Source organism: Staphylococcus sp. 11511212 (assembly GCF_011394755.1).
Lineage (GTDB): Bacteria > Bacillota > Bacilli > Staphylococcales > Staphylococcaceae > Staphylococcus > Staphylococcus chromogenes.
On record NZ_JAANBQ010000003.1, the window covers coordinates 922739 to 979989 of the forward strand.

Consider the following 57251-nt stretch of genomic DNA (forward strand, 5'->3'; position numbering starts at 1 on the left):
TCATTGGCTGCTCTTTTATTTGGAGCAATCATGACACTTTTTATGGACTTAACTGCAAATGCTTGTATGCAACCATACAAAATGGTTATTGGTGATATGGTTCCTGAAAAACAAAGAGATATGGCTTGGTCTTGGCAACAAATTTTTTCGAATATGGGAGGGATTATAGCAACTTTACTCCCATTCTTATTAACACTTTGGGGTGTATCGAATGTAGCGCCTAAAGGTGAAGTACCTATGACAGTCAAAATTGCATATTATATCGCAGCAGTTGTTCTATTGATTTCAACTATTTGGACAGTACGTTCTGTAAATGAATATAACCCTAAATTACATGCACATTATCATGGAATAGAGGAAAAAAGAAATCGTAAAAATTCATTGAATTTATGGCAATTGCTTTTAAAAGCACCTAAACAATTTTGGCAAGTGTCTTTAGTTCAATTCTTTACTTGGTTTGCCATTATGTATTTATGGACATATACACCGGGTGCTATTGCTAACAATGTTTGGGGTACTACAGATCCTTCATCAGCAGGATACCAAGAAGCAGGTAACTGGTATGGTGTATTAATCGGCGTACAATTTGTAGCATCTATTTTATTTGGCATAGTAGCTGCATATGCAAAACCTCATCAAAGAAAATTAGTATTAAGATTTGGTTTGCTTATGGGTGCTATTGGATTTATATCAATTTTCTTTATACATTCACAATGGTTATTAATTTTATCGTTCTGTTTAATTGGAATTAATAACCTTACTATGAATACACAAACATTTACATTATTAACTGAAAATACAGATGGAAAAAATGCTGGTGCTTATTTAGGATTATTTAACTGTTCAATTTGTCTCCCTCAGATTATCGCTTCTTTAGCTAGCTTTGCGTTATTCCCGTTGTTTGGTGAATCAATGCCAAACATGCTGTTATTTGCTGGAGTAATGTTATTGGTGGCTGCAGGATGTGTAAGTTTTATTGACTCCAAGTATGAAAAAACAATAGTGAAATCATAGAAATGCAGATTGTCGACAAATCTTATATAGACTTGTCGACTTTTTTATTAACTAATAGATATTACTCACTTAAATATAATGAGCACTAATACAAAACACTATTTATCACCTATTTTAGATGTGTTTTTAAAAGAAATTATCGCTTATTTTATTAGCAATAATCCAACTTTAGGTTTGGTGCTATCATCTTTAGACAAAGCTATTAGAAATATCCCGAAATTAAATTATCGAACTACAGTTCACTCTGATCAAGGTTGGCACTATCAGCTCAGGCCTTGGGTGGAAATACTTAAAAACCATATATTTTTCAAAGTATGTCAAGGAAAGGTAATTGTTATGATAATTATGGTTCTGTTGCAAAGTTGAATTTATAGTATAATTTTAACAAAAGGAGTCTTCTGTATGAACTATTTCAGATATAAACAATTTAACAAGGATATTATCACTGTAGCCGTTGGCTACTATCTAAGATATGCATTGAGTTATCGAGATATATCTGAAATACTAAGAGAACGTGGTGTAAACGTTCATCATTCAACGGTCTACCGTTGGGTTCAAGAATATGCTCCGATTTTGTATCAAATTTGGAAGAAAAAACATAAAAAAGCCTATTACAAATGGCGTATTGATGAGACGTATATCAAAATAAAAGGAAAATGGAGCTATTTATATCGTGCTATTGATGCAGAGGGTCATACATTAGATATTTGGTTGCGTAAGCAATGAGATAATCATGCAGCATATGTATTTATCAAACGTCTCATTAAACAATTTGGTAAACCTCAAAAGGTGATTACAGATCAGGCACCTTCAACGAAGGTCGCAATGGCTAAAGTCATTAAAACGTTTAAACTGAATCCTGACTGTCATTGCACATCCAAGTATCTGAATAACCTCATTGAGCAATATCACCGTCATATTAAAGTAAGAAAGACAAGATATCAAAGTATCAATACGGCAAAAAATACTTTAAAGGGTATTGAATGCATTTACGGTCTATATAAAAAGAACCGCAGGTCTCTTCAGATCTACAGTTTTTCGCCATGCCATGAAATCAGTCATATGTTAGCCAGTTAAACGAACGCTGACATGATAAAATGGTGATTAGCTATACTTTTTCTAACTTTGCAACAGAACCCCAATAAATATACTTTTCAATGGCTCGCAAATACCGAAAGATTCAGCCAATCGGTTGTTGAAAAGTCTAATACTCTTTACGAAACTTTAGTAGCTGAGGAAATAATTCCAGAAATAAAAAAAGAATCCTCAGAAGAGTTGTCTAAAGAAGAGATGAATCAAATTGAAACCTATCTAGAGAACAAAGAAAAAAATTTGACTTCTCAAATCGAAAACACGGCCAATACTCAAGAACGTAAAACATTGAGAAAACAGCGAAGCCAAATTAAAAAAAGCAAAAAAGCAATTAATGATTTTAGAGAACGCAAAATTAAATATGAGAATCACAAGGAAATTTATGGTGACAGAAAGAGCTATTCAACAACAGATTTTGATGCGACATTTATGAGAATGAAAGATGACCACATGAAAAATGAACAATTAAAACCAGAATATAACTTACAAATAGCAACGAATAATCAATTTGTACTCGCCTACGGCGTGTATAATAAACCGGGAGATACAAGAACACTGGAGCCGTTTTTGAATGAAATGAAAGAATTATATGGTGACATTCCGGAGTATATTGTAGCTGATACAGGTTATAGTAGTGAAAGTAATTATAAAATGATATTGGATGATTTTGAAAAGACGCCACTAATCACTTATGGAATGTACATTAAAGAAGGGAAAAAGAAATTTAAAAATAATCCGTTTATCTCTGCAAATTGGCGATACAATGAATTAGACGACTATTACTTGTGCCCGAATAATAAAGAGTTACATTTCTTCAAGTATAGGATTAGACATGATTATTACGGTTATCGTCGAGATTTCAAAGAATACAGATGTGAAGATTGTTTCGATTGCCCATTGCGAAGCAAATGTATGAAACAAACTAAAAATCCGAATACAAATAAAAAATTACTGAAAAACTTCACATGGGAATATCTAAAAAACTATACTAAACAATTGCTTTCAGATCCTAAAATGAATGGCATCTACAAAAAACGTAAAATAAATGTCGAATCAGCTTTTGGAAATCTGAAGGCTAATTTGGGTTTCAAAAGATTATCCGTACGCACCCAATCTAAAGTCGAATGTGAAATTGGAATTGCCCTTATGGCTCTAAACATAAGAAAATTAGCACGGTAAGTGCTAATTTTAAGTAGAATTCAAATGAAAAACACCACAAAAATCATTTCAAAAGATTTTTGTGGTGTTTTTCTTAGGAACTGAAACCCTATGTCCCAGCCCCTAATCAATACTATATTATATAAAATACATATAAAACAACTATTAATGATAAAATTCTATATCGTGCTAATGCCCTTTGACTTGATTGCGTGCTGTTTTGCTATGAAAGACATCTTCAATATTTAAGACACACGTTTGAATCATTTGATCTCGCGTTAAAATAGAAGCACTACCGATATGAGGTGTGACAATCACATTTGGATATTTTAATAATGGGTGGTCTGTACGTATAGGTTCATCGCGTACGACATCTAAACCAGCACCTGCAATCTCTTTATTTTCAATGGCTTCTATAAGGTCTTCTTCTACCACTAAGTCCCCACGTCCGATATTAATAAAAATTGCATCATTTCTCATATTTTTGAATACGTCACGATTAAAGGTGTTTTGTGTCTCAGGCGTTGAAGGGGCGGTGGAAATGATAAAATCACTCTCTTTAATCAATGTTTCAAATGAGGTATAAAATGCACCCAATTCGCTTTCTGCTTTAAGGTTTTTTGATCGATTATGATATAAAATATCCGCATTAAATCCTTTCAGTCTGCGTGCAAAGGCCCTACCTATTTCACCCATTCCAAATATTCCTACTTTTGAACGGTAGATATCTTTACCTGCTAATAAGTATGGTCCCCAACTCTCCCATTTGCCATCTTGCACATATTTTTCCGCTTCTACAATTCGGCGCGATGTCGCAAGCATTAAAGCAAAACCTAACTCTGCCGTTGTTTCTGTGAGGACGTGAGGTGTGTTTGTCACAACAACACCATGACGTTCCGCTGCTGCCAAATCGATATTATCGTAACCTACCGCCATGTTGGCTACAACTTTTAAATGAGGTGCTGCTTGGAAAAGTTTTTCATCAATCTGTTCACTTAATGTGACAAGTAACGCTGTTTTATCTTTGGCTGACTGTATAAATTGGTCTCTTGGCATAGGTGTGAGGTGATGGTCCCACATCTCAACTTCTGATTGTCGTTCTAAGCGCGTCTTAAATTTCTCTGGAATTTGTCGCGTCACAAGTATTTTATTCATGTGTATCACTCGCCTTTTCAAGTTTCTGTTTTAATACTGCTAAATCTCGAACACTATAAGTTGGAGGTGTCGGTTTCGATAAGGCCTCTGATTCAGACGTCACGCCTGTTTGAACATGTATCGTGTCAATGCCGATATTAATTCCGGACAATATATCCGTATCATATAAATCGCCAATCATCGCAACATCTTTCGGGGAGACTTGTAATAAATCAAGCGCTTTATGCATAATTGGCGTCTCGGGTTTTCCGATAAATTTAGGTTCTGTTTTTGAAGAAACCGTCACCACGCTTGTTAATGAACCATTTCCAGGCAAAAAACCTTGCTCTTTAGGAATAGAGGGATCTTTGTTCGTTGAAATAAACGTGGCACCATTTTGAACGGCCAACGTTGCGGTCGTAAGCTTATCATAAGTAATATTTTCATCTAACCCCATCACAACATAATCCACATCTATATCTGATTTAAGTACTAGACCTGCTTCTTTCAAAGCACTTTCTAATCCAGAACCTCCTACCATATATACTGAAGCTTGTGGGTGTTCAGAAGCGATGTAATCCGCTGTAGCCATCGCTGACGTCACGACCTCTTGCGGTTTTGCTTCTATATTCATTTGCGTGAGCTTTTGAACCACATCTTCAGGTGATTTAGTAGAGTTATTCGTCACGTATAAATGAGGAATTTCTTGAACATTCAAATAGTCTATAAATTCACGTGCCCCTGGAATCACATCATTGCCCTTATATAACGTTCCGTCTAAATCAATGAGAAAAGCTTTGTATGTTTTCATTCTGCGTTCTCTCCTTTACCAAAAGCAGTGACAGGTACATTTTCATTTTCTAAAAAATAAACCACTTCCTCTATAAATTGACGATAGTAAGGCAAGGCCTCGTCGAAAAGTGGCTGTACCTCAGCCATATTTAATTCATCATATAAATGTACAAATTGTTTACGTACTTCAATCGTTTTATGTAAATGGAGCTTTGTTTCTTTAGAGATGGCACCTTCTAATTCTAAAATGTCAATCACATCTTTATAGTTACCTGGATCTCTTAAAATAAATGCATCAATAATCATATTGCCTATATCCACAGAAGATTCAATCAACATTTGAGCCACGCGTTCAAATGCATAATGATTGTTTTTAACAGATTCATAGTCTTCTGTGAGTTGTTTTAAATAAGTCAGTTTACGAGATAATTTTTCCTTATTTACAAAATACATTTTCGTCACCTCTATTATCTTAATCATATCACAATTTTGCAGTTCCAATCATTTATCGTTATACTTGCCTTAACATTTTCATTGAAGGAGTTCGAAATATGATAGATATGTATTTATATGATGACGTTGAGCCTTCCCAAGTTCGATTCGTTGGGTTTGTAGGAGAACATAGTCGATACGATTTGGTTTTAATCCAAACAGATCGCCATTACGGAAAAACGCTTGTGCTCAACACACAAACTAATAAATTTGGAATTATAGGAACCGATGATTTAGAAGAAGAAGGCTATATTGCTTATATTTTAGGTGTTAGCGAACAAGAAGGCGATGAAATTACAGCTTACTTGCATGAAGTGATTCAATAGATAAAACAGCGCTAGGATATCAATAATATTATTGATGCACGATTTCATGCTCAAATAATTGTATTAAAAGAGCCATCAAAATTTACCCTTGAATAAATTTTGATGGCTTTCTAATTTTTTAGGGGGTCCCGTTTATTTACTTTCGTCTGTTTTTGTATTTAAATTGCGCTCTAAGTTGATTGCTTCACGTTGCGCGCGTTTTCCAAAAATAATATTTGTACACGCCATCTGAACAATTAAAAAACTAGCGTTTGTAATCCAATATAACGCAATCGCACTCGGGGTTTGCATTGCTGCGAGTATAATGAAAAGTGGCATTAAAATAGCCAGAATAATAGACACACGCTTATGTTGAAAGTTCCCCATATTGACTAAAGGCTGAATGAAATAGAGTAAGCCTGCCAAAAAGGTTAAAACAAGTTCTGGATGTCTTAAGTCATAACCTAAAAACATCATTTCTGTCATTAATATATGATGACTTGGATGTTTAATTGCATATAATAGCCCCAGTAAAATAGGAATTTGTAACAATACAGGTAGACAACCTAACATGGTTTGAGAGGGATGCATACCATACAGTTTATACTTCTTCATTAACTTTTGATGAGCGATTTCTTTTTCCTCAGGTGTTTCGGCTTCTTTGAGCTTTTTTTTGCGTTCATTTATTAAAGGCGCAACGACAGGTTTAATATGTCTAAGACGATGACTCATTTTAGATTGGCGTACCATGAAAGGTAATAAACATAAGCGCACGAGTAAAACGAGTACAATAATCCCAAAACCAAAATGACCGCCTCCCCAACTGCTAAACAGTGTTAACAATCGTTGCATTGGAACGATAAATATCATTTCGAAACTTTTCGAAATCCAATCACTACTTTTCATAGAACATCCTACTAAAAAAATTGCACAACTGAACACAACCATTCCCTTTTTAAGTTGTGTCAACATCATTTAACCCCTCACAATTAATAGTCCACTGTCAGTATAACATGACTCCAAAACTAAAGAGATACAAATGAAATCCTTTCATTTCTATCTCCTAAAATATATTGCGCACTCATAAAGAGGAATAATCAATTTCTCTAAAAAAGCCCCTGAAGTCAATCACTTCAGGGACAGTATGAACACTAATCTTGTATACTCGGCTGGATTTTAACATCCTTCAATTTATCTTCTGCAATAATACGCGCATCTTCTGCTAGGTGTTTTTCTGCTTCATGTTTGCTTAAACGACGCACAATGAAATAGGCACACCCAAAATTACAATACTCTAATAAATAGTCTTGTATCGTGGAAAAACGTTTATTATAGTCTGCTTTTTTGTGTGTATCTTTGTAGAACCCTTTTAAGCGTAACTGTTCATATCCGTAATCTCCAACGACAAAATCATATTTATCTAAAATTTCTGAGTACCTTGCGACAAAATCTTCTTCAACAAATCCATTTTGATAAGATTCTAGAAGTTCAAAATAATGGTTACCTACTTTTATCATGCTTATCACACCTTGGTTTATTGATTCAATTGCGCTTCACCAAGACGATGTTTTTCTTTAGCAGCTTCGTTTACTTGTTCATCAGCATGATATGAACTGCGAACTAAAGGTCCTGCTTGACAATGTTTAAATCCTTTTTCCATTGCCACTTTACGCAATTTACCAAATTCTAATGGTGTGTAGTATTTTTGAACTTTTAAGTGCTTGCGAGAAGGTTGTAAATATTGTCCAATCGTTAAAATATCTACATCATTTGCACGCAAGTCGTCCATCGTTTCGTAAATTTCCTCGATTGTTTCCCCTAAACCTACCATAAGACTTGATTTTGTAGGAACATCCGGTTGTAATTCTTTAGAACGACGTAAAAACTCTAACGTACGATCATAAGTGGCACGTGCACGAACTCTTGGTGTTAATCGACGTACCGTTTCAATATTATGGTTTAAAATATCTGGTTTAGAATCCATTAATGTTTTAAGTGCTTCGTAGTCGCCACCCATATCTGATGGTAAAATCTCAATTGTTGTGAATGGATTACGCTCACGAACTTTTCGAACAGTTTCAGCATATACGTTTGAACCTGCATCTTTTAAGTCATCACGTGCCACAGCAGTTATAACAACATGTTTTAAGTTCATTAATTCAACAGATTCTGCTACGCGTTCTGGTTCTTCAAGGTCAAGTTCATTCGGTAAACCTGTTTTTACCGCACAGAAACGACAAGCACGTGTACACACAGCACCTAAAATCATAAATGTCGCAGTACGACGCGCGCCCCAGCATTCGTGAATATTCGGACATTTAGCTTCCTCACATACAGTATGTAAGTTTTTTTCACGCATCATTTTCTTGAGCCCAGTATAGTTCTCATTCGTGTTCAACTTTATTTTCAACCAATCTGGTTTACGTAATATTTCTTCATTTTTTGTAGCCATAACAGCAGATACCCTCCTGTATTTTTAGGTCTCACTATATTATAGCGAACTTTACACTAAATTAAAATCTACTGGCTTAAAATTCATAAACGCAGTAGCTTTTCTTTGAAAATATCTCTTAAAAATTCTGGCATTAGGTAATCTACCTTCTCATCTTTTAAAAGCGGGAAATAGCGTCCAAATGTATACATATCAACTGTCCCTAAGGTATAAATTTCATCATCAATGATTTCTTTCCCTTGCACAAAATAACGTTGGGAAGAAGCAATATAACCTGCATCATATAAAATATATCCTCCAAAGATATCGCCTCGAAAACCTAAACCTTGTGCATTTTGATACATATATTCATTTTCACTCGCCAATAACAAGACTTCTTTTAATTTTAAACCACTTAATTTTATCCGCACAGTATTAATCGGATGCGGTAACATTTGATGAATATCATATTCTGTGAGACGCGTATTTTCATACCCTCTTACTATCAGTCCCGCATTAATAATTGTACAGTCTGCTTCAGTAAATTCATTTACGCTTTCTGCTAAAAGATAACTTGCTTCAGTAATAAAATTTGTCGCCTTCTGAAATGTCATCGGTCGTGGGACCACCGCTTCACTCAGTAAAGTACGTCCTTCTCTTTCAAAATCTGTGGTCACTTCAGGGAGCGTCTCTAATGGATGCAGTTGTGCCGTATGACGAATGACTTTCCCTTCCTCAATATCTAACGTTACCTCACCTAAATAATGCCCATATTTCCCAGCTGCTGCCATTAACACACCATTTTCAACTTTACCGTTTTCAAAATAATGATGGGTATGTGCGCCAAATATAACGTCAATTTCTGGTAATTTTTCACATAACATTTCATCAAAGAAAATTCCGACATGACTTAAAATTATAAGCACATCATATTGCTTTTCATGTTCAGCTATTTCATCTTTAATCGCTTCAAAAGGATCTGTCACCACCCAATCTAACGCACGATAAAAGGGTGTAAACGGTGCTGTCGCCGCCACGAAAAGAAAACGAACGCCTTCAATCACCTTAACAGTTGATGAAACAAAATGATGTGGTAATTGCCCATGCTCATCAAAAACGTTGGCACACGTGACTGTAAAATTGGCATCTGCATATAAAGTTTGGAGGGCTTCATGTGAAATGGTCATCCCTTCGTTGTTACCTATCGTTGCGATATCACAATGTGCTTCATTTAATAAGGCGACATTTCTTTTCCCCATCGTTCCTTCCGTTACAGGTAACGATAAATCCACGTGATCACCTATATCTACATAGAGTGAGGGATGACTTAATTGAGGTCGATGTTCAGCCATATATGTCGCTATGCGTTGATACTCATGCAAATGGCTATGTATATCGTTTGTATGATAAATCGTGATTCGCATACCTATCTCTCCTTATCCCATCATAGTTTGAAGAATTAAATACACACCTAACACCAACATCACGATGCGTAAAATTAAAACGATTAAATCGGATTGAATCGTTTTGTTCACTTTCACCCCGATTTGTGCACCGATATAGCTTGAAATGATTAATATAATGCTATACCCCCAAACGACATGATCAAGTAAAATGTGTCCAATAGATCCAGCTATACTTGAAAAGAAAATCATCATCATACTCGTACCGACGGCGACATGCGGTGGAAAGCGAAAGACAAGTAACATTAAAGGTGTCATTAAGGCGCCTCCACCAATCCCAAATAATCCTGACGTTAATCCAATGATAAACGATGCTATGACAGCAATATAAGGCACGACCCCATATTCATAACGCTTACCATGAGAGTCAATGAAGGTTTTCATATATTTCGGCTTTTGGAACGCTTTGATTGGCGGTATTTTGTGACGAATCATAAGCAACATCGCGACAAATATTAAGAAAATACCAAAATATAAATTAAAAGAGTCTATCGTTAAAAAACGACTTAGATATGCGCCAATGAAAGCACCCGGTAATATTCCTACTAAAAAAATCATGCCATTTTTAACGTCGACTTGTTTGACTTTCAAATACCCAATAGTAGAAGAAAGCCCTGTGGCAATTAAAATAATTGAAGAGGTTCCTATTGCAGTTTGAGGAGTAATCCCGTGCAATAGCCCTTGTGTCATACCAAAGTAAATCAAAGTAGGCACAATGATGATACCGCCGCCAATTCCCACTAAAGACCCGATAATAGCTGAAACGAGTCCAATGATAATCAATAACACAATGCTCATCACTTTCTCTCCTTATTAAAAAAGTTTAAGTTGTTGGGGTGCAAGACCTTCATAATCAATATCAAGGTATTTTTGAAACATTTTTGCATTTTGCGCGGCATGGCCACCAGAATTATTGTTAAAGACAACGTAAACATTCTTCGCTTTTTGATCTAAAATACGTACTTTTTCGGCTAAATCTTGTAATTCTGAGGCATTATAATCATATAAATAACGTACATCCCGCCATTCTTGGTCACTCATATCTTTTTTTGTCCATCCATGTACATTGCGTCCGTGAAAACGCACAAAGGCGAGTTCATGCGTTACGCGATTCACGAATGGAATACTGCCATCTCCAACTTGCGGCTCATCACATACAGAGTGAATCAATCCTTGTTGCGTTAAAAATTCAAGCGTGTGTTCTTTCATCGGTCCTTCAAACCACGATTGATGCCTAAATTCAATACAAGTCGGAACATCTTTGAGCTGTGATTTTACAAACCGTATGTAATTTATATTCTTAGTATTGCAATCAAACCAAGGTGGAAATTGCACGAGTACCATCGCAAGTTTGTTTGCTTTAATCAAAGGATTAATCATTTGTTTGAAATCTTCGAATAAAGATTTGATGGATGACGCAAAGTCTTTATAATCTGCGTGTAAAGTCAGTGCTTGATGGATTTTCACAACAAACTTAAAACGTTCTGGTGTCTCTTTAATCCATTTTAAAATATTTCGTTCAGGCTGGATGGCATAGTAGGAAGCATCTAACTCGACGATTGGAAAATGACTTGCATAAGTTTTTAATTTATCTGTTTGTCGAGCGACGTCTTCATACAATGAATCATGGTCTCCCCAACCTGTGAGTCCTATCTCTATCATGTTCATCACCGCTTTCATTTTATCATATTCGCTTCATATTCGACGACTTGAAGGTTGTATCTTCCGTTTTTCAAGTGCGGCTTAGGGTAAAGGGTTAAAAAAGACATTTAGGAGCGATGATTCATGGAACAATTTTTTTATGGAGACAATGTAGCACAGCATTATGATGTATATTTAAGCGATACAATGACTAACCCCACTTGGATTGTTTTAGTACATGGGGGGTATTGGCGTGAAAAATTTGATAAACATATGATGGACCCCATGATAGATGCCCTGTCTGAAGAAGGCTACGGTATAATCAATATAGAATATCGGAGAGGTCCAGAACATCCATGGCCGACACTTTCTGAAGATATCCATGCTGCGCTAAAACATTTTAAATCTTCAAAGTTTGCTCCTGATAAATGCATCGGATTAGGTCATTCTGTTGGGGGTCAACTTGTCTTATTAAATCACAAAGACTTTGATGCCGTTGTTGCTTTAGCGCCTGTGACAGATGTGTTATATACATTACACCATCAATTAGGTCAAAATGCGGCTACTGAATATTTTGATACACGTGACACAAATATTTTAAAAACGGCTTCTCCAATCACTCAGTTACCTATTGAGACAGAAACATTAATCATACATGGATATAACGATACTTCTGTCCACATTGATACGTCACTTTCCTTAGTACATGAAAACTATCATAAAGGTGAATATATCACATTTTATGCGTTACCTTTTTTAGACCATTTGGAATGTATCAATCCAAGAGGAACACATTTTCCGCTATTATGTGCTTGGCTTAAGCAATTTTCATTATCATAATCATTTTATTGTATCTTGATGATTTATAATTACTTCGACGATTCTTTAATACATTCAAACCTAGAGGGACGTCACAGCGATTTATCGTTCCTTAAGCATTGAAACGTGATAATGTGAGTGACGTTTCCTCTTCCAAATGGGAAAGCAACGCTTTAGTTGTACAGATTCTTGATAATCTAAGACCTTGGCCACTCCACAGATGCGTCCAATCTGGAATGCCTTGTTGCGCAGCCATTTTTCGGACTCTTTTCGTCATATCATTTTGATAAGGATAAGGAAGAGGGTCTACCTGTTGTTTGCGCATGTCTATAATCCATTGATTTTTTATGCCTCGTGCCCATTTTCCACTAAACAGACGTGTGAGTGTCGTGTCTGTTTCATTATGTTGCATAAGGGCCTCTTGATGCGTGGCATTGGCACCGGACTCTTTTGTCGTCAAAAATGCTGTCCCCAATTGGACACCTGCAGCCCCAAGCATGAGGGCAGCACTGATACCTCTCCCATCCATTATGCCGCCTGCCCCGATGACAGGAACAGAAACGTAATCTACGACTTGAGGAATTAATGCCATCAATCCTATACCGGGAGCTTCGTCTGCCTCCTGTTTTAAAAATGTTCCTCGATGACCTCCTGCTTCCCAACCTTGTGCTACGATAGCATCTACACCTGCACGTTCATTTTTTATTGCTTCTTCAACTGATGTCGCACATCCAATCACAATAATTCCTTGGTTTTTGAGCTGTTGAATCACATTTTCAGATGGAATCCCAAACGTAAAACTACATACAGGGACTTTGAGGTCTATCACGGTTTGGATTAATTCTTGAAATTGTTTATCACTATGGAGTTCAGGAGCGTCATGTTGAAGTTGAAATTTATCTAAATAGGGTTCTAAATAATGGTGCATCGTTTCTACTTCATGTTGAGTATAGTCACTATGCTCAGGCACAAACAGATTGACTGCAAATGGTTGATCGGTCAGCGCTCGGACTGCTTCAATTTCGAATTTGAGTTTCTCTGGTGTATCATATCCTCCACCAATCGTGCCCAGTCCACCATATTCACTTACTGCTGCCACAAGTTCAGCAGAGGTCGACCCAGCCATACCGGCTTGAATAATCGGCAACCGTATTTGACATAATTGACTAATCGTCGTTTTTTTCCACATCCCTTTTTCCTCCATTCTTTTGTCATTACCATTTATATTAACCTTTCTTTTATTTTTTACTCTTCAATAAAAAAAACACAGTATCGACATCCCCCATTTTAGCTTGAGATCAATACTGTGTTTATTCGGTTCTCTGTCAAATCGGACTGGTCACATTAAATTAAGGAGTAAATTCCTTTTTAGTTGTGAGAGTATAAATTATTGAACGTTGTTGGTTATTTTAATACTACTTAAATCAGTATAACTAAGTCGTAAAATAGATTTTATAACGCTTATGAATATATATAGCGTATTTGATTAGTTCCTAAGCCGAGACTTCTGAGGCATCTAGCCGAAACCGAAATTCCATTTTAAGATTGAGTTTATCTCAATCTTAAACTATGGATCACCTATTCACATATGTTCATAGGTGTACTGAATACGTAACTCATTTCATTCGTAACGTTTTCATGCAGAGGTGAGGCGCCTAGAAAAGCGAGGCTTTTTGGAATAATCAAATACATGAAATTACTTATACATCAGTCCGATTTATTATAAAACCGTTTATTCGATTTAGTATGAGAATTAGCGAACTTTCTCGACCATTTCACTTTCTACTTTGTCCATTTCATCCTCAATTTCCATACCCAGCATTTCTTCAATTAAGTCTTCATGTGTCACGATGGCATCAGTCCCACCGTACTCATCAATCACAATCGCGAGATGTTTGCGTGTAACTGTCATTTTACGCAAAACCCATTCAGCACGGTTATGTTCATATACAAAGAGAGGTTCCGAACAAAAATCACGCAACGTTTTTTCAGGTTGGCGACTCCATGCAAGTAAATATTTAGAATGAAAAACACCAACCACATTATCTATGTCCCCTTCATAGACAGGATAACGCGTATATGGATGTTGCATGACGACATCATAAACTTCATCGTAAACGTCCTCCACATTTAAAGAGGTCACATTGACACGTGGTGTATTATTAACGTCGGTAATTTTGAGACGGTCAAAGTCCATAACCCCTTGAATACGGTTGCGTTCCATTTCATTAAATGCACCTTCGCTCCCGGCAATAGAAACCATTGCACGAACTTCTTCTTTTGACATCCCTTCATCGTCTCTTCCACGAGTAATCAGGTGATTAATCGCATCAGTTATCGCATTCAAAATGACCGTTAACGGTTTAAAAATAATAACAAAAAAGCGAATTACTGGAAAAACAAGACGCGCTATAGGATCTGGTGAAGTCGCCGCAATAGATTTAGGGATTACTTCGGCAAATAAAATAATAACCACTGTTAACACAGCTGATGCTATTCCAACGCTTATCCCCATATCAACAGCTAAAATTGTGACCAGTGTCGGTAACAAAATGTTTGCAATGTTGTTTCCGATAAGAATGGTTGTGATGAATTCACTAGGTTTTTCAAGCAACTTTAATAATTTAGCAGATTTACGATTTGAATCTGCCTCTGCTTGTAATTTCACCTTATTCGCAGCAGTCAATGCCGTTTCACTGCCCGAAAAGAAGAAAGATACACATATTAATAGAATGATCGCAATGATCATTAAGCAGTTCCCCTTCCGATACGTCTTTTTAAAATTAAGTTGTATGCTCATCATTTTGTAGGAAAAAGATTGAAAAATCAAGTCAAATTCCTCTTTTGTTTTGATAACTTTACCCTTGAATATAAACAACTTAAGAAGCCAAACTTCAAAATATGAACATAAAAAAGAAGGAGTGAGCCATGAAATCCAGTCGATTTCTGCTCCACTCCTCATTAATCGTAATATTAACCGATTGAACCTTCCATTTCAAATTTGATGAGACGGTTCATTTCAACAGCGTATTCCATTGGTAATTCTTTTGTAAATGGCTCAATGAAGCCCATAACGATCATTTCAGTTGCTTCTTCTTCTGAAATACCACGAGACATTAAGTAGAAAAGTTGTTCTTCTGACACTTTAGATACTTTCGCTTCGTGTTCAAGAGAAATATTATCATTGAAAATTTCGTTATATGGAATTGTATCTGATGTGGATTCATTGTCTAAAATCAATGTGTCACATTCGATGTTAGAACGTGCACCTTTTGCTTTACGGCCAAAGTGGACGATACCGCGGTATACCACTTTACCTCCGTCTTTAGAAATTGACTTAGAGACAATTGTTGAAGACGTATTTGGTGCTTTATGAATCATTTTAGCGCCCGCATCTTGAACTTGGCCTTTACCGGCAAAAGCGATGGATAAAGTGCTTCCTTTGGCACCTTCCCCAACAAGTACACAAGAAGGGTATTTCATTGTAAGCTTAGATCCTAAGTTACCATCGACCCATTCCATATTACCATTTTCATGAACGAGGGTACGTTTTGTAACGAGATTGTACACGTTATTTGCCCAGTTTTGAATTGTTGTATAACGTACATGCGCATCTTTATGCACAATGATTTCTACAACGGCAGAGTGTAAAGAATTCGTTGTATAAACAGGTGCTGTACAACCTTCAACGTAGTTTACAGAAGCCCCTTCATCCGCAATAATTAATGTACGTTCGAACTGTCCCATATTTTCTGAGTTAATACGGAAATAAGCTTGTAATGGGGTATCAAGTTTTACATTTTTTGGAATGTAAATAAATGATCCTCCTGACCATACTGCGGAATTTAAAGCGGCGAACTTGTTGTCTGCAGCTGGGATAACGGAAGCAAAATATTGTTTGAATAAATCTTCGTTTTCTTTTAATGCTGTATCCGTATCTTTAAAGACAATTCCTTTTTCTTCAAGTTCTTTTTCCATATTATGGTAAACCACTTCTGATTCGTATTGCGCAGAAACTCCCGCTAAATACTTTTGCTCTGCTTCTGGGATACCTAATTTATCAAATGTACGTTTAATTTCTTCTGGTACTTCATCCCAAGAACGTTCTGAACGTTCAGAAGGTTTAACATAGTACGTAATATCATCAAAATCTAATTCAGATAAATCTCCGCCCCATTGTGGCATTGGCATTTTATAGAATAATTTCAATGCTTTTAGACGGAAATCTAACATCCATTCAGGTTCGTCTTTCATATTTGAAATTTCACGAACAATATTTTCAGTGAGTCCACGTTCTGAACGGAAAATCGATACGTCTTCATCATGGAACCCATATTTATAATCGCCTACATCAGGTGCTTTTTTAGCCATCAACGATCACTCCTATCAACTCTTATTTTCGTATCTTTGTGCGATACGCTCTATTATCACTACATTCAATGTGCTTATTCTTCTGTTTTGCCTTCTTTTTCTACAGTACCCTTTTCAAGTGCTTTCCATGCTAATGTGGCACATTTGATACGGGCAGGAAATTGAGAAACACCTTGTAACGCTTCGATATCACCCATGTCCTCAGTGATTACATAATCTTCACCGAGCATCATTTTAGTGAATTCTTGACTCATTTCCATCGCTTCTTTAAGACTATGCCCTTTAATCGCTTCAGTCATCATCGATGCACTTGACATTGAGATAGAACAACCTTCACCTTCAAATTTTGCATCTTTAATAATACCGTCAACGATATCAAAAGTGAGGCGAATTCTGTCGCCACATGTCGGGTTATTCATATCAACAGTCATCGTACCGTCTTCGATAACACCTTTATTACGTGGGTTTTTATAATGATCCATAATCACTGAACGATACAATTGGTCGAGATTATTAAAATTCATATGTGAAAAACTCCTTCGTTTGTTTCAACCCTTCAACCAGTTGATCTACATCTTCTTTTGTATTGTAAATATAGAAACTTGCACGCGCTGTGGACGATACATTCAACCATTTCATTAAAGGTTGCGCACAGTGATGACCTGCGCGAACGGCAACGCCTTCAGTATCAAGTGCTGTCGCCACATCATGTGGATGTACATCTTTTAAGTTGAAGGTGATGATACCTGCCCGCTTATCTTTGTCTGGACCGTAAATATCAATACCTTCAATTTCAGACATTTTTTCGTAAGCATATGCTGTAATCTCAGCTTCATGCGCATGAATCGCATCAAAACCAATATTCTCTAAATATTCAATCGCCGCTTTTAAGCCAATAGCTTGAGCAATCAATGGTGTCCCTGCTTCAAATTTTGTTGGTAAGTCTGTCCATGTACTTTCATAAAGACCGACAAAATCAATCATATCTCCACCAAATTCAATAGGTTCCATTTGATTGAGCAACTCACGTTTACCATATAGGGCGCCTATACCCGTAGGTCCAAGCATTTTATGGCCACTAAAGCTATAAAAATCTACATCTAAATCTTGAACATCCACTTTCATATGTGGAACAGATTGCGCCCCATCAACTGAAATAATTGCGCCATGTTCATGTGCGATTTGAGCAATAGATTTCACATCATTGATTGTCCCTAAAACATTCGAAACATGTGCGACGGCAACGATTTTTGTTTTATCTGTAATCGTTTCTTTTACAGCTTCAAGCGTCAATTCCCCTGAGTCTGTCATTGGAATGAATTTTAATGTTGCATTTTTTCTTTTTGCTAACTGTTGCCAAGGTACGATATTCGCGTGATGTTCCATTTGAGTGACCACAATTTCATCACCCGCTTCAACGTTCGCATCACCATAGCTATGTGCAACTAAGTTAATGGAAGCTGTAGTTCCACGTGTAAAGATAATTTCTTCAAAGTAAGGTGCATGAATAAAACGACGCACAGTTTCACGCGCACCTTCATAACCATCCGTAGCAAGTGATCCTAGCGTATGCACACCGCGATGCACATTAGAATTGTAGCGCTTATAATAATCCTCGAGTGCATCAATCACTTGTTGCGGCTTTTGACTCGTCGCTGTTGAATCTAAATATGCAAGACGCTTCCCATTAACTGTTTCTTTTAAAATGGGAAAGTCTTTTATGATTGCTTCAACATCAAATTGTGTTTCGGTCATTTGTACCACAGACCTTTCTCCAAAAAGTTACGTTCTCTAATTAAAATCTATGCTTCCTCTTCTAAATGATGAAAGATATGCCCCATTTGTCATGAGCATTTCCGATGAAAATCGCTTATTTACCCACTTTAAGTTCAATCACTTCACGTAATTGACGTTGTACATCTTCAATAGGGAGTTCACGAACGACAGGATCTAAAAAGCCATGAATAACTAGACGTTCCGCTTCGTGTTGTGAAATACCACGACTCATAAGATAGTAAAGTTGCTCTGGGTCAACTCGGCCTACTGATGCCGCATGACCTGCTTCTACGTCATCTTCATCGATTAATAAGATAGGGTTCGCGTCCCCACGTGCATGTTCTGATAACATTAACACACGAGATTCTTGGTTAGCCGCAGAACCTGAACCGCCATGTTTAATATGACCGATACCATTGAAAATAGAAGAGGCATTTTCTTTCATAACACCATGTTTTAAAATATGTCCATCTGTTTCTTTACCATATTGAACAATGCGAGACGTTAAATTAATCGTTTGATCACCGCGTCCAACTACGACAGATTTCAAATCAGACGTTGAACGATCTCCAATTAAGTTCGTCGTATTATCAATAATTTGATTACCTTCATTCATTAAGCCAAGCGACCAATTGATTGTCGCATCTTGAGCTGTAACACCACGACGGATAATATGACCTGTAAATCCTTGATCTAAAAAGTCTACTGATCCGTAAGTAATTTTAGAATTGGCACCCGCAATAACTTCGGAAATAATGTTTAACTGGCAACCTTCCGCTGATGTAGTTGATAAATAGTTTTCCACATAAGTGACTTCAGCACTTTCCTCAGTCACTAATATAACGTGGTTGAAAAAGCTTGCCTTTTCATCATCATGTAATACAACATATTGAATTGGGTGGTCAACAACCACATTACGTGGCACATAGACGAAAACTCCACCATTCATTAAAGCAGTATTTAACGCCGTTAATCGATGTTCATCTACTGTTACTGCGTCTTTCATATAATATTTTTCAACAAGATCGCTATGATTTTGAAGTGCTTCACTAATATGTTCAATAATAACGCCATCTTGCTGTGCTTTTTCGTTCACTTTAGAAAAAGCTAAAGTATTATTATGTTGAATAATTAAGTTTTCACTCGCTTCTACATTAATAATACGGTCAATTTCTTTTGGTAGACCATGTAAGCTTTCAAAAACAGAACCTGTCGTTTCATGCTGTTTGAACGAATCAAAGTCCCATTTATCAATTTTTGTTTTATCTGGTTTTGGCATTTCTAAAGATTCTGCTTGTTTTAACGCGTCTTTTCTTAGTTCTGTCATCCAAGAAGGTTCACGATGCGCTTTGGAATAATCAACAAGTTGAGCTTCAGAAATATTTAATGTTTCAGTCGTCATACTTATTTCCTCCTATGATGATTATTGGTTCGCAGTTACTGAATCGTATTCTTCTTTAACCCACTCGTAACCTTCTTCTTCTAAACGTTTCGCTAATTCTGCTCCGCCAGATTTTACAACAATACCGTTGTACATTACGTGAACATGATCCGGCGTAATATAATTTAATAAACGTTGATAGTGCGTAATGATTAATGAACCAAAATCTTCTCCGCGCATTTCATTAATTCCTTTAGAAACAACTTTTAAGGCATCAATATCTAAACCTGAGTCAATTTCATCTAAAATCGCAAATTTAGGTTGAAGCATCATCAATTGTAAGATTTCGTTACGTTTTTTCTCACCGCCAGAAAACCCTTCGTTTAAATAACGTTGAGCCATATCTTTGTCCATATCTAAGAAATCCATTTGTTTATCTAATTTTTTGATGAATTGCATCAAATTAATCTCTTGACCTTCTTCGCGTTGAGAATTGATAGCTGAACGCATAAAGTCCGCATTTGTCACACCTGTAATCTCAGATGGATATTGCATTGCTAAAAACAGACCTGCTTTAGCGCGTTCATCAACTTCCATTTCTAAAATGTTTTCACCATCTAATAACACTTCACCTTGTGTTACCTCATATGAAGGATGGCCCATAATTGCTGATGAAAGTGTAGATTTACCCGTACCGTTGGGTCCCATAATGGCATGGATTTCACCTGTATTAATTGTTAAGTTAACACCTTTTAAAATCTCTTTATCGTCAATAGACACATGTAAGTCTTTAATTTCTAATGTTGATGGCATTACTATTCCCTCCAAAAATGTTAGATTCCATATACCAGTTTATAATAATTTTAATGTAACGTCAAAAGTATTTCATATGTTTCTAAATGCTAATTATAACGAAAATGACGGGAATTATAAAACATTACGGGTTGAAAAATGATGTTCAATTTTAAATCGATTTTACATAGATTTTAGAAAAGTTATTGATAATATAATACGGGATGTTCTCAATCACTATGGATATTTGATTGCTTAAAGTGCTCCGTTATTGTAATATGACATTTCAGTACCTTTAATTTAATTAGAAAGGAACATAGCTCTATGTCGCAATTTAAGTTTTCTAACATCCCTCGAGGCTTTGCCATGGGTGTAAGTGATTTAATTCCAGGTGTAAGCGGGGGCACCATCGCCTTATTATTAGGAATTTACGATGAATTTATTTCTTCAGTCAGCGGTGTGTTTTCAAAAAACTTTAAACGCAGTATTTTATTTTTATTGCCCATTGTCATCGGTATGGGATTAGCGATTGGTATATTGAGTAGCCTTATCAACTATTTGCTAGCACATCATCAAGTACCAACGATGTTTTTCTTTACAGGATTAATTATTGGGGTCATCCCTTTCTTATTGAGAATCTCACATTATAAACGTACATTTAAAGCCATCCATTGGATTATTGTTTTCATTTTTATTTTATTACTACTTGCGATGGCGATGTTAAAAGGGGATACTTCTCACGCTGCACCGTCTAATATTGACCTTTCAGCCCCAATGCTCATCAAATATTTTGTGGCAGGTATACTCGCTTCTAGCGCAATGTTACTTCCAGGTATTTCAGGTTCTTTCATTTTATTATTGCTAGGTGTTTACAGTACCGTCACATACGCGATTTCAGAAGTGGTAAGATTTCATTTTCAAGCACTGCCTGTGATTTTGTTAGTTGGCGCGGGTATAGCCGTCGGATTTATCGTCGCGAGTAAAATCATCCAGTATTTGCTCACGAATTACACCTATTTAACATACGCAGCCATTCTTGGACTTGTTATCGGATCTTTATTCTCTGTTTTTCCAGGATTACCTCAATCAGGGATAACTTGGGTCGTTTCCCTTATCACGTTAATTTTAGGCTTTGCTATCAGTTATGTACTCGGACATTATACTGATGAACAATAAGCGTAATAAAACCTCTTTAAATAACGGATGATTTATTAAGAAGTTTTAGCGCTCACTTATCGCCTTATTCTTAGAGATTTAAATCGTATTAAAATAGCCCTCAACATTTATCTGACGGTAAATGTTGAGGGCTATTGAATTATAGGCGGACGCTATCTCTATATCGTGCGCATTGAACTCATTAAAAAATAACGGTCAGTGATGTGCTCACTAACCGTTAAAAGTATAGCATCAATAAATTTTGATAATGTTTTAATTTAAGGTACTCACTATGATGAGTCTCACTCCAAAATATTATTCAGCTGGAGTAACAGCACCATCGTATTTGTCATTGATGAATTTTTTAATATCATCTGAACGTAATACTTTCATTAACGCTTTGATTTTTTCATCGTTTTTATGACCTTCTTGTACAGCAATTAAGTTTGCATATGGGTTATTATCAGCTTTTTCAACAGCAATTGAATCTTTTTGTGGATTTAATTTTTGTTCAATCGCAAAGTTAGAGTTGATAATCACTGCGTCCCCTTCATTGTTTTGATATGTTTTTGGAAGAAATTCTGCGGCTTGCTTATTATTGAATTTTAAATCTTTTTTGTTTTCTTCAATGTCTTTAAAAGTAGCGTCTTGGATTTTAACGCCTTTTTTAATTTTAATTAAACCTTCATCTACGAAAAACTTCAAGAAACGACCTTGTTCTGCTGGGTTATTAGAAACGAAAATTTCTGCCCCTTTTGGTAAGTCTTTTAAACTTTTATGTTTTTGAGAATAAACAGCCATTGGTTCTAAGTGGACATTACCAGCTGATTCAACTTTATAGCCTTTTTCTTTTTTCTCAGTATCTAAGTATGGAGTATGTTGGAAAAAGTTAGCATCCAATTCTCCAGCATCTAATAATTTATTAGGTGTTGTGTAATCGTTAATTGTTTTAATTTCTAAATCATAACCTTCTTTTTTCAATAAAGGTTTCGCTTCTTCTAAAATTTCAGCATGAGGTGCTGGAGATGCCCCTACGACAATCTTTTTGTCGTCTTTATTGTCACTACTTTTTGAGTCGTTGTTACCACATGCAGCTAATACAACAGTAAGCACTAAAACTAAAGCAATTGATATAAATCTTTTCATTTGACCATTCTCCTTAAAATAAATTTATCGTTTATCTATTTTATTCGTTGCCCAATCTCCCAATAATTGAATAACGAAGACGATAACTAAAATTAAAATTGTGGAAATCAAAATGACATCATTTTGATTTCGTGTAAAACCTGTTAAATAAGCTAAATTTCCTAATCCGCCTGCTCCAATGACCCCAGCAATGGCTGTAGATCCTACTAAAGCAATCGCTGTAACGGTAATACCTGAAATTAAGGCAGGTAACGATTCAGGAATTAAAACCTTTCTAATGACTGTCCAAGTTGTTGCGCCCATAGACCATGCAGCTTCGATGACCCCTTTATCTATTTCTTTTAAGGCAATCTCAACAAGTCTTCCATAAAATGGCGATGCGCCAATAATTAAGGCAGGTAACGCCCCCGTCGGACCACTGATTGTTCCTAGAATTAAACTTGTAAACGGAATAAGCAATAAGATTAAAATGATAAAAGGAATTGCTCTAAATAAGTTTACAAAGAAAGACACAATACTATAAAAAACACGTCCAACTTTAGATTTACTTTTAGAAGTGAGAAATAAAATCACTCCAATAATCAAACCAAATATAAATGAAAATAATGTAGAAATAACTGTCATATAGAGCGTTTCATATGTAGCTTCCCAAACCTCAGGCCAACTCACATTGGGCATCGTTATCATTTCTTGTAATATTTCGCTGAAACTTTTACCCATGACTGATCACCTCAACTTCAATATGTTTCTCATTCAAGTCTGTTTCTAATCGATGAAATGCCTCGTTTGAAAGATGAGGAATATGAATTACAATAAAACCAATCGTTCCAGACTTAGAATGTTTGATGTTCGCTTCTAATATATTGACGTCAATTTGATGTTCTTTTGCGAGGTAAGAAATAATAGGTTGCGTCGTCGTTTTACCTGAAAAGTTAAGTCTGACTAATCTGTCAAAAGGTTCGAGTTCAACGAGTCCAGAAATATCTTCGTATTCAGCTTCAGGTTTCAAATCTTCTTGCACAAACCGCTTAGTTACCGAATGTTTTGGATTTTCAAAAACTTCTGAAACTTTACCTTGTTCGATGACACGCCCATTTTCCATGACTGCCACTTCATCACATATACGTCGAATCACATGCATTTCATGGGTGATAATCACGATTGTTAACTTTTGTTCTTTTTTTAGTTGTAATAATAAATCTAGAATTTCATCTGTCGTTTGAGGGTCAAGGGCACTTGTCGCCTCATCACATAACAATACCTCTGGATCATTAGCTAACGCTCGTGCGATACCTACCCGTTGTTTTTGTCCTCCAGATAGTTCAGAAGGATAGGCTTTTTCGCGGCCTTTTAAACCGACACGTTCAATTAATTCAATCGCCTTTTGTTTTGCCTCTTTTTTAGGTACGCCCGCTATTTCTAGTGGAAATAAAATATTATCTAATACCGTACGTGACCACAATAAATTAAAATGCTGGAAAATCATACTTACTTTTTGTCTTTTATGTCTTAAAGCTTGTTTGCTTAATTGGCCGATATTTTCACCACCAATAATGACATCACCTGATGTTGGTGTTTCTAGATAATTAAACAAACGGACTAAAGTACTCTTACCTGCACCAGAAAAACCAATAATGCCAAAAATAGTTCCAGCACTAATATTTAAATCGACATGGTCAACAGCCGTTACTGATTTAGATTTGCTCTTATACTGTTTGACGATGTTTTTAAGCTCAATCATAGTGTTCCCCCTTATGTGTTGCCATTCCAATGATCAGAATAAAAAAAGCTTTCTCTTATAAAATAAGAGAAAGCAAAGATACCGATGCATTTCTCTCATCTTCAAAAGTATAAATACTTTATGTGAATTGGCACCATTTCTAAATATAGACGGTTGCCGGGCTTCATAGGGCACATCCCTCCACCACTCCGGATAAGAGTTTTCTGAATATTGAATTGTTTAAATCTTACCATTATCCTCAATTTTCGTCAATGGCTTTTTTTATTCTTTCCAATAAAAATGTGACCGATTGAAAAGCATAAATTCGTTCCAATTCTTGTTCACCTTTCATAATTAACAATATGGGCACAGATTGGATCTCAAATTCCTTGCTAAATTCAGGATAAAAGTTCAAATCTCGCTTTTCCAAAGGGAGATGTGTTACTTCGTTTGCAATATCTAACATGCGTTCTGATATCTTACACGTTCCGCACATAGGCGTATATCCGAAAATTAAATGAATCGGATGTTCTTGTTTATCTTTTTTAGATATATTGTTCGATTGCTCTGAAACATTCATGATAAGAATACTTTCCTTTTACATAGAAATCTTTTTTTACGTCAAAACCGTGACGTCCGAGTACATTTGAGAGGTAATCTCGTGGGCATCGTGCCACTTCACTATAAGTTGAATCAATGAAAATATCATTGCTCTCACTTAAATATTTGTGAAACCATTTACGGATTTTTCTTCCTTCTGTGTCGGCATCTGTGAGGATATAGACTTGTTTTCCATATAAGGATTCAATCATATTATCTAACTTTTCAATCCCCATCGTCCCATGTGTACAAATTATTTCGACAGGTTCTAATAACACCTCTTTAACTCTTTTTTTATCAGATTTACCTTCCACAATAATGACTTTGCTAATCATCGCCATGGTTTTCACCTTCTAAAAAGATATTATTCAGTACAAAAAAACTCCAAGATAGTCCAAAGATTATCTAGGAGTTTCGTATCTATTATTCGCCGATCATTTCTTGATAGCCGTTTGCATCCATTAAAGCGTCAATTTCACTTTCATCACTTAACTCAACTTTAACCATCCATGCTTTTTCGTATGGTGATTCATTAACTGCTTCTGGTTCATCTTCAAGATCTTCGTTAATTTCAGTAATTTTACCAGACACAGGTGAGTATAATTCTGAAACTGTTTTAACAGACTCAACGCTACCGAAAGTTTCACCTTCTGAAACTTCGTCATCTACTTCTGGAAGTTCAACGAATACGATATCCCCTAACTCATTTTGAGCGAAATCAGTAATACCGATTGTTGCAATATTTCCTTCAACTTTTACCCATTCATGTTCTTTTGAATATTTTAATTCACTTGGCACTGCCACTTGAATCCCCTCCTATAATTGTTTACAAGATAATCATGACACATTGCTTATTATCAATCAACTATTTTTATCATAACCATGTGTCACGATAAGTTTGTTCATTAAATCCAACTGTGATTTTATCGCCTAATATCGCTAAAGGTCTTTTGACCAACATCCCATCTGAAGCTAAAAGTTCTAATTTTTCTTCGTCAGATAATGTGCTCAATTTATCTTTGAGATTAAGTTCACGGTATTTTGCACCGTGAGTATTGAACAATTTTTTAATTTCGATTCCTGTGCGATCCACGATATCTCTAAATTCTTCTTTTGTAGGCGTTAATTGAACAATGTCAATCGGTTCAAAACTCACACCATGCTCCGTTAAAAATTTAGAGGCTTTTTTACATGTAGTACAGTTCTGATACTGATAAAACTTAATCATTTCATTACCTCCTTGCTTGACTTACATCAAATATAACAAAATTTGTTAAATTAGACTAATTTTTATACTAGTATTATTTTTTTGTTATTTTGACAGACGGAAAGTATGACGCATTTTATGAAATCCGCTATAATGAACTCTATAAATAAGAGTAACGGAGGAACTACACATGCAAAAAATTCAAGACATGGAAACATTCAAAAAGATTATTAACGGAGATCAAACTGTCATTGTTAAATTCGAAGCGGGTTGGTGCCCAGATTGTAAGGCGATGGATATGTGGATAGATCCTATTGTTGAAAAATACAATCAATATGATTGGTACGTCGTCAACCGTGATGAAGTCGAAGAAGCCGCTGTAGAAAATGAAGTTATGGGTATCCCAAGTATTCTCATTTTTAAAAACGGCGAAAAATTACATCATTTACATTCAGCAAATGCAAAATCTCCAGAACAAGTAGAATCGTTTTTAGCTGAAAGTTTAGTTTAATAATAAGAGGTGGATATATGTCCACCTGAAAATAGAAAGCCATCAAAATTTACCCTCAGATAAATTTTGATGGCTGTTTTAATCTCTTAAATATATTCTGTATAAACGCCTCTATTTTTACGTCTAGCTTCTTTTCCTGAATTATCTTCAAGATCGGTTAAATAAACAAAACCAATCAATCTTTCGTCTGGAAGTACGCCAAATACGTTTCTCACTTTAGGATGAAAAATATATGTTGGGGTTTTCCAACATGTCCCAATACCTTTCTCATATAATAGCAATAATAAATTTTGTGCATATGCCCCAACCGCTAAGTAATTTTCATTTTCTTCACGTTGTCTTGCATCGCACGTCATAATAATCGCAAGAAAACCTCCTAAATTCGTGACTGCATCATAATGACTCTTTTGTTTTTCAGGTTCCCTTGGAAAGGCATAGCGTGTTACTTCTTTACTCATCTCTCCTAATTTATGTTTAGGAACATACACGACACGCCATGGCTCGCGCATACCATGATTTGGCGCATTTGCCGCTTCAACAACAGCTTCTCTTACCGCGTCTTCATCGATATGCATATCTCTATCAAATTTTTTAATACTTCTCCGATATTTAATTGCGTGTTGAAGTTCCATCCTCATCTTCCCCTTTTTCATTGATAACCATTATCAATTATAAGGGAGGTGGGTGTGATTTTCAAATGGCTGATACAATGCCATCACATTTTTGAGCGTTTTAACATCTAATTGCCCTGGCGCTACACTTTCACTTAGTGACCCATATGTCAAAGCTCCTCCAAAAGTAGCCTGCGCTGTTCTAGAAATCACCCCTAAACTTGACATAGAAATGCCTGTGACCCAATGCGATAAAGCTTCACTCGCTTCAGAGACCGCTTGTAATAGTGTTAACACATCTTGTTTCGACTGAGGCATAACAGCAATTTTCAAATGTGTGCCTCCCCATTGAGACATGTGATAGTATGTTTTCTTTAAAACTTCTATTTTAGGCGTTTCTTGAAAATTATGATACGAAATAATGACCTCTACGCCTTGGGATTGAATGGATTGTACTAATTCTGAACGTGACGTTTCTTGTTCCCATTCCACATCTATATAATCAACATGCTTTATACCAGCAATGGATTGTAATAAATTTTGATAAGCCGCCTCTTCAATAGAATGTGCCCCACCTTGCGACTCCGTTCGAAAAGTGATGAGCACTTCTTTTCGGAATCCTTTTTGTAGCAATTGTTCAATCATTTTTTCTATTGTTTCTATAGTAAGATCTTTAATTGCGTCAATTCTGATTTCTAAAATATCGAAGAAATCTTGTTGATTTATGACATTTTCAACTTCAGATAAAGTTAACGTGACATCATTTGGCATGAGACTTCCTACGATTCGGGTTTTCATAAACTCCACCTACTTTTTTGATTTCAATTACGCTAAATATAGCGTATCTCTTTTAAATTTTAAAGGGATGATTGAGAAATAATGAACTGGGTAAACAATGTAATGTATCATAAAGGAGGAATTGCAATGTCAACAATTTATGAAACAACTGCGACAAATACTGGTGGAAGAAATGGTCATGTAAACACTGATGATCAAACGTTAGATTTAAAAATAACACCTCCAGATAAAGCGGATGGTCAAGCAACTAATCCTGAACAACTCTTTGCTGCAGGTTACGCTTCTTGTTTTAATGGTGCTTTTGACTTAATATTAAAACGCAATGGACATAGAAATGCAGAACCCGTTGTCGACTTAACTGTCAGACTCGTTGATGATCCTGATGTAGAAAGTCCAAAATTAGAAGTCGATATTTTAGGAAAAGTTAAAAATATGACGCAAGAGGAAGCTGAGCAAAACCTCAAAGAAGCACATGAATTTTGTCCTTATTCTAAAGCAACAAGAGGCAATATTGATGTGAATTTAAAAGTAGAAGTCATTTCATAATTGAGATATAAGATTGTGGCGAGAAGTTACCTTCTCGCCCTTTATTTATATGTTGCAGCAACAATAAATTCTTTTTAAAATTATATCAAGTGTAATTCGTCCGAATATTCAAATATATCATTGCATTCATGTTTATCCTTTTATATGATTGAGATAATAAACCGATTACATATAGGAGGATGCTCATGATTCAAGTTTTAAATGATAGTCATGCAAAAGCATTTTATCAACTTACTTGTGAAGCATTTCAACTTCATCCTATTGCTTTTGTACATGAAATTAATGAACGTTCAGATTATACTGAACAAAACATTGCGCAACTGCTCCACCCTGATCATCATCACATTCAAGTTTTTTTCGGTGCTTTTGAAAATCAGGATCTCGTAGGATTTGTTCAACTCAACTTTTCTCTGTATACTTCTAAAAGTCATAAAGCAACAATTCAAGGTTTATACGTTACTCCAAAAGCGCGAGGAAAAAATTTAGCACATCAGCTCATGGAATATTTAATACAATATGCTAAAAAACATCGTATCGAACAACTCATTTTAGCTGTTGCATCAAATAATATAGCAGCAAAAATCTTTTGTGATCGCTTGGGCTTTGAATTTTTAGCAATAGAAACAAACGCCCGTAAACTCGACAACAAATATATTGATGAGCACTGGCTGATTTATTACATCAAATAGGAGGCGTTATGAAAGAAATAACCCGCATTCAACATTTATGGCGATACGAAAAATATCATGTGATGATGCATGACTATCGCTACTATATTGAAATAAAAGAATTGATAAAACAAGGTGCTGATTATCTAACAATAGAACAGCGCATACATAATATATTACAAACTCCCATTCGTCATTCTGCATTTGTGAATACATTTCAACATTTATGGGGCTATTTTAAAAACGTAGCCACAGACGAGGAAATGAAATCATATTTATCATATATAGAGCAACTCCACCATCATCATGTTTCTCATCAAACTTGTCTTATATTTATTCAGAATTTGACACGCAAATACCAAAACCCCTATTTATTACATAGCGCAATCATGGATTTATAACCTTTATATTATTTTAATATAGCATCTTTACTATGCCTTTTTGTTTAAAAACATGGTATAATGTCTCTTTGTAAATTAATCATTAAGGGTGCATGTTATGAAAATATTTTGGTCTAAAAGGGCTCGCATGTTCGAAATTGCGATTATGTCCTTTCTTACGATTATTGGAATTGGCTCTCAATTCTATTTAAATTTAGCTTACAGTTTAAATCAGGGGTTATATCATTATGCTTTAGGAATCCATTCTGATTTATTGATTATCCCAGCAATTATGGGTAACTTTGCTTTTGCATTTGGTGTTCCACTCGGTCATTTACTCGTTCATAAATTTGGCTTCCGAAAAAACTTCATGCTCTTTTCTTTCATATTTTTAATCGGTTCTATCATAGGATTTTTATCATTTGGGATTGTTTCGTTATCTATTTCAAAAGTGATTCAAGGTTTTAGTACAGGGGTTTTATTTTTTACAATGCTTCCTAAAACGTTTCATGTATTTCCGAAGCGATTTAAAAACGTTTTTTTATTCATGATCATTGTAGGTCTTTTTGGTGCGAATGCATTAGGCGGCTTGACTGGGAGTATTACTTTATTTTATGACCAATGGCAATGGGTATATCCTGTCAATATGATTTCTGCAGTGATTTGTTTACTCGCAGGATGGTTGTATTTCGAAAGAGAAGAACCCAACCATAGTACTATAAAAGAAGACCATTCCGTTGTTTTCTTTTTAGCCCTTTCTTCTATTTTCTTGCTTTTACCATTATGTCTTATGACACAATACCCAGTTGATTCTCTGCAAGTGTGGCCATGGTACTTTTTAACATTCATATTATTTGCTCTATTTTTAATTACAAATGAGCGCAGTAATAACCCAATCGTCCACTTTTCGACATTACTTTCACCTAAGCCTTTATTAGGATCTGTCATGGCTATCGTTTCTCATTTAACCTTACTCATTGGGATTGCAGCCATTAACTTTTATTTATTACAAGTAATTCATTTATCACCAAGCCAAATCATACTCTTTTATATTTACTTTTTCATAGGTGTCATAATCACAGGTGTGTTAAAAATGATATTCTATAGCGCTTGGGGACCTGGTGTATTAGGCACAATCGGCTCTATTGCATTACTTTATGTCAGCATTCACTGGTATATTATGCAAAGTGAACTCATCATCAACTTATTGTATTTTCAAGGGATGATTATTGGATTTGGAGCAAGTATGGTACTCGTTAGTGGTGCCATGTCGACGTTGTTGGACGGTGATTTATCTCGCGCTTCCCACCGATCGTTGACGATGCATTCAATACGTAATTATTTTGCTGCCATTCTCGTACCCATTATTGCCGTCTATATGAAACATAAAATTCAAAAAGGTATAAACGACGTCCAATACAATAACATCGAGAACAAGGCGATTATTTTAAAGCATATTCATGATGTGTTCATGGATGCGACAAATCAGCTCTTTTTCGTCATGATTATTTTAAGTACTATTTTACTCATCTCTTCACTCTCTCAATTTTTCTTTGGTAAAAGTCGTCGTATTGTCGCCAAACGCAAGTAGCACGTTTTTTCTATATAAATGTTTTAACCAAACTTCGAAATTTAAAAAGCCGTTACAGTATTTCATTTTTTGAACTGTAACGGCTCTTGTTTTGTATTTTTAACGAAATTGCTTAGATCTTATACTCACTTAATTTTAAGCACTTTGTATCCTAAATTTTCAATTTTATTTTTAACAGCTTCAGAAGTTAGTATTTCTTCATCTATCGACATTTTAGCTTTACTCGTATTGAATAATACTTTTGAATCGTAGACGCCTTTCGTTCTATTTAACAAACCTTCAATAGATGCAATGCAAGATGGACAAGTTAAAGTTTCTAGTTGTAATGTAATTTGTTTCATAATAAGTGCCTCCTCTATAAATTTAAACAACGGCTTGGGCTGTGTTTCTATAAGTTTCTTTATATTGTGGATGATGTGGGCGAAAGCGAATTAATCGCATCGCATTGAGAATTACAATTAGGACGCTCACTTCATGCGCAAACATACCAATCGCTAAGTTCACGCCTCCAAGTAATATACCGATAAGTAACAGAACGACTGTCATTAGTGCAATGGCGATATTTTGTTTTAAAATGGACATCGTTTTTTTAGATAAATCAAAGGCATGTGCATATTGAGATAATGCATCATTCATGAGCACAAGATCAGCTGTCTCCATGGAAATATCCGTTCCACCTTTGCCCATTGCTAAACCGATATGTGCTGTTGCAATTGCTGGCGCATCATTGATACCATCACCTGCCATCGCTACAATTTTTCCTTGGGACCGTAATAATTGAATCATGTTCACTTTGTCTTCAGGTAAAAGTTCTGCTTTATAACCATCCAATTTTAGCTGTGTGCTTACGGCTTCTGCTGTTCGCACGTTATCTCCTGTCAGCATTATTATTTCTTTCACACCACTTTGACGCATTTGATTTAAAGAGTGTAATGCATCAGATCTCACCTTATCAGCAATCGCGATATAGCCTATAAATTTTTGATCGATAGCAATCAATACGACCGTGTTCCCCGTTGACTCTTGTAAACTTATACGGTCAAGAATTGTATCTGACATGAAAATATTTTGCTTATTCATTATCTTTCGATTTCCAATGATGACTTCATTGTTTTGGACCTTACCAATGAGCCCTTGTCCTTTTACTGTCTCCATTAAGCGCACTTCTTTATTGGGTAGTACCGTTTTCGATTCGGCATAGTCAACAATTGCACGCCCCAAATGATGTTCTGACATTTTTTCTAATTGTGCAACTTTGCTCAATATTTCATTCTCATCAAATTCAGCCGTATCAAATTCAAACGTTGTCACTTCTGGGTGCCCTTTAGTAAGTGTTCCTGTTTTATCAAAGACTAAAGTATTGACTTTGGAAAAGGTATCTATTACATCTCCTCCTTTAATTATGACGCCATTTTTTGCGCCATTTCCAATACCGGCTACATTTGCTACAGGTGCCCCAATGACTAAGGCCCCTGGACATGCAATCACTAAAAAGGTTATCGCTAAGTGGAGATCACGAGAAATCAGCCAAACTAAAAACGAGATGAGCGCGATACTTGGCGTGTACCATTTAGAAAAACGATCTAGAAACTTTTCTGCAGGTGATTTTTTATCCTGAGCTTCTTCCACCAATTCAATAATTTTGGAAAATGTGGTGTCCTCAGCCACTTTTTCTGCAATAATTTCTAAATATCCCGTATCAACGTTGGTACTGCTATACACTTTTTCATCGACTGACTTAGAAACTGGAACTGATTCTCCAGTGATTGAAGATTCAATAATATTGGCATTCCCTTTTACTATACGTCCATCTACAGGAATCGTACTTCCTGAACGCACAACAATACGATTACCGACTTCTACATCATCGACATCGATCTTTTCTGTTTCACCATTCTCTTTTATTCGTATTGCTTCTTTAGGTGCTGCGTCGACTAAATCACTAATAGACTTTCTTGTTATTTTTAAAGTTCTGGCTTCTAGATAACTTCCAAACAAAAATAAAAATGTCACAATAGAAGATTCCGTATATTCTTGAATCCATAATGCCCCTATCACAGCAATTGTTACTAATAGCTCGATAGAAAAAATTTTCGCCCTCACAGACTGATATGCTTTCAAGGTAATTGGTACCATGGCTATCAATGTCGAGATGATAAGAAAAATTTGACTTAAATTAGTCATTGATAACCATTTAAATATGAATCCAGTAACTAAAAATAGAAATGTCATCCCTGTAATAAAGTTCACGTGTTGATAGATAAACCGTTTCATAAAAAAATCTCCTTTCATAATAGTGTGTGTCTTTTCATCTATTATGATAAGAGATTGATTGAGGAAAAAAATTGACCTAAGTCAACTTTTGAAGTATTTCGTATGTTTTGTGATTTATTTTTTTAATTAATCCTTCTTCTTCTAGCTTTTTGAATGTCCGGGCTAATGTCTCAGGTTTCATACTCAAATATGACGCGATGTGTTTTTTGGAGATATTTAAATGAAGTTTGTTTCCCTCTCTATAGGTATCAATATACGTTAACAATTTTTCTCTACTATTAAGTAATGCAATATGGGTCGTTTGATCTTCGGTTTCTGAGAGGCGTGAAGCAAAGGTTTCAATAAAAGAAATGGCAATATTGGGATAAGTCGACATCAATTCGTAAATACTTTCCTTCGATATCATACAAATCTCTGCATCTTCAAGTATTTGCGCATACGACGCGCTATCTGTAGAAGCGTTAAAAATTGAAAGCTCTCCAGTGTAGTCACCATGGGCTAATACGCGTATTAATTGTTCTTCTCCCTCATCATTCAGTCGATAAATTCGAACACGCCCCTTGTGAACCACATAGAGAGAATCAAGCTTATCCCCTTCCATATATAACATTTCATTTTTACTAAAATAGCGATGGTTGATTTTCTTAAACACTAGTTGTTGTGTTTCATTTGAAAGATGTGCAAAAATAGGCACTTGACTCACACATAATTCATAACTGTGATGACAACTCATACAACCCCTCCTCCTTACTTGTAACACTTATAAAATAACACATTACTTTATAAGTGAGAAAACGCTTCTACTTTTTCTTTATCTTATATTGACCCCTAAGTGAGATGATCTAAGACTTCAACATGCGCAATACACTAGGAGACGTCTCCTCATTATGATACAAAAAAAGCGACCCATTACGAGTCGCTTTTTACAGTTAAACTTATATTCAATTGTTCGCATTGAACATATTTAAATCAATTTATTTTTTGAATTTATCTACGACTTCATTCATCTTTTCTTTGGCGTTATCTGTGGCTTCTTTCACTTTTCCAGAAGCTTTATCTTGTTTACCTTCCTTTTCAAGATCTTTATTTCCTAAAACATTACCAGCTGTTTCTTTTAAATTTCCTTTAGCTTGTTCTTGTTTACTCACATTATCCATGATAAAACCTCCTGTTATTGAATCTATATAATAACCTATACCCTTATCATATAAACACAAACATAACAAAAACGCATTTAGACCAATCGTTTTAAGAACTTAGGCATAATAGTTTATGACTTGGATATAACTTTCGCACACAGAGGAAATATTAAAATCGTCAAAGCACCACTTGCAACTAAAACAGAAGCTGTTGTGACATCAATAATATGATTGTTTTTAGCCATTTCTGTTACAGCAACAATGACGGGTAATCCAGAAGCTGAATATAGCGCCAATGTCATTTTGTCTTTGTTAGAGTTTAAACCTGATTGTGTTACAGACATTTTTTCTCTAATAAACACCACCATTCCACGCATAACGAAAATAAATACGATTGCTAAAATCAATAAGTGCCATTGATTAAGAACTCGAAGAATATCAATGTTCATGCCACTTGTAATAAAGAATATTGGAATTAAAAAGCTAAATCCTACCACTTCCACTTTCTTTTCAATTTCATATTGGTACTTTGGAGAAAATGTCTTTAATATCACGTTCATAAAAATACCAGCGACAAAAGCCCCCAATGCAATATCTAACTCTAAAATGGCTGTCAGTAACATTAAAGAAACTAAAACAAAAATAGCTATTCTTAAAGTCGTTTGCATCGTTGTATGAGAAGCAGAAAGAATTGCCTTTCCAAGTAGTGGAACTTTTCGAATAAATCTTATTGGGGCTACCACTATTAAAAAAGCCAATATTGTAAAAGTGATAAGAATGAGCGCAGAACGCCATGGTGAAACTGTTGATAGTAATAATGACATCATGATAATTGGTAATAGCTCGCCATAAGCTCCATGAATCAAAATTGACTTTCCTATCGGTTTATTTATCATATTACTATCTTTTAAAATTGGAAGTAGTGTCCCTAAAGCTGTAGATGTGGTTGCCACAGCCAAAACAATCGCAAATGCTATGTTCCCTTTTGAAATGAGATAACCTACTCCTACTGCTAAAATAAAACTTATTAACCATGTGACCATTGCTTTTTTACCTTGATGTGCTTTCATATCCTCCGTACTAATTTCAAGACCGGCAAGTAAAAATAAAAACCCCATACCGATTTCACGTAAAAACTCTATAGACTCTGTCATTTGGGCTAATTTCAAAACGTGAGGCCCTATAAGCACACCAAATAGTAATAACCAAATGGCATCTGGAATATACTTACGTGTCATAAGTGCCAAAACCGGAGAAAGCATAGCGGCAAAAATAATCCACCATATGGAATGTAAATTTTCAGCTAAAATCTGATGTGACATCTTCTACCTTCTTCCCTATTATAAGATAACTGTACTCATCAAAATTATAAAAGAAATATATGCTATTCTTCTATCATAACAAATTCAATCTCATTAGACGATTTTAGAACCCCTAAAATTCTGATTGATATGATATAGTAAATTAATAATTTAAACAAAAGTGTCATATCATTTTTAATATCTATTCCAGAAAAAATCCCTTTACTTCTAATAGTATAAAGGTATAAAAGACACTTTAACTTTATCTCCTAGGAGGACTTTTATGAACAACAAAGATCTCATAGACGAAACAGGATGGACACTCACTGAGATTATCAATAGAATCAATAGTTTGCCTCATATCAAACAAAAAATAACTCAGGAAGACTTACAAAATATGAGTAAAGTTGAGTTTCAAGAAATGATTATTGGCCATAAGTCTTCAACTGAACGTTCTAACCACTTATAAGAAGCACACAAAAAGAGAGAGTTAAATACTTATAAGGTGATTAATTATGAGGTTGTTTTAATTGAGAGATTATTAATGAAGCGAACTATGATATAACTTATGATGTCTTAGAAGAAGATATAATTATTGTTGATAAAGCATCAAATAGCCAACTTGCATATTTAAAGAACAATTCCAAAGAAGATATTTATACCATAGACTACAATGTTCACAAGGTAGTCTTACAAATTAATGATATTAGTAAATCAATAACAATATATGATAATATTGCGCCCTAATAATAAGGCGTTTTTTTGTTTACTGTGCACTTTTTGTGCACTTTAAAATAAAAAGCCCATAACCACGAAGATTATAGGCTACATAGTGGAGACGGCGGGATTTGAACCCGCGTCCAAAGGTCCTGATACAAATGTTTCTACGTGTGTAGTCTGTTTAGAAATTTAGCATAATGTTTAGAAACAGACAACCGACATTATGCGAGTTTGATTCATCTCTTCTCGTCAGACTTCAAACGGCAGTGACGAGCGTATCCTACTAAAGTTGAATCACTTTAATCGCACATAGGCGATGCGATTAGGTGATGCAGAGCGCGATTAGGCAGCTACTGCTAAGTTATTGTTAGTTTTGCCAGTTATTATAAACTGATGTGTTTTTGCGGAGACAACCCTCCGACACGCTTCATAAGCTCTGGGGACCCCTGTCGAATCCATAAACGTCCCCTTGTATAAAATGTACTTTCATTTTCAGAAAGCACATTTAATTATAACGAATCTTAACATTCTTAGCAATCATTTAATAATTTTGTTTCATCGCGCGGTCGATATCACGTTTTACCGCTTTTTCTTTCAACGCTTGACGTTTATCGTATTTTTTCTTACCACGTGCAACACCTAATAGTACTTTGCACATCCCATGCTTGAGATACAATTTTAATGGTACAATCGAATAACCCACTTCACGCGTTTGGTCTCCTAGTTTATTAATCTCACGTTTATGCAGTAATAATTTACGCACACGTCTAGGATCGTGATTAAATCGGTTGCCTTCTTCGTAAGGTGCAATATGCATGTTGTGAAGATAGATTTCTCCGCCTTTCACTTGTGCATAACTGTCTTTTAAGTTTGCACTGCCTCGGCGAATCGATTTAATCTCTGTGCCTTGCAACGCAATGCCCGCTTCAATCGTATCTTCGATGTTATAATCATGTCTTGCCTTACGATTCTCTGCTAAAGTGCCTTTTCCTGATTTTTTTGGCATTGGGTCTCACCTCAGTTTACTTTTTCTTCTTTTTACCTTTCTTTTTAACACGTTTGTCTTTGTAGAAAGGTTTATGTTTCGTATTTCCTGATTTTTCACGCTTTCTTGCATGTTTACCTTTACGTTGTTTGCGCTTTTTCTTATTAGATTTGTCTTTTTCGAATGTATTGCCTTTTGTTTTAGCTTGAATCGTTGTGCCCCGTGACTTTTTCTCACGTTTAGGATTGACATCTAAAGGCATGCCAACAATTTGAAAATCAATTTGTCGTTCGTCTACATCTACATGTATGACTTTTACCTTAATAACGTCTCCAATACGATAAACAGATGCTTTTCGTTCTCCAATCAACGCCATCTGACGTTCATCAAAATGATAATAATCATCTGACATGTTTTGAATCGTGACCATACCTTCAATCGTATTCGGCAACTCGACAAACATTCCAAAATTGGCTACAGAACTAATGACACCTTCAAATTCGTCACCGAGGTGTTGAATCATATATTCAGCCTTTTTCAAATCATCCGTATCCCGTTCGGCATCAATCGCTCGCCGTTCACGGTTTGACGTATGTTCTGCCATTTGAGGGAGTTTTTCTTGCCATTCGTGTTGCGCTTTCCCATTCATTGATTTCTCAATTAAATATTTTCGTACTAAACGATGAACAATAAGGTCAGGATAACGGCGAATCGGAGAAGTAAAATGCGTATAATAATCTGCTGCTAGTCCAAAATGCCCTAAATTATCTGCATCATAATGGGCTTGTTGCATCGAACGTAACATCATTGTCGAAATGACACGGTCTTCAGGTCGCCCTTCCACTTCTTGTGTAATATTTTGAAGTGTGCTTGGATGAATATCTTCCCCTGTCCCTTTAATCATAATCCCAAAGTTTGTGATAAAGTCGAAAAATTGTCTTAAACGTTCAGACTTTGGTTGTTCATGGACACGGTAAATAAATGGAACTTCCATTTTACTAAAGTGTTCGGCGATGGTTTCGTTGGCTGCTAACATGAAAGATTCTATTAATCTTTCCCCTTCGCCACGCTCACGTGCAACCACTTCTTGGGGAATGCCTTCTTCATTGACTAAGACTTTCGCTTCTTTAATATCAAAATCAATTTCTCCTCGACGACGGCGCATCTGAATCAGTTGTTGGGAAAGTTGTTGTGCTAAATCTAACATAGGTGTAATCTCTTTATATTTTTCACGTGTCACAGCATTTTGTTCTGTAATAATTTCATTCACTTCAGTATAGGTCATACGCGCATCTGAATGAATGACACTATCGAAAATATCATGTTGGACTACTTCTCCGCGACTGTTGATTTCCATGCGACAGCTCATCGTTAAACGGTCTACTTTTGGATTTAATGAACAAATGCCATTACTTAATCGGTGGGGAATCATCGGGATAACGCGGTCCACCAAATAAACACTTGTGGCACGGTCATAAGCTTCACGATCTAAGGCAGAGCCTTCTTTAACATAATAACTCACATCCGCAATACTCACTGTTAGTTCCATATTCCCATTTGGAAGCTTTTTAATGGCAATCGCATCGTCTAAATCTTTAGCATCCGCGCCGTCTATTGTTATAGTTAAATCTTGGCGTAAATCACGACGTCCTTCAATTTCAGACGGCAAAATAGTTTCTGGTACGGCTTCAGCTTCTTTTAAAACATCATCCGGAAATTCAATTTCAATTCCATGTTGATAAATGATAGATAAAATATCTACGCCAGGGTCATTTTTATGTCCTAATATCGCTGAAATATGTCCTTCTGGATTGTTTGATCCATCAGAATATTGCGTGATTTGCACGAGTACTTTATGACCATCAACTGCCCCTAAATCTTGACCTTTAGGGATGAAGATATCTTGCATAATACGCTTATCATCTGGAACGACAAAACCGAAATGTCGCGCTTCTGTGTAGGTACCAACGACTTGTTTCACTGAATGGGTTTCAATCGATTTTACTTCGCCTTCAACTTTCCCTTTGCGGTGATCACCACGCGATTTTTTCACTTCAACTATTACAGTATCGCCATCCATGGCACGATTAATTTTTGTCGGTGGAATAAAAATGTCTTCTATGCCTTCTTCATCTGGTCGCAAAAAGGCAAATCCTTTTTTATTTTGACTTAACGTCCCTCTTACTAGTCCGGGTTTAGGACCTTGTTTTTGATATCTATCTTGTTTAGTACGCTTGACTTTCCCTTCTTGTTCAAGCTCGTTTAGGACTTTAATGAGATCACGAAAACTTTCGGCACTACTGAGTCCTAGCGCATCTTGAAAATCCGACACCGACATAGGTTCATAACTGGTACGTTCGACAATCGCTTTAATTTGTGATTTTAAGTTCATATGAAGTCCTCCTTTCTATTAAAAATCGTTTCTGTTATTTACTCTGACCAATCTAATGATTCTAAAAATTGATAGACTTCTTCAAAAACGTCCTCTTTTTCTTTATCAATTGTAATCACGTGGCCTGAATTTTTGTACCATGATAAATGCTTTTCATCTGAAGCAGCTTCATTATAAATAACATTAGCTGAATCTGGATTAATCATTTCATCTTGTTCAGCTTGAATGACTAATAAAGGTTCTATCACATCTTCCACATGGTCTCGTACACTTTGAATCGTTTCTTGTAATTCACGCAATGTACTTGTTGGATGGAAAGCTTGCATTTCACGTTCTATTGTCGTTTCATCCTTACCTTCATATTTTTTAAAATTGCGTGCGTATTCTAAAACACCTTCATACATAGAACCTTCTGTTTTAATGTACATCGGAGAACACATGGTTACAATACCCTTCACATCACGATTTAAGCTTAATTTTAAAGCAAAGACGCCTCCAAGTGACAAGCCAGCAACGGCAATTTCATCGTAACCTTTGTCGACTAGATAGTCATATCCATCTAATGCATCTTTGTACCAAACATGTGGACTCGATTTTAAAATCTCTTCAGGTGGTGCTGCATGCCCTTCATAATGCGGCGCATAAGAAGTGTATCCCTTTTTTTGTAGAAAACGGCCAAGTTGTCTTACATCAGAGCTATTTCCCGTAAACCCGTGTAATAATAACACTGCACGCTTACCTTCTTCAAAAAGAAAAGGCTTTGGTAATTGAATTTTCATTCGTTATTCCGTCCTTTCAAGTCACATATAGTTTTATTTTATAGTTTAATAGAATGCCCGACAAATAAAAAAGTCCGACTTATCAACTGTCGGACTTTGTTTTTTCTTATCGGTCGAAAAGGTTCATGCTATTTTTAACGTAAACCGCAAGACTTATAAATTAAAATAACTGATACCTAACATTAATACAAAGAAAATAATTGAAAGTACAATTGTCAATCTATGCAAAAATAAATCTACACCACGTTGCTTTTGTTTACCAAATAACTGTTCGGCTCCACCACTGATGGCACCTGATAAGCCATTACTTTTACCTTCTTGTAATAAAACAACTGTGATGAGTGCGATACAGTCAATAATCAGTAATACAACAAAAAATGTGTGCATCAGATTGTCCTCCATTCATCATATACGAAGGTTATTCTACCATAATTAACCCCTTTTCACAATACATCCCTAGCGATTAAAGGTGGACTTACGTTTAATGCTCACTGTAATCATAAAAATTGCCAAAATAAGTGATCCGATGCTAACCACTATAAATGGAATTAAAGCAAAGAACCCTTTCACATTTAAAATCGCTGCATATAAAATTGGAGGATTGAGTAGCGCATTAAATAATTGTGAGATAAACACAGCGACCATAAACCACCATAAATATGGATGTTGATATTTAATAGCCACCACCCCGGCAGAATAAGCTAATATATATAAAATGCCTGTATACCTTAAACTGTTGTTAATCGCGTTTATCGCATTTTTAGTAGTTTGGTTCCCTGAATGTTCTAGCATGTAACTGATGACGTGTCCATCCACAATAATCACTTGATGAATCACTAAACAAACGGCAAACAAAAATGAAATATAACCAATCAACCTTCCAGTATGTTGGGCACGCACCTCATTGGTCGAATTTTGTTTCATCATATATTTGTGCTCCTTTTTATTTTCACTTGAATTCATTATATCAGTTCAAAGCAGAGTTTGAAATATGCGTCTACACCTCTTTAAATATCGGCAATAAAAAACAGGGGGAGGATAATGTATATCCCCAACCCCGTGTTGAAATTAGCTTCAACTTATTTGTTTAAGTTATAGAAAGCATCTAAACCTTCATATTTAGCTGTTTCGTATAATTCATCTTCAATACGTAATAATTGATTGTATTTTGCAATACGATCTGTACGTGATAATGAACCTGTTTTAATTTGACCTGCGTTTGTAGCCACAGCAATATCAGCAATTGTTGTATCTTCAGTTTCACCTGAACGGTGTGAAACTACTGCAGTGTAGCCTGCTTTTTGTGCCATTTCAATAGCTTCAAAAGTTTCAGTTAATGTACCAATTTGGTTCACTTTAATTAAAATAGAGTTACCGATATGGTTTTGGATACCTTTAGAAAGGATTTCAGTGTTTGTAACGAATAAGTCGTCACCCACAAGTTGAACACGATCACCGATACGTTCAGTTAATAGTTTCCAACCATCCCAGTCATTTTCATCCATACCGTCTTCGATAGTTAAAATTGGGTATTTGTTCACTAACTCTTCTAAGTAGTCCACTTGTTCTTCAGCAGTACGTTTTGCACCTTTTTCACCTTCGAATTTAGTGTAATCATAAACACCATTTTCGTAGAATTCAGAAGACGCACAGTCAAAACCGATAAAGATATCTTTACCTGGTTCATAACCAGCTGTTTTAATAGCTTCAATGATTGTTTCTACACCATCTTCAGTACCTTCAAATTTCGGTGCGAAACCACCTTCATCACCTACTGCAGTTACTAAACCACGAGATTTTAAGATTTTCGCCAATGCATGGAAGACTTCAGCACCCCAACGTAATGCTTCTTTGAAACTTTCTGCACCTACTGGTAAAATCATGAATTCTTGGAATGCAATCGGCGCATCAGAATGAGAACCACCGTTTACGATGTTCATCATTGGTGTTGGTAATACTGTTGAGTTAAATCCACCTAAATATTTGTATAAAGGTTGACCTAAAAAGTCTGCAGCAGCACGTGCAACGGCAATAGATACACCTAAAATAGCGTTTGCACCTAATTTACCTTTGTTTGCTGTACCGTCTAATTGAATCATCATTTTATCGATTGAAACTTGTTCTAAAGCTGAAAACTCGCCTTCGATAATTTCAGGAGCGATAATTTCATTTACATTTTCAACAGCTTTTTCGACACCTTTACCAAGGTAACGATCTTTGTCGCCATCACGTAATTCTACTGCTTCGTGTTCTCCCGTTGAAGCACCTGATGGTACAAGCGCACGTCCAAACGCACCACTTTCTGTTAAAACTTCAACCTCTACTGTTGGGTTCCCACGTGAATCAAGTACTTCGCGAGCGTAAACATCCGTAATAATTGGCATAATATAAAATCTCCTTTTTCATGATTGTATTTAAAACTAACAGCTGAAGAGGATGAGGGATGCGACACGTAGTTTACGTGTGCGTCACTCACTCCTTTCGTCGCTGTCTCCATGAGTTCATCTTCATTATAACTTGTTTTGATATGGACTCAACTATTTTAATGTTTTATTAAACTTTCGCCTGTCATTTCTTCAGGTTGTTGAATATTTAATAAGTCCAGTAACGTTGGAGCAAGGTCGCCTAAACGACCTGTTTCTCTTAATTCAACGCCCTCTTTTGTTACAATAACGGGCACAGGATTCGTTGTATGTGTTGTCATCGGTTGATCATCATCTGTTAACACTTCATCTGAGTTCCCATGGTCGGCAGTAATAATTGCATGGCCGTCCATTTCTAAGATTTTATCAACGACTTCACCTAAACATTCATCCACCGCTTCAATAGCTTTAATAGTTGGTTCTAACTTACCACTATGACCTACCATATCAGGGTTAGCAAAGTTAAGAATGATTAAATCAAGATCCCCTTTAGCTAACTCTTCAAGTAAGGCATCTTTCACTTCATAGGCGCTCATTTCTGGTTTCAAATCATAGGTCGCAACTTTTGGTGAATTAATCAATCGACGGCGTTCGCCTTTAAACTCTTCGTTTTGTCCACCATTCATAAAGTACGTCACATGTGGATATTTTTCAGTTTCAGCGATACGCAATTGATTTAAACCATGATCTTGAGCGACTTCTCCAATAGTGTTTTTCAAATCTACTTTTTCGAATACAACTTCAGCATCGACATTGTCATTGTATTTTGTAAATGTCGCATAGAATAAATCGTTCACGCGTTCAACTTCAAAACCATCAAACGCTTTATTTGTAAATATTTCTGAAAGTTGTGCTGCGCGGTCAGGACGGAAGTTATAAAAGATGACTGCGTCGCCATCGTTTACTCCTTCGTTTTGATTTTCAACAACGAAAGGTACGATAAACTCATCTGTTAAATCGTCATCATAGTTTGCTTCGACACCTTCACGCGCAGAGGCATAAGTCGGTGCAGAATCAAAGCCACGAATCGCATCATAAGCTTTATGTTCACGTTCCCAACGTTTGTCTCTATCCATTGCATAATAACGTCCTGCGACTGAAGCAAATTGACCTACGCCAATTTCTTTAAATTGTTGTTCAGTTTCTTCAATATATTTAAGCGCTGATTTTTGATCTACATCACGACCGTCTAAAAAGGCGTGTACATAGACTTTATCCAAACCTTTTTCTTTTGCTAATTTTAAAATCGCAAATAAGTGTTTGTAATGGCTGTGTACACCTCCATCAGACAATAAACCAAAAACATGGAGACCTGATTGATGTTGAAGCGCGTGGTCAATTGCACGATTTAACACGTCATTATCAAAGAAATCGCCATCTTCAATCGCTTTATTGATACGTGTCAAACTTTGATACACAATACGACCTGCACCAATATTCATATGGCCGACTTCAGAATTTCCCATTTGTCCTTCTGGAAGTCCAACATCCAAACCACTTGCTTCAATTTGAGTCGTTGGATACTTTTCGTAATAACGATCAAAATTAGGTTTGTGCGCTTGTTTAACAGCGTTACCATGGACTTCATCTCTATTTGCAAAGCCATCTAAGATAATAAGAGCTGTTGGTTGTTTTGCCATATTATTTAGCACCTTCTAACAATTGAACATAATCGTCTACTTTAAGTGAAGCACCGCCAACTAAAGCACCATCAATATCTGTTTCAGCCATATATTCTTTAATATTATTCGGTTTCACACTGCCACCGTATTGGATACGCACGGCTTCTGCTACTTCATCACTTGTTAATTTTGCAATTTTTTGACGTACGGCTGAACACATTTCATTCGCATCTTTAGCTGTAGAAGATTTACCTGTTCCGATAGCCCAAATAGGTTCATAAGCAATAACCACTTGTTTGACTTGCTCGTCTGATAAACCTTTAAGTGCTTTTTCAACTTGTCCTTCTACAACTTCGTTTGCTTTACCGTTTTCACGTTCTTCATCACTTTCGCCCACACAAATGATAGGTGTCATGTCATGATTAAAAACAGCGTGTGCTTTTTTGTTAATGTCTTCATCTGTTTCATGGAAAATATCGCGACGTTCAGAGTGTCCGATGACCACGTAGCTCACGCCTAAATCTTGAAGTGCTACAGGTGATGTTTCTCCTGTGAAAGCACCACTTTCTTCATAAAATGTATTTTGCGCACCAATTTTCAGTCCAGGTGCGACACCTTCTTTAGTTAATGAAATTAATGCATCTAATTGAATCGTTGGTGCACAAATCACAGCTTCAACTTCATTTGTACCCGGTAATGCCGGTAATGCATTAACGAAATCTTTCGCTTCTGCTACCGTTTTGTTCATTTTCCAGTTACCTGCAATGATTGGTTTTCTCAATTAAAACACTCCTATTTGTGCAACGTACGCGCTTTTAATGCGCCGTACTCGCAAAATTTTTAAACATTGTTCTTACTTATTTGCAATTGCTTTAATACCTGGTAATTCTTTACCTTCAAGGTACTCTAATGATGCACCGCCACCTGTTGAGATGTGGGTGAAGTCATCTTCAAATCCGAGTTGCATTGCTGCAGCGGCTGAATCTCCACCACCGATAATTGTCGTCGCGTCTTTCAATTCGGCAATAGCTTCACAAACGCCAATTGTACCTTGCGCAAAGTTACTGAATTCAAAAACACCCATTGGGCCATTCCAAACGACAGTATGCGCCCCTTCAAGTTGCTTTTTAAATAATTGAACTGTCTCAGGTCCAATATCCATGGCTTCTTGATCTTCAGGAATTTCATCAATTGAAACTGTCGTAATGTCGGCATCGTTAGAAAATTCTTTTGCCACTTTACCATCTACTGGTAAAACGATTTGATCTCCTGCACGCTCAAGTAAATCTTTGGCAAAATCAATTTTATCAGCTTCTAAAAGTGATAATCCGATTTCTTTGCCTTGCGCTTTTAAGAACGTATACGCCATACCGCCACCAATGAGTACTTTGTCAGCGATTTTTAATAGATTTTCAATGACGCCAATTTTGTCAGAAACTTTAGCGCCACCTAAGATAGCTACTACAGGTTTATCAGGGTTTTCAACTACACCACCGATAAACTTGATTTCTTTTTCCATTAAGAAACCTGCAACTGCTTCTAAATGTGTAGAAATCCCTACATTGGAAGCATGTTCACGATGTGCTGTTCCAAATGCATCATTCACAAAAATATCACCTAATGAAGCCCAATATTTACCGAGCTCACTATCGTTTTTAGATTCTTTTTTACCATCTAAATCTTCAAAACGTGTATTTTCAAACATTAATACGTCGCCATCATTCAATTCTTTAATGGCAGATTCTAATTTTTCGCCACGTGTTTCAGGAATAAACGTAACCTCTTTGTTTAACTTTTCGGATAAGCGTTTTGCTACCGGTGCAAGTGTTAACTTTTCTTTATCACTTTCTTCTTTCACTTTTCCTAAGTGAGAGAAGACAACAATTTTACCACCTTGCTCGATGATATGTTCCAATGTTGGTAAGGCTTGTACAATTCGGTTGTCATTTGTGATTTCGCCGTCTTTCATAGGAACGTTAAAGTCTGCACGTACTAAAACGACTTTCCCTTTTAACGAAACATCAGTTACATCTTTTTTTGCCATAATAATCCTCCTCAAAAACACTGTTATTTTAAAATAAGCGGAGAAGCGATTGTGCTCCTCCGCTTACTATAAGCTAAATTCTGGGTAGAAGCACGTACATTGAATACTTGCTTAACCAAGATTCGTTAAGACAAAGGATATGCCTTTAACTTTGAGTATATATGCTATGCTCTTATTTAGCGTGGCTTGCTAAATATTCTAAAGTACGTACTAATTGAGCAGTGTATGACATTTCGTTATCATACCAAGATGCTACTTTAACTAATTGACGGTCGCCAACAGTCATTACACGTGTTTGAGTTGCATCAAATAATGCTCCGAAAGTCATGCCTACAACATCTGAAGATACAATTTCGTCTTCAGTGTAACCGAATGATTCGTTTGTTGCATTTTTCATTGCATTGTTAACGTCTTCTACTGATACTTCTTTATCTAAAACAACTGTTAATTCAGTTAATGAACCTGTTGCTACTGGTACACGTTGTGCGCCACCGTCTAATTTTCCATCAATTTCAGGGATAACTAAACCGATTGCTTTCGCAGCACCTGTTGAGTTAGGAATAATGTTTTCTGCAGCTGCACGTGCACGACGTTTGTCACCTTTTCTGTGTGGTGAGTCTTGTGTATTTTGGTCACCAGTGTATGCGTGAATTGTAGTCATTAAACCTTCAACGATACCAAATTCATCATTTAAAGTTTTTGCTACTGGTGCTAATGAGTTTGTTGTACAAGAAGCACCTGATACAACTGTTTCAGAACCGTCTAATTCTTCATGGTTGACATTATATACGATTGTTTTAAGATCGCCAGTTCCTGGTGCAGAAATTAATACTTTTTTAGCACCTGCTTCAATGTGAGCTTCTGCTTTTTCTTTTGATGTAAAGAAACCTGTACATTCTAAAACAACATCTACGTCAAGATCTTTCCATGGTAATTTTGATGGTTCTGGTTCAGAGAATGATTTCACTTCTTTACCATTTACGCGGAAACCACCATCAATTACATCTACTTCTTCAGTAAAACGACCTTGCATTGTGTCATATTTCAATAAATGTGCAAGCATATCGTCGTCTGTTAAATCGTTTACAGCTACAACCTCAATATTTTCTACGTCTTGAATTCTTCTGAATGCTAAACGACCAATTCTACCAAATCCGTTAATTGCTACTTTTACTGCCATGTTAATGGCCTCCTTTAATGATATTTAAAAAGTGATATACGCCCCAAACTGGTTCTCTTTACCTATAAAACAGTCTATCAGTGACTACTTTCAGCTTGTTTAAAACCACTTTTTACTTTTTTTAATGAATGCTATTTTGCCACAATCATTTTTGCTGCTTCTTCATCAGTGATTAACACTGTGTTTTTAGGAGCAATGTTCAAGTATGCTTTTATTGCATTACCTTTTGAACAACCTCCAGCAACAGCAAAATTGTGTTCTTTCAATCGGACCTCTTCAAGTTGAAGTCCAATCGTATTAACTTTGTGAATAATTTGACCATTTTCATCGAAATAATAGCCAAATGCTTCACCTACGGCATTATGATGTTGAAGTTTTTCAATCAATGCTTGAGAAGATTGACGTCTTTTTGCCATTTTCAGCGCATCACCAATGCCATGTATTGTAATTTGTGAATCTTTAATTTTTTCTAAAGTTTGTATAACTGCAGGTTCTTTCAGTAAGTTTTGATATGTGAGTTCGCTCACGTTATCGGGCACATAAAGTGTCGTATAATTTCCGCCGGTTCGATGAGCCATTGTCGAACAAATCGTGTTTGCTTGGAAAACAACATTTTCGCCAAGACCTCCTCGAGCTGGAACAAACAACACATCGAAGGGGAGAGGTGACATGGCGTCACTCACAGAAGCCATTGTCGAACCACCTGTTACAGCAACAATCGCCTCATTGAATAACTGTTTTTCCAACAGTTGCCCTGCGATTCGCCCAATTTCTACTTTAACACTAAGATCATTATCACTATTGCCAGGTACCACATGTACTTCTTTAATCTGATACAAATCTTTAATTTGTTTCGCTAAGCTGTGATAATCCGTGTAGTTGTTAAAATAGACGTTTAACTCACTCAACACGTCGACACCTACATTGGTCAACGTCATTCCTGTCGGTTTAATTAAAATTAAATCTTGCTCTTTAAGAAGATGAGTTTCAGAACGTAACACCCTCTCAGTAAGACTTAACTTTTCGCTAAGTGTCCGACGTCCTACAGGTTGAAACTTTTGTATGGTACTTAAAATTGAAAAACGCCGATACATCTTGTCTACCAAATCAGGAACAATCTTTTGCTGCACTTGAATGATGTTTTTCAAGAAGCACGCCTCCTTATTAGCGAAACAGGATGGTCAAATTTGAGCCAAGCGTTGACAAATTCAGTCCCATTCGTCACAAAAAAATATTACCTGTTTACATTTTTCATCTTACTACGTCTTCTTTAAAAAAGCAAGTCAAAAACAATCCCACTTCCAAATTAGTTGGTCATTTGTCGACCCGCTTATATTGTCAACTTTAACTTATAATTTTATTTTCACAAATTTGTGTGTTTTTAAACATGAAGGGTATGTAGGGAGTATGTATAATAGTTTTAGCAAGGAGGCACTGAAATGAAAGATTCAAATAACCAGCCTGAAGTTATCGATCCAGATGATCCGCGCTATAGACGCCCCGATGACTTTAATCGAAATCACGGTCGGGATTCGAATCAAGATATGTTTGATAATCGCTATCATGATAGCCAACGTGGCGGCCGCCATTTTTACTACCGCTCATATGGTTGCACACCTATAGGTTGTTTTCCTGGCTGTTTAATTTCACTGATTCTTTCTATTCTCTTAACTTTTATGTTAAATATGTTTTTCTGGTAATCTGACTTACCCTACGTTTTAAATATAGACACCCCTAAAGTTGAGCAAAAATTCAACTTTAGGGGTGCTTTTTTATGATTATTGATTAGATTGTGTTGTTGTTGTAGAACGCGTTTGTGCTTGCTCATTGGAAGTCGTTCTTGTTGTTGATTGTTGTGTACTGTTAGTATTGGACTCAGTTTGACTACGCGTTTCGGTAGAGGGTTGTGGTGATGGTTTAGGCTGTTGTGTTTTGGGCTCTTCTGTTGTAGGTTCTTCTGTAGACGGCTCTGCTGTGGTAGAAGGTTCTGAAGTCTTTTCCTCTGTAGACGTTTCTTCAGAGGAACGTGGTTTTTCTTCTGTTGTCTGTTCTTCCTTAGTACTATTATTAGTCTCTTTTGTAGGCTCTTCCGTTGATTGTTGCTTCATTTGTGCTTGACGTGCTGCTTCAATAGACGCTTGTCTTTCCTGTTCCAGTGACGCTTGACGCTCTTGTTCAATCGAAGCTTGCGCCGCTTGTTGTTGTGCACGTGCTTCTTCTAAACTTGCCTCACGCTCACGTTTTTCTTTCGCTTGCTTTTCTCTTTCTTTCTCTTTCTCTGCTTCTTTTTTCTTTTGTTGTTCCTCAATAGATTTTTCTTGTAGATGTTCTTTTCCCCATTGTGATTGATCTACAAAGGAAAATATCGCAAAAACTAAGCCGCCCAATAATAATAAAATGACGAACAGACTTAAACATCCTGTCAGAAATTTTTTTGTTCGATGGTCTTTTGACGAGGATGTTTGACGATCGTTAAATCCCATATTCTTACCTCACTTTATATAACTTCACCTTATGTTAATATCTGGATGAGTGGCATAAATCGAGTTAACACAAAATATGACTTTTAAATGTTGTTCAGTATGTCTCATTATAACAAGACGATTCTCAAAAATAAAAATATCCGATTACATTCTAGCCCTACTTTAAATTCAAACGTAAAAAAGATTCAAATTATTTCCACATGGGGTTTAAACCTTTATAAATGGAGGAATTACATAAAGCATATAAAGCTTTAGGAGGGTCTCATGCTAAAGTCAATTTTCAGAATGATTATTCGTGTTGTTGTCATGAAAGTCATTGCACAATTGTTTAATAAAAAAAGATAAGACCAGAATGCTACATCATTCTGGTCTTATCTCAACTAAAGGGAGTTAAACCTTCGTCGTATATTATGGGGTATACGCTAACTAAGAGATGGGTTAATAAATCTATTTTCGAAGGCACTTTTATTATAACTCACTTTGTGAAAAAATAAACATACTTTAGAGATGTTTTTTTGATAAAATCTTGACAGTTTTTTGAACCAATTTTGAACAAAGAGAAACGGAGGCGTTCGATGACTCACTTTTTAATCACTGGCGGCACTGGTCTAGTTGGCAGTCAACTCGTAGAAAAACTACTCGCGTATAAGGAAAACAAGATTTTCATATTAACACGTTCTGATAAAACTTCAGAAACGAAAGGTGTTACTTTTATAAATTGGCAGAAAAAGCATTGGGAAAATCAAGTTCCAGATATTGATGTGGTCATTAACCTTGCCGGAGCAACATTGAATCATTATTGGACAGATTCACATAAACAACAAATGATGCAAAGCCGAATTCAATCGACACATGCCTTATATCACTTGTTTAACTCACGCGCACAACAACCATCTGTGTTATTTAATGCGAGTGCAATGGGATACTATCCCCCTTCACTTACGCAAGCGTATACGGAACAATTCAAAACACTTCCTCACGATTTCTTATCCGAGATTGTTTATCAATGGGAAAGACAAGCAGATCATTTTGCAAAACTAGGAACACGTGTCATCAAGGGGCGTTTCGGACTCATATTGTCTGATCAAGGTGGCGCTTTACCTATGATGTCTCTTCCTTATCGCTACTTTGTAGGTGGCAAAATTGGTCATGGAAAACAATGGTATTCCTGGATTCACCTTGAAGACTTAGTGCAAAGTATCCTATTTTTAATTCAACACCCCGAAGCAAAAGGCGTTTATAATTTGAGTGCGCCCTTACCTGAAACACAAAACGATTTTGGAACTACGCTTGGCAAAGTGTTACATCGCCCGCATTATACACGTGTTCCTTCTTTTGTTTTACGTTTGATTTTAGGAGAAATGTCAACACTCATTTTAGATACCCAATATATGATACCTGAGCGTTTACAATCAATGGGCTTCCATTTTCAATATCCAAATCTTAAAGACGCACTGGAAAATATTTACCATTCATAAAGATTTTAATCCCATTCATCATTTTAAATACTCGTATTATGTGTGACTTATATAGCTTACGTGAGAGGGAGCAGAGTTAAAAACTAATGCTCTCTCTTATTTGAGCTGCAATTGATAAAATGCTAAGTCTAACCATCGATCAAATTAATATCCGACTTGACGGAGAACACCTGCAGCAACAAATCCGTGGCGCTCATGTAAAAGAATACTCCTCTTATTTGAGGCATCAATACCTGCAACAATTGTTTGATAGCCTTTTTTCTTTGCATCCTCTATAAGATGCATTAACAATTTTGAAGCCACCCCTTTTCGACGGTACTGTGTACTCACATAGATAGAGTGTTCAATCGTATATTGGTAAGCTGGCCAGTCTCTAAAAGCGCCATAAGTGGCAAATCCTGCGATGTTACCCTCAATTTCATAAACCCATAAGGGCCAACCTTCATTTTGTTTTTTCATCATCCATTGTGTCCGTTCTTCTACTGTTGTTTCAAGATAAGTGTAAACAGCCGTCGTATTAAGAATTGCATCATTGTAAATTTCTGTTATAGCTTTTAAATCTTGAGTTTTAGACTCTCTAATCATCTATTATCCTCCTTTTGTAAATTTTCAAATAATTATGAACAAATAATAAATTAAGCGCTATCATAACGTCTCATGCCATTTAGACTAATTGTATAATGGCAAACCATACTGTGTTAAGCAATTTTTTATCTTAAAATATGTTTGTTATTCATTCCATAACTTATGATATAATAAATTTATCTTTTAATTAGGAGGTTTTTTTATGTATCAAAAACTTGGAATTTGTGCATTATCTTTATCTCTTTTAGGTACCGTCTACACACCAAATGCTGGGGCTGAGTCTGTAGCACCTACAGATCAAATCACTGTCCATTCTAAATCGGATGTGATGAAAGCGCTTAAGCAAATAGCACCGGACAAAGGCATTAAAAATTACAACAAGTATTACAGCATCGAAAAAGAACAAAAGGACGACATGGGTTACACGCACTATACGCTTTACCCGAAAGTGAAAAATCATATTGCAACTGACCGCGAAGTGAAAGTACACGTAAATCCTCAAGGTAAAGTCGTAATGGTGAATGGTGAGTTCAAAGCACCTGAAGTAAAACCTAAAAATGACGTTGCGCTAAGCAAAGAGGACGCATTAAACAATGCGTTTAAAGCTGTAAAAATGACACGTAATGAAGCTAAAAATGGTAAAGATCAAGTTGTAAAATCTAACAAGGTCATCATTAATGGTGATGAAAACAAATATGTTTACGAAGTTGAATTAACAACTATTGATCCTAAACCAACACATTGGAAAGTTCAAATTGATGCAAAAACAGGAAATGTTGTTGATAAGCAAGACTTAATTCAACACGCTGCGGAAAAAGGTACAGGTGTGGGGGTACGTAATGACCGCAAGCAAATCAACATCAATTCTACACAAGGTGGCTACACATTAGAAGATTTAACGCGTAACGGTGTTTTATCTGCCTATAGTTATAACCAATATCGTGACACTGCCAATCTTATCACAAGTAGAACACGTACATTCGACGCCAATGATCAAAAAGCAGGGGTAGATGCCAATTATTATGCAGGTAAAGTTTACGATTATTACAAAAATGTGCATAACAGAGACTCTTACGATGACAAAGGAAGTCCTATTCAATCGATTACACATGTTAACACTTTCCATGGTGAAGATAACAGTACAAATGCAGCATGGCTAGGCGATAAAATGATTTACGGTGATGGTGATGGTCGTGAAATGCACAGTCTTGCAGCAGCAGATGACATTATCGCTCACGAAATCACGCACGGTGTAACACAAGAAACTGCTGGTTTAGTCTATCAAGATCAACCAGGGGCATTAAACGAAAGCTTCTCAGATGTTTTCGCTTACTTCATTGATCCAGAAGATACATTATTAGGTGAAGATGCTTACATTCACCCAAGTCCAAATAAAGCATTCCGTAGCTTTAGCGAACCTGAAAAATTTGGCCAACCTGCTCATATGAGAGACTATAAACGTGTAGGTTATGACAACGGTGGCGTACACATTAACTCAGGTATTCCAAATAAAGCTGCATACTTAACAACTGAAAAATTAGGGAAAGAAAAAGCTGAAAAAATCTATTACCGCGCCCTTTCACAATACTTAACATCTACATCTCAATTTGTAGATGCTAAACGCGCATTAGAACAATCAGCTGAAGATTTATACGGCGCAAGCGCTAAACAAAAAGTCACTGAAGCTTGGAATGAAGTGGGACTCTAAGCGACATCATTTTTACGATTAAAATAAATATATACACTTATTCATAAATCCTAATACTCCTTCATACTAAAGGGGATAAGCATGAAATAAATTTCCATGTCTTATCCCCTTTTTTGTTTATATTATGATTAAAAGAATGCACTACGCTATTCTTTTAATATCAAGGTCTATTTCTTATTAATCGTAAGTCGTAAACCTTCGGGCGTTTCAAGCTGATTTTCCTCTACATTTGGAATAGCAAGATTAAATGTACTTAATCCATAAGTTTTTTCAGCATCTACCCTTTTTTGATTAGATTGCCACATATTAATTGCTAAATGGTGATGATAATGTTGATCAGATAAAAAGAGTGCTTGAGGTAATGTTGAAACTACATTAAAACCTAATTCATTATAAAATGTGCGTCCTTCTTCTAAATCATTTGTTTTGAGATGCAAATGTCCAATTTGCGCATGATTTTGCATCCCTTCCCATGTTGAATTTTGCGCTTTTTCCAAAATTTCATCCACATTTAATGCGAGCGTATCCATTTTGACTAAGTTCTCTTTCCATTCCCATTCACTCTTATCTCTATCTACATAAACCTCAATTCCATTTCCTTCAGCATCATTGAAATAAATGGCTTCACTCACTAGATGGTCGCCACCTCCAATAGGAATACGATGTGTTGCAATATGTTTGATAAAAGCACCTAATTGTTCAACAGAATCTAATAAAAACGCAATATGGAATAAACCTGCCTCTTGAGCATGTGCTGTACGCCCATTTTCTAGTTGTTTCAAAACAACTTCATGACCCTTTGTACCTACAGATAAAACCGCTTGCTTAGCAGTTTGCTTTTTAATCGGCATCCCTAAAATCGTATGATAAAAATGCAGTTGTTGACTTAAATCTCTGACATTAATGGTTATTTGGTTCACATGGATGATGTCCTCAGTATGAAAATCCATTTCGAAACCTCCTTTATTCGTTTTAAGTATAATTAATATATCAATAACTGTTTAAAAATAGCTATTTTTAAGTCCGTTTTGCTCACAATTTAAGCACCATAATAGCAATAAAAAGTATTATGTTTTATATTAAAATTGTATAGATAAAATGATTTATAAAGGAGGCTTTACGATGCAAGTTAACAAACTCGCTTATGTGTTATTAGCACTGTTTTTAGGATCATTTGGGATTCATAAGTTTTATGCCGGTAAACCTATACAAGCTTTATTACACATTGCTTTTTGTTGGACGGCTATTCCACATATTATCGCAATTATTAGCGCCCTACGCGTCTCACTCATCCCTTCTGATGAATACGGTCGCGTCCGTGTGTAAAGCAAAAAAACGTGCCGATGTTCTATCGACACGTTTTTATTAATTAAAATATATCATTACATTTTAACAACGTTTGCAGCTTGTTCGCCACGGTCACCGTTAACGATTTCGAAGTCAACGTTTTGACCTTCTTCTAATGATTTGTATCCATCACCCACGATAGCTGAGAAATGTACGAATACATCGTCGCCATCTTGTCTTTCGATAAATCCAAAACCTTTTTCTGCGTTAAACCATTTTACTGTACCATTATACATATAGAATACCTCCGTTGTGCTTTTAGCACGTTTTATTTGTAAAAAAAAATTCATTCATTAAAAGGAGTATATTCTAAATAATAAACTTCAATCAATTTCACGATCTTTTATTACGATAAAGTTAACTATACGCTCCTTTTCTATAAAAGTAAAGGAAAAGTTGAAAATATTTTATAAAAGAACGATTAATATTTGTAAATAGCCCGTCACTACTGATTTTCCTTAGAATTTTTTAACTTCTTTAATTTGTAATTTAATAGTCATCAAGATTTATCTGAGGGTAAATTTTGATAATGGTAACGAACCAAATCCAAAAATTGATGCATATCATACCCCCATTGAGCATAATAACTTATTGGATCAACATGTGTGGTTCCACCCCAATATTCTCTCACAGCATTATGACTTATAATTGTTCCTTGTCCATGATGATCATCTGCAAGTGTAGGCTTTAGTCCGTTCTTTTTTAGCATATACGCAGCTAGCCACGCTTGATTATTTACAGATTGTGCAAAATCTTTAAAAGTATAAGTGCGCACTAATTCAATTTGATAAAAATACGGATTGGCTTTTTTACCAGCTCCCCACACATAAAATTGTTCTGGGGCTGTAAGGTGTATTTCATTGGCATCCACAAAAGCATGAACAAAAGCCTTATCATAAGTCGCATACATACGGTCTACCCACTGTGGTAAAGTACGATTATCTTCACCCACTTCATGAATGATAATCCCTTTATAAGTCCCCTCTTTATAGGACAGTTTCGGTAATGTGTTCATTCGTCTATCTTTAACAGTGTGGGCAGGTGGAATATGGTTTTCAATTAAATATTTATTGACATTTGGATAAATAACAGGCGGAAAGGGGAAAGGGTGTGGTTGTTGTGAGGATGAAGCTTGTGTAATTGAAGAATTGAGAGAAGAAGTGTCAGGTGTCTTCATTTGTGCATGAACCCATGGCG

62 protein-coding genes, 1 other RNA gene, 1 pseudogene and 1 riboswitch (2 of these 65 running past the window's edge) are annotated in these 57251 nt (G+C 36.0%); of the genes and pseudogenes, 17 read left to right on the top strand and 47 right to left on the bottom strand.

Features of this window, described 5'->3' with window-relative positions; genetic code table 11:
* From G8Y84_RS05890 to G8Y84_RS05905, 4 genes and pseudogenes are all read left to right on the top strand, one after another.
* Window positions 1-1014, top strand: partial view of an SLC45 family MFS transporter gene (locus G8Y84_RS05890; RefSeq protein ID WP_232160109.1) — the 3' portion only. 282 nt of this gene lie to the left of the window's left edge; the window shows 1014 of its 1296 coding nt (coding positions 283-1296); the start codon falls outside the window, past its left edge; its stop codon occupies window positions 1012-1014.
* A 60-nt stretch (window positions 1015-1074) separates the two neighbouring features.
* Complete coding sequence (locus G8Y84_RS11570; protein WP_275129051.1) at window positions 1075-1380, top strand: DDE-type integrase/transposase/recombinase; 306 nt, start codon at window positions 1075-1077, stop codon at window positions 1378-1380.
* A gap of 36 nt (window positions 1381-1416) precedes the next feature.
* A pseudogene (locus G8Y84_RS05900) lies at window positions 1417-2091 on the top strand (IS6 family transposase).
* Between the two features lie 198 nt (window positions 2092-2289).
* Window positions 2290-3285, top strand: a complete 996-nt coding sequence (locus G8Y84_RS05905) for a transposase (protein WP_165806187.1) — start codon at window positions 2290-2292, stop codon at window positions 3283-3285.
* Between the two features lie 168 nt (window positions 3286-3453).
* On the opposite strand, the gene G8Y84_RS05910 is transcribed toward G8Y84_RS05905, so the two are convergent.
* From G8Y84_RS05910 to G8Y84_RS05920, 3 genes are read right to left on the bottom strand one after another with little or no spacing between them, the layout of a single operon-like run.
* Window positions 3454-4419, bottom strand: a complete 966-nt coding sequence (locus G8Y84_RS05910; protein WP_037572337.1) for a 2-hydroxyacid dehydrogenase — start codon at window positions 4417-4419, stop codon at window positions 3454-3456.
* Window positions 4412-5209 carry a TIGR01457 family HAD-type hydrolase gene (locus G8Y84_RS05915; protein ID WP_037572340.1) on the bottom strand — a complete coding sequence of 266 codons (798 nt, stop codon included), beginning with the start codon at window positions 5207-5209 and terminating at the stop codon, window positions 4412-4414. Before G8Y84_RS05915 ends, G8Y84_RS05910 begins: the two co-directional genes overlap by 8 nt.
* Entirely contained in the window at window positions 5206-5643 is a 438-nt protein-coding gene (locus G8Y84_RS05920; protein ID WP_037572343.1) for a DUF86 domain-containing protein, read from the bottom strand. Before G8Y84_RS05920 ends, G8Y84_RS05915 begins: the two co-directional genes overlap by 4 nt.
* A 98-nt stretch (window positions 5644-5741) precedes the next feature.
* On the opposite strand from G8Y84_RS05920, the gene G8Y84_RS05925 reads away from it, so the two are divergent.
* The gene (locus G8Y84_RS05925; protein WP_103158895.1) at window positions 5742-6008 is read left to right on the top strand and encodes a DUF3055 domain-containing protein; all 267 of its coding nucleotides are present in this window, start codon (window positions 5742-5744) and stop codon (window positions 6006-6008) included.
* Between the two features lie 132 nt (window positions 6009-6140).
* On the opposite strand, the gene yidC is transcribed toward G8Y84_RS05925, so the two are convergent.
* The 6 genes from yidC to G8Y84_RS05955 all read right to left on the bottom strand — a co-directional run bounded on the left by yidC (window position 6141) and on the right by G8Y84_RS05955 (window position 11543).
* Window positions 6141-6893 carry a membrane protein insertase YidC gene (gene yidC, locus G8Y84_RS05930; protein ID WP_157946078.1) on the bottom strand — a complete coding sequence of 251 codons (753 nt, stop codon included), beginning with the start codon at window positions 6891-6893 and terminating at the stop codon, window positions 6141-6143.
* Window positions 6894-7138: 245 nt separating this feature from the next.
* Complete coding sequence (locus tag G8Y84_RS05935) at window positions 7139-7504, bottom strand: YutD family protein (protein WP_037572349.1); 366 nt, start codon at window positions 7502-7504, stop codon at window positions 7139-7141.
* Window positions 7505-7521: 17 nt separating this feature from the next.
* On the bottom strand, window positions 7522-8439 hold the full coding sequence (lipA, locus tag G8Y84_RS05940) for a lipoyl synthase (protein WP_037572352.1): 918 nt from the start codon (window positions 8437-8439) through the stop codon (window positions 7522-7524).
* Window positions 8440-8522: 83 nt separating this feature from the next.
* Entirely contained in the window at window positions 8523-9842 is a 1320-nt protein-coding gene (locus tag G8Y84_RS05945) for a bifunctional metallophosphatase/5'-nucleotidase (protein ID WP_037572354.1), read from the bottom strand.
* A 12-nt stretch (window positions 9843-9854) separates the two neighbouring features.
* Window positions 9855-10679 carry a sulfite exporter TauE/SafE family protein gene (locus G8Y84_RS05950; protein ID WP_037572356.1) on the bottom strand — a complete coding sequence of 275 codons (825 nt, stop codon included), beginning with the start codon at window positions 10677-10679 and terminating at the stop codon, window positions 9855-9857.
* Between the two features lie 15 nt (window positions 10680-10694).
* Window positions 10695-11543, bottom strand: coding sequence for a DUF72 domain-containing protein (locus G8Y84_RS05955; RefSeq protein ID WP_103158910.1), 849 nt, complete (start codon window positions 11541-11543; stop codon window positions 10695-10697).
* 123 nt (window positions 11544-11666) lie between these two features.
* Here G8Y84_RS05955 and G8Y84_RS05960 point away from each other — a divergent pair, with 123 nt between their 5' ends.
* The gene (locus tag G8Y84_RS05960) at window positions 11667-12362 is read left to right on the top strand and encodes an alpha/beta hydrolase (RefSeq protein ID WP_165806188.1); all 696 of its coding nucleotides are present in this window, start codon (window positions 11667-11669) and stop codon (window positions 12360-12362) included.
* A 91-nt stretch (window positions 12363-12453) separates the two neighbouring features.
* On the opposite strand, the gene G8Y84_RS05965 is transcribed toward G8Y84_RS05960, so the two are convergent.
* The 7 genes from G8Y84_RS05965 to sufC all read right to left on the bottom strand — a co-directional run bounded on the left by G8Y84_RS05965 (window position 12454) and on the right by sufC (window position 20682).
* Window positions 12454-13530 (bottom strand): NAD(P)H-dependent flavin oxidoreductase, encoded by a 1077-nt coding sequence (locus tag G8Y84_RS05965; RefSeq protein WP_103158890.1) that lies wholly within the window; start codon window positions 13528-13530, stop codon window positions 12454-12456.
* A 564-nt stretch (window positions 13531-14094) separates the two neighbouring features.
* The gene (locus G8Y84_RS05970; RefSeq protein WP_037572362.1) at window positions 14095-15090 is read right to left on the bottom strand and encodes a hemolysin family protein; all 996 of its coding nucleotides are present in this window, start codon (window positions 15088-15090) and stop codon (window positions 14095-14097) included.
* Between the two features lie 224 nt (window positions 15091-15314).
* On the bottom strand, window positions 15315-16712 hold the full coding sequence (gene sufB / locus G8Y84_RS05975; RefSeq protein ID WP_037572364.1) for a Fe-S cluster assembly protein SufB: 1398 nt from the start codon (window positions 16710-16712) through the stop codon (window positions 15315-15317).
* A 74-nt stretch (window positions 16713-16786) separates the two neighbouring features.
* Window positions 16787-17236, bottom strand: coding sequence for a Fe-S cluster assembly sulfur transfer protein SufU (gene sufU / locus G8Y84_RS05980; protein ID WP_037572365.1), 450 nt, complete (start codon window positions 17234-17236; stop codon window positions 16787-16789).
* Complete coding sequence (locus G8Y84_RS05985; protein ID WP_103158909.1) at window positions 17226-18467, bottom strand: cysteine desulfurase; 1242 nt, start codon at window positions 18465-18467, stop codon at window positions 17226-17228. The genes sufU and G8Y84_RS05985 overlap by 11 nt, the downstream gene beginning before the upstream one ends.
* A 115-nt stretch (window positions 18468-18582) precedes the next feature.
* Window positions 18583-19890 (bottom strand): Fe-S cluster assembly protein SufD, encoded by a 1308-nt coding sequence (gene sufD, locus G8Y84_RS05990; RefSeq protein WP_105996706.1) that lies wholly within the window; start codon window positions 19888-19890, stop codon window positions 18583-18585.
* 21 nt (window positions 19891-19911) lie between these two features.
* On the bottom strand, window positions 19912-20682 hold the full coding sequence (sufC, locus tag G8Y84_RS05995) for a Fe-S cluster assembly ATPase SufC (protein WP_037572369.1): 771 nt from the start codon (window positions 20680-20682) through the stop codon (window positions 19912-19914).
* A gap of 303 nt (window positions 20683-20985) precedes the next feature.
* Here sufC and popT point away from each other — a divergent pair, with 303 nt between their 5' ends.
* Entirely contained in the window at window positions 20986-21837 is an 852-nt protein-coding gene (gene popT, locus G8Y84_RS06000) for a polyprenyl-phosphate transporter PopT (RefSeq protein WP_037572371.1), read from the top strand.
* A gap of 294 nt (window positions 21838-22131) precedes the next feature.
* On the opposite strand, the gene G8Y84_RS06005 is transcribed toward popT, so the two are convergent.
* The 7 genes from G8Y84_RS06005 to G8Y84_RS06035 form a co-directional block, all read right to left on the bottom strand.
* Window positions 22132-22962, bottom strand: coding sequence for a MetQ/NlpA family ABC transporter substrate-binding protein (locus G8Y84_RS06005; protein ID WP_037572373.1), 831 nt, complete (start codon window positions 22960-22962; stop codon window positions 22132-22134).
* 24 nt (window positions 22963-22986) lie between these two features.
* Window positions 22987-23682 carry a methionine ABC transporter permease gene (locus G8Y84_RS06010; RefSeq protein WP_037572375.1) on the bottom strand — a complete coding sequence of 232 codons (696 nt, stop codon included), beginning with the start codon at window positions 23680-23682 and terminating at the stop codon, window positions 22987-22989.
* A complete protein-coding gene (locus G8Y84_RS06015) occupies window positions 23675-24703 on the bottom strand; it encodes a methionine ABC transporter ATP-binding protein (RefSeq protein WP_037572377.1) in 1029 nt (342 codons plus the stop codon). Before G8Y84_RS06015 ends, G8Y84_RS06010 begins: the two co-directional genes overlap by 8 nt.
* A gap of 92 nt (window positions 24704-24795) precedes the next feature.
* Window positions 24796-24902: riboswitch (SAM riboswitch) on the bottom strand.
* A gap of 39 nt (window positions 24903-24941) precedes the next feature.
* Window positions 24942-25262 (bottom strand): thioredoxin family protein, encoded by a 321-nt coding sequence (locus G8Y84_RS06020; protein WP_037572379.1) that lies wholly within the window; start codon window positions 25260-25262, stop codon window positions 24942-24944.
* The gene (locus G8Y84_RS06025; protein WP_037572380.1) at window positions 25228-25623 is read right to left on the bottom strand and encodes a toprim domain-containing protein; all 396 of its coding nucleotides are present in this window, start codon (window positions 25621-25623) and stop codon (window positions 25228-25230) included. The genes G8Y84_RS06020 and G8Y84_RS06025 overlap by 35 nt, the downstream gene beginning before the upstream one ends.
* Before the next feature lie 82 nt (window positions 25624-25705).
* Entirely contained in the window at window positions 25706-26086 is a 381-nt protein-coding gene (gene gcvH, locus G8Y84_RS06030) for a glycine cleavage system protein GcvH (RefSeq protein WP_037572381.1), read from the bottom strand.
* A gap of 70 nt (window positions 26087-26156) precedes the next feature.
* Window positions 26157-26510, bottom strand: coding sequence for an arsenate reductase family protein (locus G8Y84_RS06035; protein WP_037572382.1), 354 nt, complete (start codon window positions 26508-26510; stop codon window positions 26157-26159).
* Between the two features lie 169 nt (window positions 26511-26679).
* Here G8Y84_RS06035 and G8Y84_RS06040 point away from each other — a divergent pair, with 169 nt between their 5' ends.
* Complete coding sequence (locus G8Y84_RS06040) at window positions 26680-27000, top strand: thioredoxin family protein (protein WP_165806189.1); 321 nt, start codon at window positions 26680-26682, stop codon at window positions 26998-27000.
* Between the two features lie 86 nt (window positions 27001-27086).
* Here G8Y84_RS06040 and G8Y84_RS06045 read toward each other — a convergent pair whose 3' ends face one another.
* Window positions 27087-27632 (bottom strand): nitroreductase family protein, encoded by a 546-nt coding sequence (locus tag G8Y84_RS06045; RefSeq protein WP_105985884.1) that lies wholly within the window; start codon window positions 27630-27632, stop codon window positions 27087-27089.
* A 33-nt stretch (window positions 27633-27665) separates the two neighbouring features.
* Entirely contained in the window at window positions 27666-28409 is a 744-nt protein-coding gene (aroD, locus tag G8Y84_RS06050; RefSeq protein WP_103158887.1) for a type I 3-dehydroquinate dehydratase, read from the bottom strand.
* Between the two features lie 126 nt (window positions 28410-28535).
* Between aroD and G8Y84_RS06055 the strand changes: the two genes are divergently transcribed.
* From G8Y84_RS06055 to G8Y84_RS06070, 4 genes are all read left to right on the top strand, one after another.
* Window positions 28536-28955 carry an organic hydroperoxide resistance protein gene (locus tag G8Y84_RS06055; protein ID WP_037572388.1) on the top strand — a complete coding sequence of 140 codons (420 nt, stop codon included), beginning with the start codon at window positions 28536-28538 and terminating at the stop codon, window positions 28953-28955.
* Window positions 28956-29140: 185 nt separating this feature from the next.
* Window positions 29141-29644 carry a GNAT family N-acetyltransferase gene (locus tag G8Y84_RS06060; RefSeq protein ID WP_037572390.1) on the top strand — a complete coding sequence of 168 codons (504 nt, stop codon included), beginning with the start codon at window positions 29141-29143 and terminating at the stop codon, window positions 29642-29644.
* Between the two features lie 8 nt (window positions 29645-29652).
* A complete protein-coding gene (locus tag G8Y84_RS06065) occupies window positions 29653-30024 on the top strand; it encodes a DUF1722 domain-containing protein (protein WP_107360756.1) in 372 nt (123 codons plus the stop codon).
* Between the two features lie 97 nt (window positions 30025-30121).
* Window positions 30122-31594, top strand: a complete 1473-nt coding sequence (locus tag G8Y84_RS06070) for an MFS transporter (RefSeq protein WP_037572395.1) — start codon at window positions 30122-30124, stop codon at window positions 31592-31594.
* A 125-nt stretch (window positions 31595-31719) separates the two neighbouring features.
* Here the strand turns inward: G8Y84_RS06070 and G8Y84_RS06075 are convergent, their stop codons facing one another.
* From G8Y84_RS06075 to G8Y84_RS06095, 5 genes are all read right to left on the bottom strand, one after another.
* Window positions 31720-31935 carry a heavy-metal-associated domain-containing protein gene (locus tag G8Y84_RS06075; protein WP_105996703.1) on the bottom strand — a complete coding sequence of 72 codons (216 nt, stop codon included), beginning with the start codon at window positions 31933-31935 and terminating at the stop codon, window positions 31720-31722.
* Between the two features lie 22 nt (window positions 31936-31957).
* The gene (locus G8Y84_RS06080) at window positions 31958-33868 is read right to left on the bottom strand and encodes a heavy metal translocating P-type ATPase (protein WP_165806190.1); all 1911 of its coding nucleotides are present in this window, start codon (window positions 33866-33868) and stop codon (window positions 31958-31960) included.
* Between the two features lie 76 nt (window positions 33869-33944).
* The gene (locus G8Y84_RS06085; RefSeq protein ID WP_037572399.1) at window positions 33945-34601 is read right to left on the bottom strand and encodes a Crp/Fnr family transcriptional regulator; all 657 of its coding nucleotides are present in this window, start codon (window positions 34599-34601) and stop codon (window positions 33945-33947) included.
* Between the two features lie 241 nt (window positions 34602-34842).
* Complete coding sequence (locus G8Y84_RS06090) at window positions 34843-35025, bottom strand: CsbD family protein (RefSeq protein ID WP_103158936.1); 183 nt, start codon at window positions 35023-35025, stop codon at window positions 34843-34845.
* Between the two features lie 113 nt (window positions 35026-35138).
* Window positions 35139-36329, bottom strand: a complete 1191-nt coding sequence (locus G8Y84_RS06095; protein ID WP_103158935.1) for a cation:proton antiporter — start codon at window positions 36327-36329, stop codon at window positions 35139-35141.
* Window positions 36330-36591: 262 nt separating this feature from the next.
* Between G8Y84_RS06095 and G8Y84_RS06100 the strand changes: the two genes are divergently transcribed.
* Complete coding sequence (locus tag G8Y84_RS06100; protein WP_037572404.1) at window positions 36592-36777, top strand: hypothetical protein; 186 nt, start codon at window positions 36592-36594, stop codon at window positions 36775-36777.
* 361 nt (window positions 36778-37138) lie between these two features.
* Here G8Y84_RS06100 and ssrA read toward each other — a convergent pair.
* From ssrA to G8Y84_RS06160, 12 genes are all read right to left on the bottom strand, one after another.
* Window positions 37139-37497: a transfer-messenger RNA gene (gene ssrA, locus G8Y84_RS06105) on the bottom strand.
* 72 nt (window positions 37498-37569) lie between these two features.
* Window positions 37570-38034, bottom strand: coding sequence for an SsrA-binding protein SmpB (gene smpB / locus G8Y84_RS06110; protein WP_037572408.1), 465 nt, complete (start codon window positions 38032-38034; stop codon window positions 37570-37572).
* Window positions 38035-38050: 16 nt separating this feature from the next.
* The gene (gene rnr, locus G8Y84_RS06115; RefSeq protein ID WP_103158934.1) at window positions 38051-40405 is read right to left on the bottom strand and encodes a ribonuclease R; all 2355 of its coding nucleotides are present in this window, start codon (window positions 40403-40405) and stop codon (window positions 38051-38053) included.
* Between the two features lie 38 nt (window positions 40406-40443).
* Window positions 40444-41184, bottom strand: coding sequence for an alpha/beta hydrolase (locus G8Y84_RS06120; RefSeq protein ID WP_037572421.1), 741 nt, complete (start codon window positions 41182-41184; stop codon window positions 40444-40446).
* A 153-nt stretch (window positions 41185-41337) separates the two neighbouring features.
* A complete protein-coding gene (gene secG / locus G8Y84_RS06125; RefSeq protein WP_037566707.1) occupies window positions 41338-41571 on the bottom strand; it encodes a preprotein translocase subunit SecG in 234 nt (77 codons plus the stop codon).
* A 69-nt stretch (window positions 41572-41640) separates the two neighbouring features.
* On the bottom strand, window positions 41641-42111 hold the full coding sequence (locus G8Y84_RS06130; protein ID WP_229717270.1) for a hypothetical protein: 471 nt from the start codon (window positions 42109-42111) through the stop codon (window positions 41641-41643).
* Between the two features lie 152 nt (window positions 42112-42263).
* Window positions 42264-43568, bottom strand: coding sequence for a surface-displayed alpha-enolase (gene eno, locus G8Y84_RS06135; RefSeq protein ID WP_037572424.1), 1305 nt, complete (start codon window positions 43566-43568; stop codon window positions 42264-42266).
* A 158-nt stretch (window positions 43569-43726) separates the two neighbouring features.
* Complete coding sequence (gene gpmI / locus G8Y84_RS06140) at window positions 43727-45247, bottom strand: 2,3-bisphosphoglycerate-independent phosphoglycerate mutase (protein WP_037572425.1); 1521 nt, start codon at window positions 45245-45247, stop codon at window positions 43727-43729.
* A gap of 1 nt (window position 45248) precedes the next feature.
* Window positions 45249-46010 (bottom strand): triose-phosphate isomerase, encoded by a 762-nt coding sequence (gene tpiA, locus G8Y84_RS11360; protein ID WP_037572427.1) that lies wholly within the window; start codon window positions 46008-46010, stop codon window positions 45249-45251.
* Window positions 46011-46082: 72 nt separating this feature from the next.
* Complete coding sequence (locus G8Y84_RS11365; protein ID WP_037572429.1) at window positions 46083-47273, bottom strand: phosphoglycerate kinase; 1191 nt, start codon at window positions 47271-47273, stop codon at window positions 46083-46085.
* Between the two features lie 172 nt (window positions 47274-47445).
* A complete protein-coding gene (gene gap, locus G8Y84_RS06155; RefSeq protein WP_037572432.1) occupies window positions 47446-48453 on the bottom strand; it encodes a type I glyceraldehyde-3-phosphate dehydrogenase in 1008 nt (335 codons plus the stop codon).
* A gap of 131 nt (window positions 48454-48584) precedes the next feature.
* A complete protein-coding gene (locus G8Y84_RS06160) occupies window positions 48585-49601 on the bottom strand; it encodes a sugar-binding transcriptional regulator (RefSeq protein ID WP_037572435.1) in 1017 nt (338 codons plus the stop codon).
* Between the two features lie 291 nt (window positions 49602-49892).
* On the opposite strand from G8Y84_RS06160, the gene G8Y84_RS06165 reads away from it, so the two are divergent.
* The gene (locus tag G8Y84_RS06165; RefSeq protein WP_037572438.1) at window positions 49893-50153 is read left to right on the top strand and encodes a hypothetical protein; all 261 of its coding nucleotides are present in this window, start codon (window positions 49893-49895) and stop codon (window positions 50151-50153) included.
* A gap of 78 nt (window positions 50154-50231) precedes the next feature.
* On the opposite strand, the gene G8Y84_RS06170 is transcribed toward G8Y84_RS06165, so the two are convergent.
* Window positions 50232-50936 carry a DUF4887 domain-containing protein gene (locus G8Y84_RS06170; protein ID WP_037572441.1) on the bottom strand — a complete coding sequence of 235 codons (705 nt, stop codon included), beginning with the start codon at window positions 50934-50936 and terminating at the stop codon, window positions 50232-50234.
* A gap of 575 nt (window positions 50937-51511) precedes the next feature.
* Between G8Y84_RS06170 and G8Y84_RS06175 the strand changes: the two genes are divergently transcribed.
* Complete coding sequence (locus tag G8Y84_RS06175) at window positions 51512-52414, top strand: TIGR01777 family oxidoreductase (protein ID WP_037572444.1); 903 nt, start codon at window positions 51512-51514, stop codon at window positions 52412-52414.
* Between the two features lie 144 nt (window positions 52415-52558).
* Here the strand turns inward: G8Y84_RS06175 and G8Y84_RS06180 are convergent, their stop codons facing one another.
* On the bottom strand, window positions 52559-52999 hold the full coding sequence (locus tag G8Y84_RS06180; RefSeq protein ID WP_051604937.1) for a GNAT family N-acetyltransferase: 441 nt from the start codon (window positions 52997-52999) through the stop codon (window positions 52559-52561).
* A gap of 202 nt (window positions 53000-53201) precedes the next feature.
* Between G8Y84_RS06180 and G8Y84_RS06185 the strand changes: the two genes are divergently transcribed.
* On the top strand, window positions 53202-54707 hold the full coding sequence (locus tag G8Y84_RS06185; protein ID WP_103158929.1) for a M4 family metallopeptidase: 1506 nt from the start codon (window positions 53202-53204) through the stop codon (window positions 54705-54707).
* A 167-nt stretch (window positions 54708-54874) separates the two neighbouring features.
* On the opposite strand, the gene G8Y84_RS06190 is transcribed toward G8Y84_RS06185, so the two are convergent.
* Window positions 54875-55657, bottom strand: coding sequence for a VOC family protein (locus G8Y84_RS06190; RefSeq protein ID WP_037572449.1), 783 nt, complete (start codon window positions 55655-55657; stop codon window positions 54875-54877).
* Window positions 55658-55829: 172 nt separating this feature from the next.
* On the opposite strand from G8Y84_RS06190, the gene G8Y84_RS06195 reads away from it, so the two are divergent.
* Window positions 55830-56033, top strand: coding sequence for a TM2 domain-containing protein (locus G8Y84_RS06195; protein ID WP_037572452.1), 204 nt, complete (start codon window positions 55830-55832; stop codon window positions 56031-56033).
* A gap of 56 nt (window positions 56034-56089) precedes the next feature.
* On the opposite strand, the gene G8Y84_RS06200 is transcribed toward G8Y84_RS06195, so the two are convergent.
* Both G8Y84_RS06200 and G8Y84_RS06205 read right to left on the bottom strand, forming a co-directional pair.
* On the bottom strand, window positions 56090-56290 hold the full coding sequence (locus G8Y84_RS06200; protein ID WP_037572454.1) for a cold shock domain-containing protein: 201 nt from the start codon (window positions 56288-56290) through the stop codon (window positions 56090-56092).
* 263 nt (window positions 56291-56553) lie between these two features.
* Window positions 56554-57251, bottom strand: partial view of a peptidoglycan recognition protein family protein gene (locus G8Y84_RS06205; RefSeq protein ID WP_037572456.1) — the 3' portion only. 64 nt of this gene lie beyond the right edge of the window; 698 of the gene's 762 nt are visible here — the last part of the coding sequence; its start codon lies off the right edge, out of view — the gene reads right to left on this strand; its stop codon occupies window positions 56554-56556.

What these genes read in the sequence shown, in the direction of transcription:
- G8Y84_RS05910 (WP_037572337.1), bottom strand. Translation starts at nt 4,419, where the DNA reads ATGAATAAAATACTTGTGACGCGACAAATTCCAGAGAAATTTAAGACG.
- G8Y84_RS05915 (WP_037572340.1), bottom strand. Translation starts at nt 5,209, where the DNA reads ATGAAAACATACAAAGCTTTTCTCATTGATTTAGACGGAACGTTATAT.
- G8Y84_RS05920 (WP_037572343.1), bottom strand. Translation starts at nt 5,643, where the DNA reads ATGTATTTTGTAAATAAGGAAAAATTATCTCGTAAACTGACTTATTTA.
- G8Y84_RS05925 (WP_103158895.1), top strand. Translation starts at nt 5,742, where the DNA reads ATGATAGATATGTATTTATATGATGACGTTGAGCCTTCCCAAGTTCGA.
- yidC (WP_157946078.1), bottom strand. Translation starts at nt 6,893, where the DNA reads ATGAAAAGTAGTGATTGGATTTCGAAAAGTTTCGAAATGATATTTATC.
- G8Y84_RS05935 (WP_037572349.1), bottom strand. Translation starts at nt 7,504, where the DNA reads ATGATAAAAGTAGGTAACCATTATTTTGAACTTCTAGAATCTTATCAA.
- lipA (WP_037572352.1), bottom strand. Translation starts at nt 8,439, where the DNA reads ATGGCTACAAAAAATGAAGAAATATTACGTAAACCAGATTGGTTGAAA.
- G8Y84_RS05945 (WP_037572354.1), bottom strand. Translation starts at nt 9,842, where the DNA reads ATGCGAATCACGATTTATCATACAAACGATATACATAGCCATTTGCAT.
- G8Y84_RS05950 (WP_037572356.1), bottom strand. Translation starts at nt 10,679, where the DNA reads ATGAGCATTGTGTTATTGATTATCATTGGACTCGTTTCAGCTATTATC.
- G8Y84_RS05955 (WP_103158910.1), bottom strand. Translation starts at nt 11,543, where the DNA reads ATGATAGAGATAGGACTCACAGGTTGGGGAGACCATGATTCATTGTAT.
- G8Y84_RS05960 (WP_165806188.1), top strand. Translation starts at nt 11,667, where the DNA reads ATGGAACAATTTTTTTATGGAGACAATGTAGCACAGCATTATGATGTA.
- G8Y84_RS05965 (WP_103158890.1), bottom strand. Translation starts at nt 13,530, where the DNA reads ATGTGGAAAAAAACGACGATTAGTCAATTATGTCAAATACGGTTGCCG.
- G8Y84_RS05970 (WP_037572362.1), bottom strand. Translation starts at nt 15,090, where the DNA reads ATGATCATTGCGATCATTCTATTAATATGTGTATCTTTCTTCTTTTCG.
- sufB (WP_037572364.1), bottom strand. Translation starts at nt 16,712, where the DNA reads ATGGCTAAAAAAGCACCTGATGTAGGCGATTATAAATATGGGTTCCAT.
- sufU (WP_037572365.1), bottom strand. Translation starts at nt 17,236, where the DNA reads ATGAATTTTAATAATCTCGACCAATTGTATCGTTCAGTGATTATGGAT.
- G8Y84_RS05985 (WP_103158909.1), bottom strand. Translation starts at nt 18,467, where the DNA reads ATGACCGAAACACAATTTGATGTTGAAGCAATCATAAAAGACTTTCCC.
- sufD (WP_105996706.1), bottom strand. Translation starts at nt 19,890, where the DNA reads ATGACGACTGAAACATTAAATATTTCTGAAGCTCAACTTGTTGATTAT.
- sufC (WP_037572369.1), bottom strand. Translation starts at nt 20,682, where the DNA reads ATGCCATCAACATTAGAAATTAAAGACTTACATGTGTCTATTGACGAT.
- popT (WP_037572371.1), top strand. Translation starts at nt 20,986, where the DNA reads ATGTCGCAATTTAAGTTTTCTAACATCCCTCGAGGCTTTGCCATGGGT.
- G8Y84_RS06005 (WP_037572373.1), bottom strand. Translation starts at nt 22,962, where the DNA reads ATGAAAAGATTTATATCAATTGCTTTAGTTTTAGTGCTTACTGTTGTA.
- G8Y84_RS06010 (WP_037572375.1), bottom strand. Translation starts at nt 23,682, where the DNA reads ATGGGTAAAAGTTTCAGCGAAATATTACAAGAAATGATAACGATGCCC.
- G8Y84_RS06015 (WP_037572377.1), bottom strand. Translation starts at nt 24,703, where the DNA reads ATGATTGAGCTTAAAAACATCGTCAAACAGTATAAGAGCAAATCTAAA.
- G8Y84_RS06020 (WP_037572379.1), bottom strand. Translation starts at nt 25,262, where the DNA reads ATGAATGTTTCAGAGCAATCGAACAATATATCTAAAAAAGATAAACAA.
- G8Y84_RS06025 (WP_037572380.1), bottom strand. Translation starts at nt 25,623, where the DNA reads ATGGCGATGATTAGCAAAGTCATTATTGTGGAAGGTAAATCTGATAAA.
- G8Y84_RS06035 (WP_037572382.1), bottom strand. Translation starts at nt 26,510, where the DNA reads ATGATTAAGTTTTATCAGTATCAGAACTGTACTACATGTAAAAAAGCC.
- G8Y84_RS06040 (WP_165806189.1), top strand. Translation starts at nt 26,680, where the DNA reads ATGCAAAAAATTCAAGACATGGAAACATTCAAAAAGATTATTAACGGA.
- G8Y84_RS06045 (WP_105985884.1), bottom strand. Translation starts at nt 27,632, where the DNA reads ATGGAACTTCAACACGCAATTAAATATCGGAGAAGTATTAAAAAATTT.
- aroD (WP_103158887.1), bottom strand. Translation starts at nt 28,409, where the DNA reads ATGAAAACCCGAATCGTAGGAAGTCTCATGCCAAATGATGTCACGTTA.
- G8Y84_RS06055 (WP_037572388.1), top strand. Translation starts at nt 28,536, where the DNA reads ATGTCAACAATTTATGAAACAACTGCGACAAATACTGGTGGAAGAAAT.
- G8Y84_RS06060 (WP_037572390.1), top strand. Translation starts at nt 29,141, where the DNA reads ATGATTCAAGTTTTAAATGATAGTCATGCAAAAGCATTTTATCAACTT.
- G8Y84_RS06065 (WP_107360756.1), top strand. Translation starts at nt 29,653, where the DNA reads ATGAAAGAAATAACCCGCATTCAACATTTATGGCGATACGAAAAATAT.
- G8Y84_RS06070 (WP_037572395.1), top strand. Translation starts at nt 30,122, where the DNA reads ATGAAAATATTTTGGTCTAAAAGGGCTCGCATGTTCGAAATTGCGATT.
- G8Y84_RS06075 (WP_105996703.1), bottom strand. Translation starts at nt 31,935, where the DNA reads ATGAAACAAATTACATTACAACTAGAAACTTTAACTTGTCCATCTTGC.
- G8Y84_RS06080 (WP_165806190.1), bottom strand. Translation starts at nt 33,868, where the DNA reads ATGAAACGGTTTATCTATCAACACGTGAACTTTATTACAGGGATGACA.
- G8Y84_RS06085 (WP_037572399.1), bottom strand. Translation starts at nt 34,601, where the DNA reads ATGAGTTGTCATCACAGTTATGAATTATGTGTGAGTCAAGTGCCTATT.
- G8Y84_RS06090 (WP_103158936.1), bottom strand. Translation starts at nt 35,025, where the DNA reads ATGGATAATGTGAGTAAACAAGAACAAGCTAAAGGAAATTTAAAAGAA.
- G8Y84_RS06095 (WP_103158935.1), bottom strand. Translation starts at nt 36,329, where the DNA reads ATGTCACATCAGATTTTAGCTGAAAATTTACATTCCATATGGTGGATT.
- G8Y84_RS06100 (WP_037572404.1), top strand. Translation starts at nt 36,592, where the DNA reads ATGAACAACAAAGATCTCATAGACGAAACAGGATGGACACTCACTGAG.
- smpB (WP_037572408.1), bottom strand. Translation starts at nt 38,034, where the DNA reads ATGCCAAAAAAATCAGGAAAAGGCACTTTAGCAGAGAATCGTAAGGCA.
- rnr (WP_103158934.1), bottom strand. Translation starts at nt 40,405, where the DNA reads ATGAACTTAAAATCACAAATTAAAGCGATTGTCGAACGTACCAGTTAT.
- G8Y84_RS06120 (WP_037572421.1), bottom strand. Translation starts at nt 41,184, where the DNA reads ATGAAAATTCAATTACCAAAGCCTTTTCTTTTTGAAGAAGGTAAGCGT.
- secG (WP_037566707.1), bottom strand. Translation starts at nt 41,571, where the DNA reads ATGCACACATTTTTTGTTGTATTACTGATTATTGACTGTATCGCACTC.
- G8Y84_RS06130 (WP_229717270.1), bottom strand. Translation starts at nt 42,111, where the DNA reads ATGATGAAACAAAATTCGACCAATGAGGTGCGTGCCCAACATACTGGA.
- eno (WP_037572424.1), bottom strand. Translation starts at nt 43,568, where the DNA reads ATGCCAATTATTACGGATGTTTACGCTCGCGAAGTACTTGATTCACGT.
- gpmI (WP_037572425.1), bottom strand. Translation starts at nt 45,247, where the DNA reads ATGGCAAAACAACCAACAGCTCTTATTATCTTAGATGGCTTTGCAAAT.
- G8Y84_RS11365 (WP_037572429.1), bottom strand. Translation starts at nt 47,273, where the DNA reads ATGGCAAAAAAAGATGTAACTGATGTTTCGTTAAAAGGGAAAGTCGTT.
- gap (WP_037572432.1), bottom strand. Translation starts at nt 48,453, where the DNA reads ATGGCAGTAAAAGTAGCAATTAACGGATTTGGTAGAATTGGTCGTTTA.
- G8Y84_RS06165 (WP_037572438.1), top strand. Translation starts at nt 49,893, where the DNA reads ATGAAAGATTCAAATAACCAGCCTGAAGTTATCGATCCAGATGATCCG.
- G8Y84_RS06170 (WP_037572441.1), bottom strand. Translation starts at nt 50,936, where the DNA reads ATGGGATTTAACGATCGTCAAACATCCTCGTCAAAAGACCATCGAACA.
- G8Y84_RS06175 (WP_037572444.1), top strand. Translation starts at nt 51,512, where the DNA reads ATGACTCACTTTTTAATCACTGGCGGCACTGGTCTAGTTGGCAGTCAA.
- G8Y84_RS06180 (WP_051604937.1), bottom strand. Translation starts at nt 52,999, where the DNA reads ATGATTAGAGAGTCTAAAACTCAAGATTTAAAAGCTATAACAGAAATT.
- G8Y84_RS06185 (WP_103158929.1), top strand. Translation starts at nt 53,202, where the DNA reads ATGTATCAAAAACTTGGAATTTGTGCATTATCTTTATCTCTTTTAGGT.
- G8Y84_RS06190 (WP_037572449.1), bottom strand. Translation starts at nt 55,657, where the DNA reads ATGGATTTTCATACTGAGGACATCATCCATGTGAACCAAATAACCATT.
- G8Y84_RS06195 (WP_037572452.1), top strand. Translation starts at nt 55,830, where the DNA reads ATGCAAGTTAACAAACTCGCTTATGTGTTATTAGCACTGTTTTTAGGA.
- G8Y84_RS06200 (WP_037572454.1), bottom strand. Translation starts at nt 56,290, where the DNA reads ATGTATAATGGTACAGTAAAATGGTTTAACGCAGAAAAAGGTTTTGGA.